52 protein-coding genes and 1 pseudogene (1 of these 53 cut by a window edge) are annotated in these 56674 nt (G+C 66.7%); 23 read left to right on the top strand and 30 right to left on the bottom strand.

Translation table 11 applies throughout. The features are described from left to right. Positions 1–92 precede the first annotated feature (92 nt). The 6 genes from RZN05_RS02070 to nusG all read left to right on the top strand — a co-directional run bounded on the left by RZN05_RS02070 (position 93) and on the right by nusG (position 5118). Positions 93–2828 carry a TonB-dependent receptor gene (locus RZN05_RS02070; protein WP_317224965.1) on the top strand — a complete coding sequence of 912 codons (2736 nt, stop codon included), beginning with the start codon at positions 93–95 and terminating at the stop codon, positions 2826–2828. 124 nt (positions 2829–2952) lie between these two features. Beyond that, positions 2953–3093, top strand: coding sequence for a hypothetical protein (locus tag RZN05_RS02065; RefSeq protein WP_317224964.1), 141 nt, complete (start codon positions 2953–2955; stop codon positions 3091–3093). 105 nt (positions 3094–3198) lie between these two features. Next, positions 3199–3777: a YqaA family protein gene (locus tag RZN05_RS02060; RefSeq protein ID WP_317224963.1), complete on the top strand. Its 579-nt coding sequence runs from the start codon at positions 3199–3201 to the stop codon at positions 3775–3777. A gap of 101 nt (positions 3778–3878) precedes the next feature. Next, complete coding sequence (locus RZN05_RS02055; protein WP_317224962.1) at positions 3879–4136, top strand: hypothetical protein; 258 nt, start codon at positions 3879–3881, stop codon at positions 4134–4136. Between the two features lie 231 nt (positions 4137–4367). Then, entirely contained in the window at positions 4368–4565 is a 198-nt protein-coding gene (gene secE, locus RZN05_RS02050; RefSeq protein WP_317227541.1) for a preprotein translocase subunit SecE, read from the top strand. A 13-nt stretch (positions 4566–4578) separates the two neighbouring features. Next, a complete protein-coding gene (gene nusG / locus RZN05_RS02045; protein WP_317224961.1) occupies positions 4579–5118 on the top strand; it encodes a transcription termination/antitermination protein NusG in 540 nt (179 codons plus the stop codon). A gap of 57 nt (positions 5119–5175) precedes the next feature. Here nusG and RZN05_RS02040 read toward each other — a convergent pair whose 3' ends face one another. Further along, positions 5176–5691, bottom strand: a complete 516-nt coding sequence (locus RZN05_RS02040) for a PilZ domain-containing protein (RefSeq protein ID WP_317224960.1) — start codon at positions 5689–5691, stop codon at positions 5176–5178. A 311-nt stretch (positions 5692–6002) separates the two neighbouring features. Here RZN05_RS02040 and rplK point away from each other — a divergent pair, with 311 nt between their 5' ends. From rplK to RZN05_RS02020, 4 genes are all read left to right on the top strand, one after another. Continuing rightward, positions 6003–6434 carry a 50S ribosomal protein L11 gene (gene rplK / locus RZN05_RS02035; RefSeq protein WP_135987345.1) on the top strand — a complete coding sequence of 144 codons (432 nt, stop codon included), beginning with the start codon at positions 6003–6005 and terminating at the stop codon, positions 6432–6434. 4 nt (positions 6435–6438) lie between these two features. After that, a complete protein-coding gene (gene rplA, locus RZN05_RS02030) occupies positions 6439–7131 on the top strand; it encodes a 50S ribosomal protein L1 (protein WP_317224959.1) in 693 nt (230 codons plus the stop codon). A 120-nt stretch (positions 7132–7251) separates the two neighbouring features. Beyond that, positions 7252–7929 (top strand): PilZ domain-containing protein, encoded by a 678-nt coding sequence (locus tag RZN05_RS02025; RefSeq protein ID WP_317224958.1) that lies wholly within the window; start codon positions 7252–7254, stop codon positions 7927–7929. Positions 7930–8004: 75 nt separating this feature from the next. Then, positions 8005–8835 carry a DUF1206 domain-containing protein gene (locus RZN05_RS02020; RefSeq protein ID WP_317224957.1) on the top strand — a complete coding sequence of 277 codons (831 nt, stop codon included), beginning with the start codon at positions 8005–8007 and terminating at the stop codon, positions 8833–8835. Between the two features lie 4 nt (positions 8836–8839). Here RZN05_RS02020 and RZN05_RS02015 read toward each other — a convergent pair whose 3' ends face one another. Beyond that, on the bottom strand, positions 8840–9388 hold the full coding sequence (locus RZN05_RS02015) for a L,D-transpeptidase family protein (RefSeq protein ID WP_317224956.1): 549 nt from the start codon (positions 9386–9388) through the stop codon (positions 8840–8842). Between the two features lie 111 nt (positions 9389–9499). Here RZN05_RS02015 and RZN05_RS02010 point away from each other — a divergent pair, with 111 nt between their 5' ends. The 4 genes from RZN05_RS02010 to RZN05_RS01995 all read left to right on the top strand — a co-directional run bounded on the left by RZN05_RS02010 (position 9500) and on the right by RZN05_RS01995 (position 13175). Further along, the gene (locus tag RZN05_RS02010) at positions 9500–10711 is read left to right on the top strand and encodes a pectate lyase family protein (RefSeq protein WP_317224955.1); all 1212 of its coding nucleotides are present in this window, start codon (positions 9500–9502) and stop codon (positions 10709–10711) included. A 437-nt stretch (positions 10712–11148) separates the two neighbouring features. Further along, positions 11149–11664: a 50S ribosomal protein L10 gene (gene rplJ / locus RZN05_RS02005; protein WP_317224954.1), complete on the top strand. Its 516-nt coding sequence runs from the start codon at positions 11149–11151 to the stop codon at positions 11662–11664. 56 nt (positions 11665–11720) lie between these two features. After that, positions 11721–12098, top strand: a complete 378-nt coding sequence (gene rplL / locus RZN05_RS02000; protein ID WP_317224953.1) for a 50S ribosomal protein L7/L12 — start codon at positions 11721–11723, stop codon at positions 12096–12098. Positions 12099–12245: 147 nt separating this feature from the next. Beyond that, positions 12246–13175, top strand: a complete 930-nt coding sequence (locus RZN05_RS01995) for a DUF808 domain-containing protein (protein ID WP_317224952.1) — start codon at positions 12246–12248, stop codon at positions 13173–13175. 3 nt (positions 13176–13178) lie between these two features. Here the strand turns inward: RZN05_RS01995 and RZN05_RS01990 are convergent, their stop codons facing one another. The 4 genes from RZN05_RS01990 to RZN05_RS01975 all read right to left on the bottom strand — a co-directional run bounded on the left by RZN05_RS01990 (position 13179) and on the right by RZN05_RS01975 (position 17829). After that, on the bottom strand, positions 13179–14348 hold the full coding sequence (locus RZN05_RS01990) for a hypothetical protein (protein WP_317224951.1): 1170 nt from the start codon (positions 14346–14348) through the stop codon (positions 13179–13181). Between the two features lie 121 nt (positions 14349–14469). Beyond that, a complete protein-coding gene (locus RZN05_RS01985) occupies positions 14470–15879 on the bottom strand; it encodes a M16 family metallopeptidase (RefSeq protein WP_317224950.1) in 1410 nt (469 codons plus the stop codon). Position 15880: 1 nt separating this feature from the next. Then, positions 15881–17290: a M16 family metallopeptidase gene (locus RZN05_RS01980; RefSeq protein ID WP_317224949.1), complete on the bottom strand. Its 1410-nt coding sequence runs from the start codon at positions 17288–17290 to the stop codon at positions 15881–15883. Positions 17291–17355: 65 nt separating this feature from the next. Then, entirely contained in the window at positions 17356–17829 is a 474-nt protein-coding gene (locus tag RZN05_RS01975; protein WP_317224948.1) for a nuclear transport factor 2 family protein, read from the bottom strand. A 120-nt stretch (positions 17830–17949) separates the two neighbouring features. Between RZN05_RS01975 and RZN05_RS01970 the strand changes: the two genes are divergently transcribed. Next, positions 17950–18639 carry a hypothetical protein gene (locus RZN05_RS01970; RefSeq protein ID WP_317224947.1) on the top strand — a complete coding sequence of 230 codons (690 nt, stop codon included), beginning with the start codon at positions 17950–17952 and terminating at the stop codon, positions 18637–18639. Between the two features lie 53 nt (positions 18640–18692). On the opposite strand, the gene RZN05_RS01965 is transcribed toward RZN05_RS01970, so the two are convergent. From RZN05_RS01965 to RZN05_RS01900, 14 genes and pseudogenes are all read right to left on the bottom strand, one after another. Next, positions 18693–20615, bottom strand: a complete 1923-nt coding sequence (locus RZN05_RS01965; protein ID WP_317224946.1) for a CocE/NonD family hydrolase — start codon at positions 20613–20615, stop codon at positions 18693–18695. Positions 20616–20756: 141 nt separating this feature from the next. After that, entirely contained in the window at positions 20757–22073 is a 1317-nt protein-coding gene (locus RZN05_RS01960; RefSeq protein WP_317224945.1) for a hypothetical protein, read from the bottom strand. 138 nt (positions 22074–22211) lie between these two features. Next, positions 22212–23168, bottom strand: a complete 957-nt coding sequence (locus RZN05_RS01955) for an alpha/beta hydrolase (RefSeq protein WP_317224944.1) — start codon at positions 23166–23168, stop codon at positions 22212–22214. Then, positions 23165–24172, bottom strand: coding sequence for a sugar kinase (locus RZN05_RS01950; RefSeq protein ID WP_317224943.1), 1008 nt, complete (start codon positions 24170–24172; stop codon positions 23165–23167). The genes RZN05_RS01955 and RZN05_RS01950 overlap by 4 nt, the downstream gene beginning before the upstream one ends. A gap of 172 nt (positions 24173–24344) precedes the next feature. After that, positions 24345–25100, bottom strand: a complete 756-nt coding sequence (gene kduD, locus RZN05_RS01945) for a 2-dehydro-3-deoxy-D-gluconate 5-dehydrogenase KduD (RefSeq protein ID WP_317224942.1) — start codon at positions 25098–25100, stop codon at positions 24345–24347. Between the two features lie 149 nt (positions 25101–25249). After that, positions 25250–26089, bottom strand: coding sequence for a 5-dehydro-4-deoxy-D-glucuronate isomerase (gene kduI, locus RZN05_RS01940; protein ID WP_317224941.1), 840 nt, complete (start codon positions 26087–26089; stop codon positions 25250–25252). A 20-nt stretch (positions 26090–26109) separates the two neighbouring features. Next, positions 26110–27558, bottom strand: coding sequence for a glucuronate isomerase (gene uxaC / locus RZN05_RS01935; RefSeq protein WP_317224940.1), 1449 nt, complete (start codon positions 27556–27558; stop codon positions 26110–26112). A 250-nt stretch (positions 27559–27808) separates the two neighbouring features. Continuing rightward, a pseudogene (locus RZN05_RS01930) lies at positions 27809–29116 on the bottom strand (MFS transporter); the annotation flags it as partial. Then, positions 29113–30501, bottom strand: coding sequence for a DUF885 family protein (locus RZN05_RS01925; protein ID WP_317224939.1), 1389 nt, complete (start codon positions 30499–30501; stop codon positions 29113–29115). The pseudogene RZN05_RS01930 and the gene RZN05_RS01925, both read right to left, overlap by 4 nt. After that, a complete protein-coding gene (locus tag RZN05_RS01920) occupies positions 30498–30794 on the bottom strand; it encodes a hypothetical protein (RefSeq protein ID WP_317224938.1) in 297 nt (98 codons plus the stop codon). Before RZN05_RS01920 ends, RZN05_RS01925 begins: the two co-directional genes overlap by 4 nt. Positions 30795–30821: 27 nt before the next feature. Continuing rightward, the gene (locus RZN05_RS01915; protein WP_317224937.1) at positions 30822–31613 is read right to left on the bottom strand and encodes a 2-keto-4-pentenoate hydratase; all 792 of its coding nucleotides are present in this window, start codon (positions 31611–31613) and stop codon (positions 30822–30824) included. 333 nt (positions 31614–31946) lie between these two features. Then, complete coding sequence (locus RZN05_RS01910; RefSeq protein ID WP_317227540.1) at positions 31947–32186, bottom strand: DUF3253 domain-containing protein; 240 nt, start codon at positions 32184–32186, stop codon at positions 31947–31949. Between the two features lie 23 nt (positions 32187–32209). Next, positions 32210–32482: a UvrB/UvrC motif-containing protein gene (locus tag RZN05_RS01905; RefSeq protein WP_317224936.1), complete on the bottom strand. Its 273-nt coding sequence runs from the start codon at positions 32480–32482 to the stop codon at positions 32210–32212. Between the two features lie 123 nt (positions 32483–32605). After that, positions 32606–34087 (bottom strand): UxaA family hydrolase, encoded by a 1482-nt coding sequence (locus RZN05_RS01900; protein ID WP_317224935.1) that lies wholly within the window; start codon positions 34085–34087, stop codon positions 32606–32608. A gap of 126 nt (positions 34088–34213) precedes the next feature. Here RZN05_RS01900 and RZN05_RS01895 point away from each other — a divergent pair, with 126 nt between their 5' ends. Next, entirely contained in the window at positions 34214–35755 is a 1542-nt protein-coding gene (locus tag RZN05_RS01895) for a carboxylesterase/lipase family protein (protein WP_317224934.1), read from the top strand. A 23-nt stretch (positions 35756–35778) separates the two neighbouring features. After that, complete coding sequence (locus RZN05_RS01890; protein ID WP_317224933.1) at positions 35779–36768, top strand: alpha/beta hydrolase; 990 nt, start codon at positions 35779–35781, stop codon at positions 36766–36768. A 6-nt stretch (positions 36769–36774) separates the two neighbouring features. Here RZN05_RS01890 and RZN05_RS01885 read toward each other — a convergent pair whose 3' ends face one another. After that, entirely contained in the window at positions 36775–38082 is a 1308-nt protein-coding gene (locus RZN05_RS01885; protein WP_317224932.1) for a pectate lyase family protein, read from the bottom strand. Continuing rightward, positions 38079–39515 (bottom strand): glycoside hydrolase family 28 protein, encoded by a 1437-nt coding sequence (locus RZN05_RS01880; protein WP_317224931.1) that lies wholly within the window; start codon positions 39513–39515, stop codon positions 38079–38081. The genes RZN05_RS01885 and RZN05_RS01880 overlap by 4 nt, the downstream gene beginning before the upstream one ends. Before the next feature lie 235 nt (positions 39516–39750). Between RZN05_RS01880 and RZN05_RS01875 the strand changes: the two genes are divergently transcribed. The 3 genes from RZN05_RS01875 (at position 39751) to chrA (ending at position 43130) form a co-directional block, all read left to right on the top strand. Further along, complete coding sequence (locus tag RZN05_RS01875; protein ID WP_317224930.1) at positions 39751–40779, top strand: LacI family DNA-binding transcriptional regulator; 1029 nt, start codon at positions 39751–39753, stop codon at positions 40777–40779. 132 nt (positions 40780–40911) lie between these two features. Beyond that, positions 40912–41736, top strand: a complete 825-nt coding sequence (locus RZN05_RS01870) for a sulfurtransferase/chromate resistance protein (RefSeq protein ID WP_317224928.1) — start codon at positions 40912–40914, stop codon at positions 41734–41736. Then, positions 41733–43130: a chromate efflux transporter gene (gene chrA, locus RZN05_RS01865; protein ID WP_317227539.1), complete on the top strand. Its 1398-nt coding sequence runs from the start codon at positions 41733–41735 to the stop codon at positions 43128–43130. The genes RZN05_RS01870 and chrA overlap by 4 nt, the downstream gene beginning before the upstream one ends. 147 nt (positions 43131–43277) lie before the next feature. Here chrA and RZN05_RS01860 read toward each other — a convergent pair whose 3' ends face one another. After that, positions 43278–46046, bottom strand: a complete 2769-nt coding sequence (locus RZN05_RS01860) for a TonB-dependent receptor (protein WP_317224927.1) — start codon at positions 46044–46046, stop codon at positions 43278–43280. Between the two features lie 315 nt (positions 46047–46361). Between RZN05_RS01860 and galU the strand changes: the two genes are divergently transcribed. The 3 genes from galU to RZN05_RS01845 all read left to right on the top strand — a co-directional run bounded on the left by galU (position 46362) and on the right by RZN05_RS01845 (position 50134). Further along, positions 46362–47255, top strand: a complete 894-nt coding sequence (galU, locus tag RZN05_RS01855) for a UTP--glucose-1-phosphate uridylyltransferase GalU (protein ID WP_317224926.1) — start codon at positions 46362–46364, stop codon at positions 47253–47255. A 30-nt stretch (positions 47256–47285) separates the two neighbouring features. After that, the gene (locus tag RZN05_RS01850) at positions 47286–48629 is read left to right on the top strand and encodes a UDP-glucose dehydrogenase family protein (protein WP_317224925.1); all 1344 of its coding nucleotides are present in this window, start codon (positions 47286–47288) and stop codon (positions 48627–48629) included. A gap of 137 nt (positions 48630–48766) precedes the next feature. Further along, entirely contained in the window at positions 48767–50134 is a 1368-nt protein-coding gene (locus tag RZN05_RS01845) for a glycoside hydrolase family 16 protein (RefSeq protein ID WP_317224924.1), read from the top strand. On the opposite strand, the gene RZN05_RS01840 is transcribed toward RZN05_RS01845, so the two are convergent. The 7 genes in view from RZN05_RS01840 to RZN05_RS01810 are tightly spaced (each overlapping or abutting the next) and all read right to left on the bottom strand, a layout consistent with a single transcriptional unit that may run on beyond the window. Then, entirely contained in the window at positions 50106–51041 is a 936-nt protein-coding gene (locus RZN05_RS01840; RefSeq protein WP_317224923.1) for a glycosyltransferase family 2 protein, read from the bottom strand. The genes RZN05_RS01845 and RZN05_RS01840 overlap by 29 nt on opposite strands. Continuing rightward, positions 51041–52129, bottom strand: a complete 1089-nt coding sequence (locus tag RZN05_RS01835; protein WP_317224922.1) for an acyltransferase family protein — start codon at positions 52127–52129, stop codon at positions 51041–51043. The genes RZN05_RS01840 and RZN05_RS01835 overlap by 1 nt, the downstream gene beginning before the upstream one ends. After that, positions 52129–53271, bottom strand: a complete 1143-nt coding sequence (locus RZN05_RS01830) for an endo-1,4-beta-xylanase (protein ID WP_317224921.1) — start codon at positions 53269–53271, stop codon at positions 52129–52131. The genes RZN05_RS01835 and RZN05_RS01830 overlap by 1 nt, the downstream gene beginning before the upstream one ends. Further along, positions 53268–54233 (bottom strand): glycosyltransferase family 2 protein, encoded by a 966-nt coding sequence (locus RZN05_RS01825; protein ID WP_317224920.1) that lies wholly within the window; start codon positions 54231–54233, stop codon positions 53268–53270. The genes RZN05_RS01830 and RZN05_RS01825 overlap by 4 nt, the downstream gene beginning before the upstream one ends. Further along, complete coding sequence (locus RZN05_RS01820) at positions 54234–55181, bottom strand: glycosyltransferase family 2 protein (RefSeq protein ID WP_394804770.1); 948 nt, start codon at positions 55179–55181, stop codon at positions 54234–54236. Beyond that, a complete protein-coding gene (locus RZN05_RS01815) occupies positions 55178–56104 on the bottom strand; it encodes a glycosyltransferase family 2 protein (protein WP_317224919.1) in 927 nt (308 codons plus the stop codon). Before RZN05_RS01815 ends, RZN05_RS01820 begins: the two co-directional genes overlap by 4 nt. Continuing rightward, on the bottom strand, positions 56101–56674 hold the end of the coding sequence (locus RZN05_RS01810) for an O-antigen ligase family protein (RefSeq protein ID WP_317224918.1). Its footprint extends 803 nt past the window's final position; 574 of the gene's 1377 nt are visible here — the last part of the coding sequence; its start codon lies off the right edge, out of view; it ends in the stop codon at positions 56101–56103. The genes RZN05_RS01815 and RZN05_RS01810 overlap by 4 nt, the downstream gene beginning before the upstream one ends.

The following is a 56674-nucleotide window of genomic DNA, read 5'->3' as shown; positions in this document are numbered from 1 at the left end:
ACGCTAGCGGCATCCCGCCGCGATCCGCGTAACTGCACATATGCAGGCGCCAGTAGCAGGAGAGGTCGATGCGAAGCCACGGTTCCATGGGTATGATGACGGGTGCAGCCGCGCTCGCCTGGGCACTTGCCTTCTCCACCGGCGCGCACGCACAGACCGAAGCGCCTGCCGACACGGCCGACGCCGCGCCGCAGGAAGAAGCCGAGATCGTCGTTACCGGCATCCGCCAGAGCCTCGCCGACGCGCAGAGCGTCAAGCGCAACTCGGCGCAGGTGGTCGATGCGATCTCCGCCGAGGATATCGGCAAGTTCCCCGACAAGAATATCGGCGAGGCGCTCCAGCGCGTCACCGGCGTGCAGATCACCCGCGCGGCGGGCGAAGGCCAGAGCGTCTCGATCCGCGGCGCCGATCCCTCGCTCAACCGCGTCGAGATCAACGGCCAGACCGCGCTTTCGACCGTGGTCGGCAGCGGCCGCGCCGTCGAGTTCCGCGATCTTCCGGTCGAATTCGTCTCGCGCGTCGAGGTGGTCAAGTCGGCCACGGCGGACATGGTCGAAGGCGGCCTGGGCGGCACCGTCCGCGTGATCACCCGGCGGCCGTTCGACAGCAAGGTGCCCTACATCGCCGGATCGGTGCAGGGCATCTACGGCACCCTCGCCAAGAAATTCGACCCCAAGCTCGCGCTGATCGGCAGCACGCTGTTCAACAACGACACGATGGGCATCCTCGTCTCGGCGACCTACGAGAATCGCAGCCTGTGGTACGATCAGCTGCGCACCACCGGCTGGCGCCAGATCGACCGCGATCCCGCAACCGCGGGCGTGCAAGCGCTCGACCTGAACAATGACGGCATCGGCGATTTCTACCCCGACATCCCGCGCCCGGTTATCAATCGCGAATCGACCAAGCGCGGCGCGGTCAGCGGCGTGTTCGAATGGCGCCCGGACAGCGACTTCCGCGCCTTCCTCGAAGGCACCTACACCAAGTCGCGGATGACGCTGGACAGCCAGTTCCTTCAGCTCAACACCGTCCAGAACGTCGTCGACGGCGGCGTCGATCGCACCCGCACGACGATCGGGCCGGACAACACCGCGACCAGCGTGACCTTCATCGGCTCGCTCGCCGCGCCGGGCGGGCTTGGGGTGAGCTACCGCAACATCCTCGGCACCCAGGACCGCAACACCTTCAACGGCCAGACCGGGTTCGACTGGACGATCGGCCGGCTAACGCTCCAGGCGCGCGGCGGCTATGCCAAGTCGCGCGCGTACAACAACGAGATCAACGCCACCGCCGGCGCGCTCGGCATCTCGTCGCTGACGATCGACTACGACAACGACCAGCAGGCGCCCAACATCACGCTGCCGTTCGACCAGACCACCACTGCCGGGCTCAACCAGCTGATCGTGCTGCGCCGCCCGCGCTACAACGACCAGACCGAATATGACGGCCGGCTCGACGCCGAGTTCAAGCCCGAAGGCGGCTTCTTCACGTCGCTCAAGGCCGGCATCCAGAAGCGCGTCCTGACCGCCGACAGCCGCTTCTACGACAAGTCGATCACCTTGAACGGCTATAACGGCCAGACGATCACCAACAGCTACGCCACCGGCGTCAGCGCGAACCAGACCGTCTCGACGGTGCCCGCGGCGCAGCTCACCCAGCAGATCCGCGATCTGGTCGGCGCCAATGCCGGGCTCGGCGACCACGACTTCTTCGGCAACGGCAATCTCGGTTATGACGGCGGCATCCGGCGCTGGCTCAACCTCGGCATGGACGTCGCCAATGCGGTCGGCATCCCCGATCCGTTCACCAACTCGGTGCCGCTCGACACCTGGGAAGTGAAGGACGACAATCTCGCCGGCTATGGCCAGGCGGCCTTCGCGATCGAGGGCGGCGTGCGGATCACCGGCGTGATCGGCGCGCGTGTCGTCCACACCCGCACCACTTCGGACGGCTTCCAGGTTCGCGCCGGGGTCGTCTCGCCGGTGTCGTTCCAGGGCAAGTACACCGAGTTCCTGCCTTCGCTGAACCTCAAGGCCGAGCTGATCCCGAACAAGCTCCAGCTCCGCGGGACCGCGACCGAAGTGCTCGCGCGCCCCTCCCCCGCGCAGCTGGCGCCGCGCTTCGCGCTCGATGCAGTCGGCCTCACCGGATCGCGCGGCAATCCCGGCCTCGAGCCCTATCGCGCGCGCCAGTACGATCTCGGCCTGGAATTCTATCCGACCCGCACCGGCTATGTCTCGGCGACCTATTTCCGCAAGGAGATCGGATCGTTCATCCAGAATGGCAGCGAGGCCTATGTCGAGCCGACCACCGGCGTGACCTACAATGTCGTCGTGCCGGTCAACGGCAACAGCAAGGTGACGATCAACGGCGCCGAGGTCGGCGGCCAATATGTCCTCGATTTCCTGCCCGGCGCGCTCGGCAATCTCGGCGTGATCGCCAACTACACCTACTCCAAGGACTCCGGCTACGCCGATCGCGACGCCTTCACCGGCGGGGCATTGTCGTTCCCGGGGCTGTCGACGCACAGCTACAATCTGTCGGGCTTCTACGAAGACGACACCTTCAATGCGCGCCTTTCGTACAATTGGCGGTCCAAATACCTGATCACCTCGCGCGGGCGTGGCAACAATCCCGAGTTCGGCGAGGCCTTCGGGCAGCTCGATGCCTCTGCGGGCGTGAACCTCAACAAGAACGTGTCGCTGTTCTTCGAAGGCGTGAACCTGACCAACGCGGTTCGCGCGGAGAATGCCAACAGCATCTATCGCCGCACGATCATCGAGACCTATGGCCGGCGCTTCTACGGCGGCGTGCGCGCGCGGTTCTGATCGCGCCAGCCAGGCGGGTGCGGACGATCGGCTGCACCCGCCGCGGCCCGCACTCCGCATTTATCCCTAAGTGCCCGGAAAGCACTCTTTAGGTAAATGGGATGCGGGTCGAAGGTGAGAGAAGATGAGCGATCGGGACTATTTCCGCATGCGCGCCAGAGCCGAACGCAATGCCGCGATGCGCGCCAAGGGCATGGCGAGCTTCCGCGCCCATATGGATCTGGTTCGCGAGTATGAACATCGCGCCATCGCCCGCGCCGCATAACAACCAGACGCTGCGCACCGTCGGCTGACATCGCCGGATTGGCGCATTCCGCTTTCGCTGCGCGTGCGAATACGGCAGGAGCCGGAAAACCATTCCGGAGTCCGCATGTTTCGAGCGATGTACGATTGGGTGCTGCGCATGGCGCATCATCGCCACGCGCTGCGCAGCCTCGCGCTGGTCTCGTTCGCCGAGAGCAGCTTCTTTCCCGTCCCTCCCGATGTGATGATGGTGCCGATGGTGCTCGCCCGGCGCGAGCAGGCCTATCGCATCGCCGCGGTCTGCACGATCGCATCGGTAGTCGGCGGCGTGTTCGGCTATGCGATCGGCTATTATCTGATGGAGAGCATCGGCCAATGGCTGGTCCAGCTCTACCATATGGAAAGCAAGATCGAGACGCTGCGCCACGGCTATGACCAATATGGCGCCGCGATCATCCTGCTGAAGGGCCTGACCCCGATCCCGTTCAAGCTCGTCACCATCGCGAGCGGCCTGTTCCACTTCAACTTCGCGCTGTTCGTGCTGCTCGCGACGATCACCCGCGCCGCGCGCTTCTTCCTGATCGCCGCGCTGCTCAAGCGGTTCGGCGAGCCGGTGCAGGCGTTCATCGAAAAACGGTTGAACTATTTCGCCTGGGGCTTCCTGATCCTCCTCGTCGGGGGCTTTGCCGCAGTGGCAATGCTTTAGGCGACAACTCGACTATATTGTTGCGCTGCATCGCGACTGGGCTCATGTTTTGCTTCAAGGTCGCTAAAACAACTTCGCAACGCCATATGAAGGGGACGGACATGTTCAAGAAACTGGCGGTCGTCACGGCCGCTTCCGCACTGGTTCTCGCCTCCACTGCGGCCCAGGCAGGCTCGGCGTCAGCGCTCAGCCTGCACAACGCACCCGCCACGCGCGCCAGCACCGGCGCGCAGCAGGAAAGCAAGCTGCTCCCGGGCAGCCCGCTCTTCGCGATCCTGGGCATCATCGGCATCGTCGCGGTGCTCGAAGTGACCGGCGCGATCAACATCTTCGGCGACGACGATCCCGACAGCAACTAAGCTGTCGGCTCGGCAACGAAGCCGTTCAAGGGCGTCGCGGTTTAGGCCGGGGCGCCCTTTTTACGTTCTGGCCATACAGGCGGTGCCGCGCTTGCTTTTGCCCCCTGCCCTCGCTAGATACCCGTCCCAATCCGACAGCGTGATGGGAACACGCCGGTCCTTCCCCCGGAAGGAGCGGCAGCGGACCCATGCCCCGCTGAAGGGCCATTTTTTCTGACGAGGATGCCCGACGTGGCGAAGACCAACCCGCTCGAGTTCATGCGCCAGGTCCAGACCGAGACCAAGAAGGTCGTCTGGCCGTCGCGCAAGGAAACCATCATGACCGGCGTCATGGTGCTGATCATGGCGACCGTGCTTGCGCTGTTCTTCCTCGGCGTCGACACGTTCTTCGACGCGCTGGTCCGCTTCCTCCTCAGCCTCGCCCAATAAGGAACACAAGAGCATGGCGCGCTGGTACATCATCCACGCCTATTCGGGCTTCGAGGGCAAGGTCCGCGACCAGATCCTCGCCGACGCGACTCGCCTCGGGCTCGACCGGCTGGTCGAATCGGTCGAAGTCCCGACCGAGACCGTCACCGAAGTCCGCCGCGGCAAGAAGATCCAGTCCGAGCGGAAGTTCTTCCCGGGCTACGTCCTCGCCAAGCTCGAGATGAACGACGACGTCTATCACCTCGTCAAGAACACGCCCAAGGTCACCGGCTTCCTCGGCAGTTCGGGCAAGCCCCAGCCGATCAGCGAGGCCGAGGCCGCGCGCATCCTCAACACCAAGGAGGAGGCCGCCGCCGCCGCCCCCAAGGCGCGCGTCCATGTCGATTACGACATCGGCGACACGGTCAAGGTCACCAGCGGCAATTTCGCGACCTTCTCCGGGATCGTCGAGGAGCTCGACTTCGACAAGAGCCGGGTCAAGGTGTCGATCTCGATCTTCGGCCGCGCGACCCCGCTGGAACTGGGCTTCGAGGACGTCGAGCGGATCAAGTAAGCCGGCGACGCGGGCACAAGCGCCGCAGTGCCGAAAATTTCGCAGGGCGCCGCGCCCTCAGTCGGGCATCACCGCGGCGATCCTGCTCACCGGCGCGCGTAGCGCCTCGTGGACGGCATGCCCGGCAAACAGCGCCGCACCGACGCACAACAGCGCCAGGGTGACGAACTGGCTCGCCTTGGCGATCGCCCGGCTGCGCTCGAGCGTGCGCGCCCTTCGGGCATCCTCGCCCAGCCTCCGGTCGGCGCGCCGCTCCACGGCCGAGCCGTCGTTGGCAGCGTCCGCGGTGCTCGCGCGGCGCAGCAGGTCGAGGTCGATCCGGTCCTGCGCGCGCAGCCCGAAGAAGCGGTCCCTGCGCCACACCACGCGCCCGACGACGATGTTGGGGCCACGCCGCAATTCGATATAGCTGCCCGGCGCCGGCGCATCGTTCGATGCGACCATCATCCCCCTGGACGAAACATTGTGGATGCACGCATCCGCCCAGCGCGCGCCGCTGCGCATGCGCGCGGGCAGCACCACTCTGGTGCGCGGATCCCGGTTCCTGAACCCCTGTCGAATGGCCTGCAGCATCCGCCTTTCCCCCTGACCGAAACGCGACAACGCCGAGAATCGCAAAACGACACCGATAAAAGGTGGTTATCAGACAGTTACAGCCAATATCTCTAATATTTCCGAACCCTTGCGCAGGGAGCGTCAGGCGATTCAGGGGTCAGGCAGCGCGAACCACCACTCCCCGATTGCACTTGCCCGGCTTTTGCGTTAGGGGCGCCCACTTCCAAAGCACCAGCTACGGAAACCCTGCGGGAGCCGCGGATCGCATCCGGGGCGTCTGAACCGCTAAACTTGATCGGGGCCTTTCAGGCCTCCTGAAAGAGAGTGACATGGCAAAGAAGATTACCGGCTATATCAAGCTGCAGGTGCCCGCGGGCGCCGCAAACCCCTCGCCGCCGATCGGCCCTGCGCTGGGTCAGCGCGGCGTGAACATCATGGAATTCTGCAAGGCGTTCAACGCCCAGACCGGCGACGCGGAAAAGGGCACCCCCCTTCCCACCGTGATCACCGTCTATGCGGACCGTTCGTTCTCGTTCGAGACCAAGACCCCGCCCGCGACCTACCTGATCAAGAAGGCGATCAACCTCAAGTCGGGCTCGAAGGAGCCGGGCAAGTCGGTTGCCGGCAAGATCAAGCGCTCGCAGCTCAGCGAGATCGCCCAGGTCAAGATGAAGGACCTCAACGCCAACGACATCGAGGCAGCGACCAAGATCATCGAAGGCTCCGCCCGCGCGATGGGCCTCGAAGTGGTGGAGGGCTGAGAACATGGCTAAGCTGACCAAGAAGCAGAAGACCTGGACGATCGACGCCGAGAAGCTCCACGGCGTGGACGAGGCGATCGCGCTGGTGAAGGCCAATGCGACTGCGAAGTTCGACGAGTCGGTCGAAGTCGCGCTCAACCTGGGCGTCGATCCGCGCCACGCCGACCAGATGGTCCGCGGCGTCGTCACGCTCCCCAAGGGCACCGGCAAGACCGTGCGCGTCGGCGTGTTCGCCAAGGGCGCCAAGGCTGACGAGGCCCGCGAGGCGGGTGCCGATGTCGTCGGCGCCGAAGACCTGATGGAGACGATCCAGGGCGGCAAGATCGAGTTCGATCGCTGCATCGCCACGCCCGACATGATGGGCCTGGTCGGTCGTCTCGGCAAGGTGCTGGGCCCCAAGGGCCTGATGCCGAACCCGAAGCTCGGCACCGTCACGATGAACGTCGCCGAAGCGGTCAAGGCCGCCAAGGGCGGTCAGGTCGAGTATCGCGTCGAGAAGGCCGGCATCATCCATTCGGGCATCGGCAAGGCGTCGTTCCCGGCGGAAGACCTGCGCGCGAACTTCGACGCGCTGGTCGACGCGGTGGTCAAGGCCAAGCCGACCGGCGCCAAGGGCAAGTACCTGCGGAAAGTGGCGCTGAGCTCGTCGATGGGCCCGGGCGTCAAGGTCGACACGGCGGAAGTCGCCGCGGTCTGATCCGTCATTCAAGACATGCGTGAAGGGGCCGGAAGCAATTCCGGCCCCTTTTGCATTGCGGTCATACCGGATAGCGCCGCGCGGCGAAGCGCTGTATCGCCACGCGCATGAAGGCGCCCAGTGACTCGCACACCCTCTGAAAGCTCGCCCGGGGGCAGTTCGGGCCAGCCGACACCGCGCCCGCAGCGCAAGAACCTGATGCTGTCGGCGTCGATCGGGTGCGGCAGCACACAGGCTGCAGTGCGGATCCGCAACCTCTCCGAAACCGGTGCGATGCTGGATGGCGCAGTACTACCCGACCCCGGCACGCGGATGGTGCTGCGTCGTGCCGAGATCGAAATTGGCGCGACGGTGATCTGGCGTGAGGGCGGGCGCTGCGGGGTGCATTTCGACACCGTCGCCGCATCGGTCGACGAATGGGTCACGGGCAAGCGGCCGGCCACCTTCAACGGCGCGCAGGGCCAGGCGCGGGTCGACGCGATCCAGAGCGCGGTGCGCAGCGGCGCTGCGTTGATCGCCGAGCCGGCGTCGACGACGCCGAAGCCTTCAGACCGCGCGCTCGACCAGCGCCTGTCGGAGGAGATCGTCCACGTCCAGCGGCTGATCGATACGCTCGGCGAGGCGCTGGTCGAGGATCCCGAGATGCTCCAGCGCCATATGCGGGTGCTGCAGAACCTCGATCGCGCGAGCCAGATCCTCGAGCACCTCGGTACGGTGCTGGCTGCGGACGACCGCGCCGCCGCAGCGCAGGGCGTCGCGATGCAGGATCTGCGCGAACGGCTGCTGCGCGACCTGTAACGCCGATCGCGGCAACCGAACCCCTTCTGCTCCGTTAGAACTGCCGGTCATCCGGCCGGGTATGAGGGGAAGACGATGCGCAGTCGCGCCGCGGGAAGCCGCATCACGGACAAGTCGCATCGTGCCGCCACGCTGATCGCGCGGCTGGGCTTCGCCGCGCGCGGGCTCGTCTATCTCCTCGTCGGCTGGTTCGCGCTCGACGCGGCACGGCGCGGCAATGCGCCTGCGGACAACCAGGAAGCGATGGGCTCGCTGCTCCACCAGCCGCTCGGGCAGGTGCTGCTCGGCATCGTCACGCTCGGGTTGCTCGGATACGCGCTGTGGCGGTTCAGCGAGGCGGTGTTCGATCCCGAGCGCCGTGGCACCTCGGCCGGTGCGATCGTCGAGCGTATCGGCTTTGGCTGGAGCGCGTTGGTCCATACGACGCTGGCCGTCTATGCCGGCCGCCTGGCGCTGCGCCTGGCGCGGCCCGAGACCCGTCCGGGCGACGAGCGCGCGCAGGACTGGTCGGGCTGGCTGATGGAGCAGCCCGGCGGGGTCTGGCTGCTCGGCGGGATCGGCCTGCTGCTGATCGGCGGTGCCGGCGCGCAGGCGTGGAAGGCCTGGCGCAACAAGTTCGCGAGCGAACTCAGCGGCGACGTGCCGCTGCCGCGCTATGTCTGCATGGCCGGGCAGATCGGCTATGCTGCCCGCGCGCTGGTATTCGCGCTGGTCGGCTGGGCATTGCTCGCCGCTGCCTGGCACGCGCGTGCGCAGGAAGCAGGCGGCATGAGCCAGGCACTGCGGACGCTGCGCGACGGGCCGTTCGGATCGCTGCTGCTCGCGATCGTGGCGGCGGGGCTGATGTTGTTCGGAGTCTACAGCTTCATCGAGGCGCGATTCCGCCGGGTACGCGTCGGGAAATAGCGCGTCAGGCGCCGTAGAATTGCGGCAGCCAGTTGCGCGTCACGGTGACGCGGTCGCCGAGCTTGGTCGCGCCGAACAGCAAGGCCGCGAACTCGTCGGGCATGCCGATGCAGCCATGGGTGGCGTAGCGATTGTCGACCGTCTCGCCGCTGCCGTGGAGCGCGACGCCGCCCCAGGTCAGCCGCTGCATGTATGGCATCGGGGCGTTGTAGATGTTCGAGATGTGATCCTTCTTCTTCTGGAGGATCGGGAAGGTGCCGATCGGGGTCGGCTTCTCGTCGATGCCGTAGATCAGGATCGTGCGGCCGATCTCGACGCCGCCGCGATAGACGTAGAGCGTGTCGCGCGCGATGTCGGCGACGATCTCGAGCTTGCCGGTCGTCGCGCGCTCGGGCTCCCACAGATACTCGCCTTCCTCGAGCGGCGTATCCGGCGTGAGGATGGCGAGCACGATCGGGCCCTTGGCGGCGGGTGCGGCGAAGGCGGCGGTCGGCAGCGCCAGCAAAGCGATGAGGAGCATGAGCGCGCCGCGGACTACGGTTCGAATCGTCATGCGCGACGATATTGCTGGTGAAACGCCTGCTGGCTAGCATGGTTTTTGGACTGTTCCGCAGGGGCACAACGGGCACGCTCGTTAAGCATGCGGGCCGGCGGGGAGAGCGATATGCTGAATCGGCGGGGATTCCTGGGCGCGGCGTTGGCCACCGGACCCGCCCCGCTGCTCGCCCGCGAGGCGCCGGCGACCGGCTGGACCAGGACGCGCGGCGGCGATGGCGGGCGGGTGCTGCGGGTAACCAGCCTCGCCGCCGAGGGGCCCGGCACGCTGCGCGAAGCACTCATGGCGAGCGGCCCGCGGCGGATCGTGTTCGCGGTCGGCGGCGTGATCGACCTGGCCCGGAATAGCCTGTCGATCCGCGAACCCTTCGTGACGATCGACGGAGCGAGCGCGCCCGCCCCTGGAATCACGCTGATCCGCGGCGGGATCGGCGTCTCGACCCACGACGTGGTGATCCGCCATATCCGGGTGCGCGCCGGCGCGGACGGGGCAGCACAGAAGAGCGGTTGGGAAGTCGACGGCCTCTCGACCAGCGCGGCGCACGACGTGATCGTCGATCATTGCTCGTTCGCCTGGGCAACCGACGAGAACCTCTCCGCCTCGGGCCCGCGCTTCGCCGGCGGCGACCGCGTCGAGGCGTGGCGCCAGCACACGTCGCGGCGGATCAGCTTCACCCAGAACATCGTCGCCGAGGGGTTGTCGCATTCGAGCCACGCAAAGGGCGAGCATTCGAAGGGATCGCTGATCCACGACAATGTCACCCAGGTGCTGATCGCGGGCAATCTCTACGCGCACAATTACGAGCGCAACCAGCTCTTCAAGGGCGGCGCGCACGCGCTCACCGCCAACAATTTGATCTACGACCCCGGCAATCGCTGCATGCACTATGCGCTCAACGAAGAGGAATGGATCGGACACCCCTGGACCGTCGGGCGGCTGGCGGTCGTCGGCAATGTCGTGCGCGGCGGCGCGTCGACCCGCCCCGACCTGCCCTTCCTGATCCTCGAGGGCCAGGGCGACCTGGAATTGTTTGAGCGCGACAATCTTTACACCCTCGCCGACGGCCGCCCGATGGCGCGGCTGGGCGTGATCTCGAACCGCACGCCCAAGGTCACCTCCCTCCCCCGCGCGCCCTTCTGGCCCGAAGGCTTCAAGGGACGGCCGGCGCGCGAGGTCGAGGCCTGGGTGCTCGCCGAAGCCGGTGCCCGCCCCTGGGACCGCGATGCCGTGGACAGGCGCATCGTCGCGCAGGTGCGCAGCGGTACGGGCCGGGTGATCGACGACGAGCGGGAGGTCGGCGGGTATCCGCTTGCAATGTAGGATTTCGCATGATTGCCTGAGCGCGGCCCGGCCCGCTCCTTGAACCGTCAATCACCTCCTCCACGCCGAAGCAACGATCGATCAAGCCCACGCAATTTTCGGAATGAATAAATGCGCAAAGTGCGAAGTTAAGCCGCGCCGGTCCTACGGCGACTCGCGTCGGCGATCCTCCAGGCACCAACCGGTTGACTCCGCCCCGCATTCCGCTATGTGCGCGCCTTCGCAGATGGGGTTCGCCTCGCCTGCGTTCCGTCCGAGACAGCGAGTGACCGGGATTTGCCGGTCTTGATTTCTCGCCAAGACGGGGACAGATTTTTCACCGACGGCCGCCACGCGCGGGCGTTCGGGTCACGCCGGGGATGCCCTGGCGCGATGATCGTGCCCCTCGGACAAGTTGTAACCGGAGCCTCTCGGGGCTCCTTAACGAGGAGACCGGCATGGATCGTTCCCAGAAGGCTGATGCCGTTGCCGAGCTGAATCGCACCTTCAACGAGGTCGGCGTGGTGGTTGTCACCCGCAATCTCGGGATGACCGTCAAGCAATCGACGGACCTCCGCAACAAGATGCGCGCAGCCGGTGCGAGCTATAAGGTCTCGAAGAACAAGCTTGCCAAGATTGCCGCAGAGGGCACCGATTATTCGGTGATCGCGGACCTGCTCACGGGTCCGACGGCGCTCGCCACCTCCACCGATCCCGTGGCTGCGGCCAAGATCGCGGTGGAATTCGCCAAGACGAACGACAAGCTCGAGATCGTCGGCGGAGCCATGGGCGCGCAGCTGCTCGATGCGGAGGGCGTGAAGGCGCTCGCGACGATGCCGTCGCTGGATGAGCTGCGTGCGAAGATCGTGGGGCTCATCGTTGCCCCCGCGACCAAGCTCGCGACCATCACCCAGGCGCCGGCCGCGCAGATCGCGCGCGTCCTTTCGGCACATGCGGAGAAGGAAGCCGCCTAAGCGGCCCCTTTGTTCGAGACCAAATCCTAACCTATCTGATTTGATTGGAGTTTATCATGGCTGACCTTAACGCAATCGTCGACACGCTCTCGGAGCTGACCGTTCTCGAAGCCGCCGAGCTCTCGAAGCTTCTCGAAGAGAAGTGGGGCGTCTCGGCCGCCGCAGCAGTTGCGGCCGCTCCGGCTGCCGGCGGCGGCGCCGCTGCTCCGGCTGCTGAAGAGCAGACCGAGTTCGACGTGATCCTCACCGGCGACGGTGGCAAGAAGATCAACGTCATCAAGGAAGTCCGCGCGATCACCGGCCTGGGCCTGACCGAAGCGAAGACCCTCGTTGAATCGGCTCCCAAGGCCGTCAAGGAAGGCGTCAACAAGGACGAAGCCGAGAAGATCAAGAAGCAGCTCGAAGAAGCCGGCGCGACCGTCGAGGTCAAGTAAGCTTCTTCTGCTTCACGGCAGAGAACGAAAGGGCGGTCCTTCGGGGCCGCCCTTTTTCGTTCAGGCATCGTGGTGCCACTTGCCGGGCGCGGAGCAACCGCAGATGACGCGCGTTCCCGAATCGCTTTCGCCTGAACAGGAAACCGCATGCCTTCCGGACTAGTAGCGCTGCTCGACGACGTCGCCGGGATCACCAAGCTCGCCGCGGCCTCTCTCGACGATATCGGCGCGGCCGCGGGCAAGGCGGGCAGCAAGGCGATGGGCGTGGTGATCGACGATACCGCGGTGACCCCGCGCTACGTCGTCGGGCTCAGCCCCGAGCGCGAATTGCCGATCATCTTCAAGATCGCGATGGGCTCGCTGCGCAACAAGCTGTTCATCCTGCTGCCCGCAGCCCTGCTGCTCAGCGCGTTCGCACCCTGGGCGATCACCCCGCTGCTGATGCTGGGCGGCGCGTTCCTGTGCTTCGAGGGCGCAGAGAAGGTGCTCGAGGCGCTGGGCGTGGGCGGCCACGCCGAAGCCGAGGAAGCGCCGATGGGTGCGGCGCAGCTCGAGCAGTCCAAGGTCAGCGGCGCGATCCGCACCGATCTGATCCTCTCGGCCGAGATCATGGCGATCGCGCTGGCGGATGTCGCGGAGGAATCGATCCTGACCCAGGGCATAATCCTCGCCGTGGTCGGCATCGGAATCACGATCGGCGTCTATGGCGTGGTCGGGCTGATCGTGAAGATGGACGATATCGGGCTGCATCTTGCCCAGCGCAAAGCCGCGGCGACGCGGGCGCTTGGCCGCGGGCTGGTGAAGGGCATGCCGGTGCTGATGAGGTTCCTCTCGATCGTCGGCACCGCGGCGATGATCTGGGTCGGCGGCGGCATCCTGGTCCACGGGCTGAACGTGCTGGGCTGGCACGCACCGGAAGCGATCATCCACCACGCCTCCGAAGCCGTCGCCCATGGCGGCGGCGGGCTCCTTGGCTGGCTGGTCACCGCGACACTGTCGGGCGTGCTGGGACTGATCGTCGGCGGCGTGATCGCCTTTGTGGTTCACCAGATCCACAAGCTGCGGCACCGCCACTAAAGCTCAGGCCGCGGCTGCCTCACGCGGGAGGTAGCGCGTCGCGGCGAGCAGGCGCGCCTGCTGGTTGCGATCGAGCCAAATCGGGCCGAGCTTGGCCCCCTGCCCCGCGACGCCGACCATGAAGTCGGCGCCGAAGCGGCGAATGCTGATCCCTGCGCGCCACTTCACTTCGATCATCACCATCGGCACGAACATCGGCCGGGCATGGACCTGCACGACGTGGACGAGTTCGCGCGGCAAAGCGAGCCGTACCGGCATCCGCCCGCCCGCGCCCGCCGCGAGATCGAAGGCCTGCGCCGCGGGATCGACCATCGGATTGGCGTGATAGCCGGCGATGTTACGGTCCTGATCGGGATTGGCGCTCATCATCGCCATCGCGACCCGTATATTCTCGGCCGCGGAAGGCTGGAGGTTGCCGATCAGCAGTTCGAAATCGAGCAGCACATCGCGCTCGGTGACTTCGATGCCACCGGGACGGAGGATCAGCTCGAACGGCTCGCCCGAAGGCGCTGCGGGGGCTGCCCGCGGCGCGGACGCAGCTGGCGCGATGCCGGGCGGCGGCACGACGGGACGTGGCGGCGGCGGCGCGGCGACGGGCGCTTCCTCGAACACGTCGTCCGCGGACTTGCGGCGGCGCTGCAATGCCCACAAGCCGCCGATCGCCAGCGCCGTCGCGCCGCCGCCGATCAGCGCCCATAGCCAGCCCGGCATGCCCGATGGCGGCGCGCTGGCCTGGGGTAGCGGCTGGGAGGAGGGCGTGGCGATCGGAACGGGCGCGCTTGCGGTGACAGCGGGGCTCGGCGCAGCGAGCGGAGTCGGGGTTGCCGCAGGCGCCGGAGCCGATTGGCGAGTCTGCGCGGGCGTAGCTGCCGGAGTCGGCGTCGTGCGTGCCGGCGCGTTCGCGCGCGGCGTTGCAGTGGCGCTCGGCGTCGCGATCACCGGCGGCGGCGCGACGACCGGCGCGGGCGTCGGGGTCGGCGTTGCCGCGGGAGGCGCCAGCGTGAAACGCTCGGGCGTGACGTTGGGGAGCGTCGTGCTCGGCCGCGCCTGCGAGGGCAGCGGCACTGGGGTCGGTGCATCCTGCTGGGCATGCACGGCAGGCGCAGCGCCGGCCATCCCCGTCGCCGCGGCAAGGCCATAGAGCCCGCCGATCAAATGCCTCCCGCGCTTCACCACAACGTCTCTAGCGCCTCCAACCTGAATTTCATCTGCACGCGGCGTGTTTTAGAGGCGGATTGGCGCAGGTGAACCCATTTCCTGAAAGCCCCTCCCCTGAAGGCGAGGGGTTTGAGGTTTATGGCACGCTCACGCGCTGGAACGGCACCTTGGCCAACTCGGGGAGCGCCTTGAGCTGGGGCTCGACGGTCTTGAGATCCCCCACCGCCACCAGCACCAGCTTGTCGAGCGGGTAGCTCGCCTTGGCCGAAGCCATCATCGCCGCGGGATCGACCGCGAGCACCGCCGGCACATAGCGATCGGTCCAGTCGCCGGGCAGGCCGAGCGTGTCGCGCGTCGCCAGTGTGTTGACCAGCGAAGGCGAGGTCGAGTTCTGGATCGCGAACAGCCCCGCCATATAGGTGCGGATGCCCTTGGACTCCTCCTCCGGAGCCGGCTCGGTCTGCATCCGGCGGATTTCCTTGAACACTTCGGTCAGCGCCGCGCCGGTGACGTTGGTCGTCACGTCGGCATCGAAGGTCCACAGCGCATCGCCGGGGTTGAACGCGACACCCGAGCCTGGGGAATAAGTGTATCCCTTGGTCTCGCGGATATTGGTGGTGATGCGCGAGCTGAACGCGCCGCCGAGCAGCGAATTGGTCACGCGCTGCGGGATGTCGGCATCGGTGCCGGCATTCGCCGCATCGAACGACAGGCGCAACGTGGTCTGCGGCGCATCGGGGCGGTCGATCAGGATCACCCGTGGCCCCGCCTGGTGGGGTGCGTCGAGCTTGAGCGGGTCGGGACCCGAGGCCCAGCCGCCGAATGCCTTGGCGATCGACACCTTGACCGCGGCGGCATCGAACTTGCCGGCGATGTAAAGATGCGCGCGCTTCGCGCCGAACTGGCCGGCATGAAACGCTTTGATCTGGTCGATCGTGTAGCCGGAAAGCTGCGCGGCGCTCGGCACGACGCGGCCATAGGGATGGTTGGGCCCGTAGATCGTCCGGGCGAGCGCGACATCCGCTAGCGTTCCCGGCTGCGACAGCGCTACCGAGAGCTGCCGGCCGAGATTGGCCTTCACGCGGGCGAGCTCGCTCGCCGGCAGATCGGGCCGGATCGCGACATGGCCGATCAGTTGGACCGCGGCGGGCGCGAACTCCGACAGCACGTTCATCGTGATCTGCGTCGCCTGCTGGCCCGCGCCGACATTGAGGTCGCCGCCCATGCTCGCCGCGGTGGTGGCGAGCTCGCCGGCGCTGCGGCCCGCGGCGCCTTCCTTCATCATCGCCGCGGTCAGGTCCGCGAGCCAGGTCGCGTCGCCTTCGGTGACGTTGCCCGCGCGGACGCGCAGCGACACCACCACCTTGGGCGCGATGCCATAGGGTACGAGCGTGACCTGCATGCCGTTGGGCAGGCTGAAGGTCTCGGTCGCCGGCAGCTTGAACGGCTTGGGTTCGCCCACCGGCGGCGGCGGCGGGAAATCCTGCGCGAGTGCAGGCGTGGCGGCGGCGATGGCGAGCAGGCTCGCGAGCAGGACGCGCTTCATCTCACTTGCCTCCCTGTGCGGCGCCCTTCGCACCGGGCTCGACGACATAGACCGAGCGATTGGTCTTCCGGAGATATTCCTGCGCGGTCTTCTGGATCAGCGCGGGGGTGACCTTGGCGAACCCCTCCTCGATGCGGTTGATCGCCTGGGGATCGTTGTCGAACAGCGCATGGACCGCGAGCAGGTCGACCAGCCCGACCCGCCCGCCGCCGTCGATCTCGCCATAAAGGTCCGATCGCATCTTGGTCTTCGCGCGCGCGAGTTCGACTGCGGTCACCGGCTTGGCGCGAATGCCCTCGATCACCTCGTCCACCGCCTTGGTGATCTGCGCGGGCGTGTGCGTCGGGTCATGCGTGAAGCTGAAGCTCCACAGCATTGGCCCGCGATAGTTGAACATGTTGCCGAGGTCGCCGTTGATCCCGCCCCCAATCTCGCCGGCGATGCCGGTCTGCTGGACGAGCTTGGTGTAGAGCCGGCTGTCGTCGCCCTGGACCAGGATCTGGTCGATCAGCCCCATCGCATACCATTCGGGGGTGAGGCGCTCGGGCACGTGATAGCCCGCGGCGTAGCCCGGCTTGGGTGCGAGCGCATCGACGCGGCTCTTATACTTCTCTGCGGTCTGGCGCGGCTCGGAGATGTCGGGCTGGACCACCGCGGGCTTCTTGCTGATCGGCGCGAAATACTTCTCGATCGCCGCGCGAGTGGCGGCATAATCGAGATCGCCGGCGACGACGAGGACGGCGTTGCTCGGGCGATAGAATGCCTCGAAAAAGGACTTGGCGTCGGGCACTGTCGCCGCCTCGATCTCCTTCAAGTCGCCGTAGAAATTGTGGCTATTGTACCAATTGGTGTTGGCGAGCATCGGCAAGTCGATCCACGGCCAGGTGCTGTAGGGCTGGTTGAGGACGTTGACCTTGACCTCGTTGCCGACGACGCCCTGCTGGTTCTCGAGCACCGCCTGGTCGATCACCGGGTTCGCCATGCGATCGGCCTCGAGCCACAGCATGCGGTCCAGCGCGCTCGACGGCAGCACTTCATAGTAATTGGTGAAATCGAAGCGGGTCGAGCCGTTGTTGATCCCGCCGGCGTTGGTGACGGTCTTGTCGAAAACGCCCTTCGGCGCGTGCTTCGATCCCTGGAACATCAGATGCTCGAACAGATGCGCGAAGCCGGTGCGCTCACGCGGTTCGACGCGAAAGCCGATGCCGTAATAGACCGCGATCGTCACCGTCGGCGCGATCGTATCCTTGGCGAGCACCACCTTCAGGCCGTTGGGCAGCGTGAAATACTGCATGTCGACATGCAGCTTCTGCGTCGCCGCGGGGGCCGGCTGGGCGATTGCCGGGGCCGACAGGCTGGTAGCGGCCAGCGCGAGCGCGAGGCTCCATTTCTGCATGCGAAGGAACTCCATCAGGAGAATCGGGATGTGTGTTGGCGTAGCATCACGCCGATAGGCGGGGAAGTACTCCGCGGAGCTCACCGCGCCGGGCCGTGCGCATAGCTGAGCACGCGGCGCATTTTCCACGCATCGCCTTGGCGCACCCAGACGTTTGCAAAGCTGGCCTGTCCATCGAGTTCTTCGGGAGCAGCGCCCTGTTTCGCGTAGAAACGGTGCTCGCCGGTGAGGATTGCGCCGGTACGCGGCACCGGATCGTAGCGCAGCGTGCCGGCGACGCCTTCGCGGCGTAGATGGAGGCCCGGCGTGCCGCAGGGGCCGCTGACCAGCGAGGCGACCACCGCCGTGCGACCGGCGGTGAGACCCGTGCGGTCATGGTAGAACTCGATATCGTCAGTGAAGAGCCGATCCATCGCCTTGGCGTCGCAGGCATTGAAAGCGGACCAGAATCTGGCGTCGGCGGCGCGGACGGCAGCTTCGTCGGCAGAGACCGACTGCGCGGCGGCAGCGGCGGGCAGGCCCAACAAGGCAAATGCCGAAATCCAGTACTTCATCGCCGACTCCCGTTGTGTATTATTTGCGTAGCACACTCCTGGTCGGAAAAGCCAATGTCCGGATCCGGAAAGCGCATCCGTCTGGCTTTCGGCAGGCACGTCGCCTGGAGGGAGGAATAGATGCGTATCGATTATCCGCTGGCTGGACTGGCCATCGTCGCGGCGATGCTCGCAACCACAGGGCCAGCGGCGGCACAGCGTGGTGCCGTACGCGGCACGATCAAGGCGATGCCGCTACGCGCCGCAGCGGCGTCCGAAGTCGCGCGAGGTCAGGCGGTGCGCCCAGGGGTGCCCCTGCGAATCACCAAGGCGCTGCCCGACGGACGGCCGGTGAACCTCTCAATATCGATCAACGCCCTGCCCTCGCCCAATCTACGGATCGTCGGGGCATCCTATCTTTCCGGCGAGCGGATGCTGATCGTCAACATCGAGAACAAGGGTACCGTCACATCCGAGGAAGCAACGTTGCTGGGCAAGGTGCTGTGGGGCGCCGATGTCGACAAGGACAAGCTTCTCAACAATGCAGTCGGCGGCAAGACGCAGGACGAGATCCTCAAAAGCGTGATCGACGACGCTTTCGAGAAGATGGCGCTGGCGATCAATGTGTATACCGCGGCGGTGAAGCCGCTGGCACCGGGCAGCAATGCGATCGTTTCGATCGAACTCCCCGACGTGACCGAGGAGGTCGCGTTCTGCGGCTTCAAGGGAAAGAAAGCCGCGACCGACTGCGTCGATCCGGCGACTCAGAGCGTGTTCTGCGTGACGCTGGTGCCGGGCAAGGCTTCGATGTTTTCGGGATTGGGGAAGTAGCGCGCCTGCTCGCAGGCCCTCACCCCCGCGCACGCAGGGGTGAGGGTTCAGGACTATTTCGCCATCGCCGCGCTTTGATCGAGCGGCACCACCGGCAGCAGCACGCTGCTCGATTGCGCCCCGCCATACATCAGCGTGATCGTCGCCTTCTGATAGTCGGACGGCTTGGCGAAGAAGATGTTGTCGACATATTTCTGCGGGTTGCGATCATAGACCGGGAACTGGCTCGACTGGACCTGGACCATGATCCGATGCCCCGGCTGGAAGACGTGGTTCACGCTCGGCAGGCGGAACTTGTATTGCTGGACCTTGTTCGCCGGGATCGGCTCGGGCTTGGAGAAGCTGTTGCGATAGCGGCCGCGGAAGATGTCCATGCTGATCGGAAGCTGGAACCCGCCCATCTCCTTCTTGCTCGCGACCTCGTCGGGATAGACGTCGATCACCTTGACGACGAAGTCGCCGTCGGTGCCCGTGGTCTTGGCGAACAGGTTGGCGAGCGGTGCGCCCGAGACGCGGACCGGGGCGGTCAGCGGCGCGGTCATGTAGGTCATCACGTCGGTGCGGCCGTCGACGAAGCGCTGGTCGGTGACGAGGTAGGTTGACCAGCGGCCGTCCTGGAAATTGACCGGGCGCGGCAGATGCGGGACCGGCTTGGCGGGATCCGAGACATAGGAGTCCGAACCCGCACCGGGCTTGTCGAAGCCGAGCCCCTCGCCGGCCTTGAAGTAGATCGGCGTCAGCTTCTCGCCGCAGCCGCTCTCGCAGGCGAGCGGCCATTTGTTGAGATATTCCCAGCGATTGTCACCGGTATTGTAGAAGCTCGCCTTGGCCGGCGTGAAGGCCGGCGCGCCGTCCTTGAGATAGGCGTTGAAGAACGGCAGCAGGATGTCGCGGCGCGCCTGGAGCGCCGTATCGCCCTCGAACTCGAGCACGCCGAGCTTCGAGCCGTTATAGTTGAACCCCGAATGGCGCCACGGCCCCATCAGCAGGAAGTTCTTGTCGGCCTGGTTGGTCTTCTGGAGTTCCTCGAAGGCGTGGATCGCGCCGTACATGTCCTCGTGATCCCAGATGCCCTGCTCCCACAACGTGGGGACGTTCGAGGGGTTGGCGGCAAGCAGCTTGTCTAGCGCCTGGCCCTGCCAGAACGCGTCATAGGCGACATGGGTCGACATCTTGTTCCACGCCGGCAACTGGTCGTAGCCGAACTTCTTCGCCCAGTCGCCCGCGGAGCCGACCCGGCGGAAGGTTTCGTAATCGTCCCAATCGGGGCGGTTGGGCGCCTTGCCCTCCCCCTTGTAGCCGGTCTGGCTGCCGATCCAGCCGATATTTGCGAGGCGGAACGCACCGTGATGGAACCAGTCGTCGCCCATCCAGCCATCGATCATCGGGCTTTCGGGCGCGGTCACCTTGAGCGCGGGATGCGGGTTGAGCAGTGCCATGACGACCGTGAAGCCCTCATAGGACGAGCCGAGCATGCCGACCTTGCCGTTGCTCTCGGGGGTGTTCTTGACCAGCCAGTCGATCGAATCCCAGGCGTCGGTGGTGTGATCGACCTTGGTGGGGTTGAGCGGGCCGACCGGCGGGCGGGTGATGACGTAATCGCCCTCGGACTTGTACTTGCCGCGAATGTCCTGGAACACGCGGATATAGCCATCCTTGACGAATACCTCGTCGCCCTCGGGAAGCGCGCTTAGCATCGTCGTGCTCTCGGTGCGCTTGACGCGGCCGGCGGCGTTGTAGGGGGTGCGGGTGAACAGGATCGGCGCGTTCTTCGCGCCCTTTGGGATGACGAGGACGGTGTAGAGCTTCACGCCGTCCCGCATCGGGATCATCACTTCGCGCTTGATGAAGTCGCCGGGCTGCTCGGGCGGGGTGAACTTGGCCGGGATGTCGTTGAACGGCTGCGCCTGCTGGGCAGTGGCGGCGCTGGCGGTGACGAGGGCGGTTCCGGCGAGCAGTACGAGCAGCGTCTTCATGGCGATCCCCTGTTTGGATCGCATGTCGATAGACCCGAGATCGTATCAAGTGAAAGCACAAAGAAAACGGCGGGCGAGGTTGCCCTCGCCCGCCGTGCCCAGCCCCTTCCCCCCGAGAGGGGCGGGTCTGGACCGTCTCGGTTATGCGTGCTCGGGGGCGCCGAGCAATTCGGCCTCGACATTGTCGACCATGTGCGGGCGAGTCGCACCGATCGGACCGACTCCGGGCTCGATCGCACTCGGGCGGCCGATCTTGAACGCCGCCGACGTGCGGCCCTCGCTACCGTCCGGGAGCGTATAGCGCGCCTCGGCAACGACGACTGGGTTGAACACGCGGCCCATCTCGCCCTTGGGCACCGCGAGGTGCGCATCGACGCGGGTGCCGTCGCCCGGCGCGATCGTCACCGGCGGCACCGCGGCATCGGGACCGCGACCGGTGAGCAGGCTTTCCATCTCCGAACCATCGGCATCGGCGAGCATGAAGGTCGAGATACGGACATCGCGGGCCGGCACGTCACCGGCATTGCCCACGGTCAGTTCGACATCGACCAGCGCCTCTTCCTCGCTGGTGCCGGCACGGACCGGGCGGAGACCGAATTCGAGCCACGGACGATTGCTGACCGGTGCCGGCGCATCGGTAACGCCGGCAAGGTCGCCGCTCTCGGGCTCGGCAAGCTCGGCCTCGACATGCGCGTCGCCAGTCTCGGAGGCGATCGCGGCCGGGGCGGCAGCAGCGGTGGCCGCCATGAACGGGCTGACCTCAGGCTCGTGGCGCGGCTCGATCACGGGCGCAGCAGCGACCGGCGCAGCAGCAACGGGCGCCTCGTAGGCGCGCGGCGCGACCACCGGCTCCTCGTAGACCGTCTCCTCGACGACATCCTCGTCGCGGCGGCGACGCATCAGCAGCATCGCGGCAATGCCTGCGATAACGAGCAGGACGCCGCCGAGCAGCCACGGCCAGGCGAAGCCGGTGCCGTTGCTCGTTTCGGTCTGGGTGACCGTGGTTTCCTGGGCCGGCGCGGGTGCGGCAGCCTCAGGTGCGGCAGCGACCGGCGCAGCGAGTTCGGCGACCGGAGCCGGTGTCTGGGCCACGGGCGTCTGGGCCGCGGGCGCGGCAGCCGGCGCCGCGGCGGCGGGCGCAGGCGCGGCCTGGCGGGCCGGCGCGCTGCGGGCCTCACGAGCGGGTGCGGCGCGTGACGCCTGGCGCTCGGCGCGCGGCATCACCTCGGTGCCAGGCACCGGGCCCGGTGGCGGTGCGGGCTGGACCACCGGCGAGGCGGGCGCCATTTCGATCACGCGCTGCGGCTGCGCAGCCGGCGCAGCCGCCGGTGCCGGGTTCGCCATGATCGGCGGCGGCGTGACGGTCTGCGTCGGCGCGTCCTGCGCGACGGCGGGGGTGGTAAGGAGCGCGGCACCGATCAACAGCGCGGCGCGGGGGCGAAGGGGGGCTGGCTTCATCATATCGCAGGCTAAATGAGTGGAACCCGCTCACGGCCCCGGCACGTGCGCCCAAGCGTTTAGAATGCACGCCGAACTACAGGGTTCACGCACCGTTCATCGCAAAATGACCTTGCACTTTAATAAAGTTGCGCGCGATCAGCCCGCAGGCAGCCACCCATGCCGCCCGGCAAGCGCCGTGAACACGTCGAACCACACATGCGGCTTACCGCCCGGCTCGATCAGCCGGATACCGTGTCCGCCCTTCTCCGCGATCATCAGCTCGGACGGCACCCCGGCCGCCTGGAGCCCCGCGAACATCGCCAGGCTGTTGGCGACCGGCACGGTCTTGTCGTCGGCGGCATGGCAGACGAAGGTCGGCGGCGTCGCCCTGGGCACGTTGCGTTCGAGCGAATAGGCCCGCGCCAGTTCGTCAGAGGGGCTTGCCCCGAGCAGTTCACGGCGCGACTGCGCGTGCGCGTGCGGCGGCAGCATCGACACCACCGGGAAGAACATGCCGACCGCGATCGGCCGGGCCGACTGGCTGTCGACGGCATCGACCGGCTTGTACACCGCGCGGTCGAAGCGCTGGCCGAGTTGGCCGACCAGATGCCCGCCCGCTGAGAAGCCGATCGCGGCGACGCGCGCCTGATCGATTCCCCACTTCGCCGCGCCCGCGCGGATCAGCCGCATCGCACGCTGCGCGTCCTGGAGCGGCGTGTCCGGTCCGCCATGCCAACCGTCGTGCGGCAGCCGATAGAGCAGCTCGAACGCCGTGATCCCCTGCGCGGCGAACATCTGTGCGATGTTCGATGGTCGGCGCGGGACCGCAATCCGCGTATAGCCGCCACCCGGAAGGATCAGAATCGCCGCACCGTTGGGCCGCGCGGGCCGCGCCACGGTCATCGCCGGGGTGGCGATGTGCGGCCAGGCGATGTCCTCGGGATCGCCGCCCTTGGGATTGCGCAGGACGACCTCGTCGCGCACCGCCAGCCCCTCCCCCCCCGGCGGGATACCAGGCCAGAGGTTGACGCGCTCGGGCACTTGGCCGGCATGCGCGGTGCCCGCGATGCCGATCGCCAGGCTCGAAGCCAGCAGCGTCCGGCGATCGATCATCGCCGGACGTCCAGCCCGCCGCCTTCGAACGCCGCGAGATCGGCGCGGGTGAACAGGCTGGCGTCGCCGGGCAGCGAGTGCTTGAGCGCGGTCAGCGCGAGGCCGGACTTGGCAGCGGCTCGGGGATCGCCGCCGCTTTCGACCAAGCCGTGGAGCACGCCCGCCGCAAAGGCATCGCCCGCACCGATCCGGTCGACGATCCCGGCGATCAGAATCTCGTCGGTCTGGTGCGCGCCCCCGCGCGTGTCGACCCGCGCCGAGACGCGGTGGCTGTCGGCATCGTCAACATGCCGCGCAGTCGAGGCGATGATCTGGAGCTTGGGGAAGGCCACGAACGCCGCCTCGGCCGCCTCGCGCCGCCGGTCCGAGCCTTCGCCCGAGAACGGCTTGCCGAGCAGCAGCGAGACGTCGCGATGGTTGCCGAACAGGATGTCGGCATGGCCGATCAACTGGGTGAGCACGCCGCGCGGATCGCTGTCCCAGGCTTCCCACAGCTTGGCGCGGTAATTGCCGTCGAACGAGACCGGGATACCCTTCGTCGACGCGGCCTCGGCCGCAGCGATCGCGGCGGCGGCGGTGTTGGGGCCGAGCGCCGGGGTGATCCCCGACAAGTGCAGCCGCGTTGCGCCGTCGAGCAGCCGGTCCCAGTCCCAGCTGTCGGCCGGGCGCGTGGCAAACACCGAATGCGCGCGGTCATAGACGACTTCGGAGGCACGCAGCCCGGCGCCGGGGGTGAGGAAATACAGGCCGAGCCGCCCCTCCTCGCGCGCCACGCTCGACGTATCAACGCCGCGCCGGCGCAACTCGCCAATCACGGCACCGCCGAGCGGATTGTCGGCAACTGCGCTGATCAACCGGGTGGCGTGGCCAAGGCAAGCGAGACCGGTGGCGACATTGGCCTCGGCCCCGCCGACATTGACTTCCAGCTTGGGCGTCTGGAGCAGCAACTCGCGCCCCGGGGGCGAGAGGCGAAGCATGACTTCGCCGAAGAATGCGATGGTCATGCGCAGGCTCCGAGAGCGAGACCTTCGATCCTCCCCCGGAGGGGGAGGGGGACTAGCGAAGCTGGTGGAGGGGTAGTCTCCACGAGCGAGAAGGCATCCTTTGGCGCGACTACCCCTCCGTCAGCTTCGCTGCCACCTCCCCCTCCGGGGGAGGATTGGTGTAGGATGTCGTTCATCGCGCCAGCCAGCCGCCGTCGACCGCGAGGATGTGGCCCTGGACATAGTCCGACGCCGACGAGGCGAGGAACACCGCCGCCCCGCCCAGGTCGGCGGGATCGCCCCAGCGGCCGGCCGGGATGCGCTCGACGATCTGGCGATTCCGCGTTTCGTCGGCCTGAAGCTGCGCGGTGTTGTTGGTGGCGATATAGCCCGGGGCGATCGCGTTGACGTTGATCCCCTTGGCCGCCCACTCGCAGGCGAGCAGCTTGGTCAGCCCGGCGACGCCCGACTTGCTCGCGGTGTAGCTCGGCACGCGGATGCCGCCCTGGAAGCTCAGCATCGAGGCGATGTTGATGATCTTGCCGCGGCCCTGCGCGGCCATGTGGCGGCCCGCGGCCTGGCACAGGAAGAAGGTGGACTTCAGGTTGGTGTCGATCACCGCATCCCAATCCTCCTCGGTGAAGTCGAGGCTGTCGTTGCGGCGAATGATCCCGGCATTGTTGACGAGGATGTCCAGCCCGCCGAGCTTTTCCACAGTCTCATCCACAATCCTGCCCACGGGCTCGATACTGGAGAGATCGGCGGAGATGATCTCGGCCTTCACGCCGAGCGCGCGCGCCTTTTCAACGGTCTCGGTCGCAGCCGAGCGGCCGACCGCAGCGATGTTGGCACCGGCCTCCGCAAGCGCGAGCGCGATGCCCTGGCCGATACCGGTATTCGCACCGGTTACGATGGCGGTCCTGCCGGTCAGGTCGAAGATCTTGGTCATTCACTCTCTCACTCCCCTCCCTGCAAGGGAGGGGTCGGGGGTGGGTGCGCGGCGCGCAGCGTCGCGCTTGTCGCTATCGGAGGGGTGCCGAGCCTTGCGGCTCGGCACCCACCCCCAGCCCCTCCCTTGCACGGAGGGGAGAATGCAGATTACGCCAGCTGGCAGATGTCCAGCACGTTCATGTCGGTATAGTCCTGGTTCTCGCCGGCCATCGCCCAGATGAAGGCATAGGCCTTGGTGCCCGAGCCCATATGGACCGACCAGGGCGGCGAGATCACCGCTTCCTCGTTCGCCATCACGATGTGCCGCATCGCCTCGCCTTCGCCCATGTAGTGGAAGACGCGGTCGTTGGGGCCGTCGAGCTCGAAGTAGAAATAGATCTCGCTGCGGCGCTCGTGGATGTGCGGCGGCATCGTGTTCCACACCGAGCCGGGCTTGAGCACGGTGAGGCCCATGACGAGCTGCGCTGAGTCGCACACGCCCGGGATGACGAGCTGGAAGATCGTGCGCTCGTTCGATTCCTCGAGGCTGCCGCGCTCGAGCGCATTGGCGTCGGCAATCGACAGCTTCCGGGTCTGGAAGCCCTTATGCGCGGGGCACGAGGCGAGGTAGAAACGCGAGCCGTCGCCCGAGAACTGGACATCCTTGGCGCCCATCGTAACGTATAGGCAGTCCTTGTTGCCGAGCGTGAAGGTCTCGCTGTCGACGACGACGGTGCCCTCGACCGGCGAAACGTTGACGATCGCGAGTTCGCGGCGCTCGAGGAAGGGATGGCCCGCTGCCGATGCCGGCTCGGTCTGATCCGGGAGCTTGACGCTGCCCGAAGCAACCGCAACGCCACCGATCACGAAGCGGTCGGCATGGGTGTAGTTGAGGACGCATTCGCCTTCGCGGAACAGCCCGTCGATCAGATAGCGGTCGCGCAGTTCCTCGTTCGAGACGCACTCCATCATGTCGGGGTGCGTGGCGTAATAGGTGCGGTCGAACATGGGATACTCCGTTGGGTTGGTCAGGCTGCGGCGGCCACCGGGGCCGGCGCTTGTTGGTCAATCTTATAGGCTTTGCGGACGAGCCCGTTGGTCAGCTCGTGCGCGAGTTCGTGCGCTTCCCAGTCGAGCAGCCGCCCCTCGGCGACGAGCTGGGCGAGGAAGCCGCAGTCGATCCGGCGTGCAACGTCATGGCGCGCGGGGATCGACAGGAAAGCGCGGGTGTCGTCGTTGAAGCCGACGGTGTTGTAGAAGCCCGCGGTCTCGGTGACCTGCTCGCGGAAGCGGCGCATCCCCTCTGGGCTGTCGTGGAACCACCAGGAGGGGCCGAGCTTGAGGCACGGATAATGCCCCGCCAGCGGCGCCAGCTCGCGCGCGTACACCGTCTCGTCGAGCGTAAACAGGATGATCGAGAGTTCGGTCGACGTGCCGAAGCGATCGAGCAGCGGCTTCAATGCGCGGACATAATCGGTCCGCATCGGGATATCGGCCCCCTTGTCGCGGCCGTGGCTCGCGAACAGCCCGCCATTATGGTTGCGGAAGCTGCCAGGATGGATCTGCATGACCATCCCGTCCTCGACCGACATCGCCGCCATTTCGGTGAGCATCTGCGCGCGGAACAGCTCGGCATCGGCCGGGGTCCAGTTGTCCGACAGGATCGTGCGGAACAGCGCCTCGGCATCGGCCTTCGAAAGGTTGCCGGTCTGCGCCGTCGGGTGGCCGTGGTCGGTCGCGGTGGCGCCCGCCGCACGGAAGTCGGCGCGACGCTTGCGGTGCGCGGCGAGATAGCCGTCCCACGACCAGACGTCCTCGCCGGTCTTCTCCGCAAACACCTGCATCGCTCCGGCGAACTGCTCGTGCTCGACGTCGATCACCGCGTCGGGGCGATAGGTAGTGACCACCCTGCCCGGCCAGCCGCTCTTCTGGATCGCATGGTGCGGCGACAGGTCATCCTGCGGCCCCTCGGTCGTCGCGAGAAACTCGATGCCGAAGCGGTCGAACAACGCGCGCGGCTTGAACGCGTCGCTCGCGAGCTTCTCGTTGATCCGGTCGTAATAAAGATCGGCGGTCGAGGCATCGAGCGCCACCTCGAACCCGAACACCTCGGCAAACACGTGACCCAGCCACACGGAGGACGGCGTCCCGCGGAACAGGTGGAAATTCTCGGCAAAGGTCCGCCACGCCTGCCGCGGATCGGTCCCCGGCATCCCGGCCTTGCTCGGCACGCACAGATCGTCGAGCGCGACGCCCTGCGAATAGAGCATCCGATAGAGGTAATGATCGGGTGAGAGCAGCAGTTCGGTCGCGTTCGACCAGTTGGCGTTGGTCGAGAACCAGGTCGGATCGGTGTGGCCGTGCGGGCTGATGATCGGCAGCCCGGCGACCTCCCGATAGAGCGCGCGCGCGATGCTCCGCGTGCGGTCGTCCGCCGGGAACAGCCGGTCCGAGTCGAGCTTGAGGGGCTTGGTCATCGTGTCTCTCTTACGCCTCCAGCGCCTTTTCGCGGGTGAGCGTGTTGGCGATGATCGCCAGGATCGCAATCGCCGCGAACACGCCCAGGATCGCCCAATAGCTGCTCGGCGCGAAGCACGGCGACACCGGCCCCATCCATACCGGCACGCAGCCGTCGACATTCTTGCCCGAAGCGAGGAATATTACCACGCCAACCAGCCCCGACACCACTGCGACGATCACCGCCCAGGGCGTCGCGGCGCTGAAGCGCTCGACCCGTGCCAGCCGCGGCGTCAGCAGATGCACCGAGAGCACGGCCAGGAAATAGGCCGCGCCCGCCACCACGAACAGCGGCGTATAGGTGCCGAGCCGGTCGAGCACGTCGCCGGCATATTTCGACATCAGCGCCCCGCCGATCGCGCCGACAGTGCCGCCGATGCCGATCACCGCGCCCACTGCGAAGCGCGGGAAGGTGTCCGAGGGGATCGTATAGAGATTGGCCGAGAAACCCTGGTGCGCCGCGGCGGCAATCCCGATGATCAGCACGCTCGCCCACAGGTTCGGCACCGAGGTGGCGAACACCACCGGCAGCACGCAGAACGCGCAGATCAGCATCGTGATTTTCCGGGCCGCATTGACGCTCATCCCGCCCTTCATCAGCCGGCCCGACAGCCAGCCGCCGGCGACACTGCCGATGTCCGAGATCAGATAGATGCCGCCCAGCGCCAGCGCCGCGGTCGGCGTCGACCAGGTCTTGAGGTCGAGCCCATATTGCGTGCCGAGATAGCCCGGCAGCCAGAACAGATAGAACCACCAGATCGGATCGATGAAGAACTTGCCGAGCGCGAACGCCCAGGTTTCGCGCTGGGCGAGCAGGCGCAGCCACAGGCCCGGAGTCTTGACGTCGGGATCGGCCGGATCCTGGGTGATGTGCGCGAGTTCGCCGGCGCCGACGCGCGGATGCTTGGCGGGATCGTCGCGGTACATCGCCAGCCACGCGACCAGCCAGATCAGCCCGAACACGCCGGTGAGGATGAAGGTCATCCGCCAGCCGACTACCGGCACCAGCGCGAAGCACAGCAACGGCGCGGCGATCGCGCCGACATTGGCGCCGGCATTGAACACGCCGACGGCAAAGGCGCGCTCCTTTTGCGGGAACCACGTCGTCACCGACTTCACGCCGGCCGGGAAGTTGCCCGATTCGCCGATGCCCAGGCCGAAGCGGGCAAGCGCGAACTGGGTGACGCTGTATGCGCCGCCATGCGCGACGTGCGCGATCGTCCAGACCACGACCGCGACCGAATAGCCCAGCCGCGCGCCGATCGCGTCGACGACCTTGCCGAAGCCGAGATAGCCGATCGCATAGGCGATCTGGAACCATACCACGATGTCGGCATAGGTGCGCTCGTCCATGTGGAGCGCGGGATCTTCCATCATGATCGGCTTCAACAGCCCGATCATCTGGCGGTCGATATAATTGATTGCCGTAGCAGCGAAGAGCAGGCCGACAATGACCCAACGATAGCGCCCCACTCGCTCGGCGGCGCCCGCTATGGTCGCCTCACGCGTATCGCTCATTCGCCTCTCCCATTATCTTTATGCCGTCCAAGACCCGCTCGCGGCTTGGACGGCTGGTTAGCGTCAAGCCGGGCTGGAGGGAAGCATGGGGTGCAGCGTTTCGCATACCACACCCTACTCCCACCATTCGGGATAAATCGCAACGGTTTCCGGCCATGCGCCAGGATCGCCTGGTTGGCGCGGCCCAGCGCGGGGCCGGTCAGCCCGCGTGTCCGCTCGGCGAGGCCCAGCCAGACCAGCGCTTCGGCGGCGCGTATCGCAGGCTCGGCGACGATGCGCTCGAGATCGCGCTCGAACGGCGCGAAATAGGCCGACACGCCTTGGCGCCGGTCGAATTCCGCGCGCGCCTGATCGAGGCTCCAGCGGCGATGGTGGATGCCGGTATCGATCAGCCCGCGCACCGCGCGGAACAGCAGCCAATGGACATGGCCGAGCTCGTCGAGCGACAGGTCGCGATACGCGCCGCGGCGCGCCATCAATTGCTCGGCATGGATCGCCCAGCCTTCGGAAAAGGCAGGCAGATAGGCGATGCGCAGCGGGTGCGCATCGGCTCCAGCCTCGATCGGCAGCTGGACCATGTGGCCGGGCAGAAGCTCGTGATGGACGACGCTGCCCAGCGTCCACGTCGGACGGCGGCGAATATCCTTGAGGTCGACGAAATACCCGCCCGGCTGCCCCGGCGCGGGGATCTCGCGATATCCCCCCTTGCCCGCCGCTTCGTCGGCGCGGCTTATCCGGCGCACGCGGACGTCGAGGCTGGCGGGCGGCACCGGGCCGATCAGCTCGGGCAGCCCTTTACGCGCGGGATCGAGCCAGCCGTTCATGTCGGTCACGGCGCGGTCGCGCCCGGCATCGTCGTCCGCATAGAGCCACGCCGGCTCTGCGAACATCGCCTTGAAGCCCGCGCCAATGCTTCTGCCGGTATCGGTGTACCCCGCCATCAGCCGAAGCGCGCGCCGGCCGAGCACGTCGGCCGCACGCTCGAACCGGCGATGCGCGGCCTCCGGACCGACGCCCGCGCCGACATGACGTTCCAGGAGCAGGCTATACACCGCGGTGCCGTTGGGGTGGCGCCAGAGTCCGATACTGGCGAAGGGAGGAAGACGATACGGCCCCTCGGACCTTCCACCGGGCATAAGGCGGGCAAGTTGCGAATCTATCGCAATATTATTGCGGAGCGTTCGCAAATCGAGGCTCGCCGAAGGCGACAGCTGTGACGGGTCGAAGCCCGCGAGCCGCGCCAGCCTGGCACTATAGTCCGGCAGTTGGCCGAGCCCATCGAGCGCCTCGCGCAGCTTCGCGTCGTTCGCTTGGGCATGTGCGGAAAACGGCAGTACCGATGCCGACAGCCCGGCCAGTATCGAGCGGCGGGAAAGTCCGGTCACCGGCATGGAGACGGCATTTGGACCGCGGCGCCCGTCGCCACCGTCTGACGGACCTTCGCCATCTTGGACGTAAGATCCGCCGGTGCGGCGGGCGCCGCGATCCTCGTGGAGGCCACGATTCGACCCGAAAGGCCCTCCAGGAAAACCGCCCGGCCCAGTCGATCGACCTGGCCGATGCGCGGCACGATTACAGTTAACGCGCCGCGCGGCAAGGCTTCATCGTCGGCGCGACTGTCCAGAACGGGACGCGGCGCCGGATTCGCGCCGGGCTCGGCTGCGGCCATCGCGTCCATGCCCACTCCTTTCGCGCTGCCGCCTTGCTATGCCGCGGTGATCCCACAGCTCACTTCGAACCCTTCGCCGAACCGGCACACCACCTCGTCGCCCGGCTCGACCGGATGCACCCCGGTCACCGCCCCGCTGGACACCCATTGCCCGGCCTCCAGCGCGATGCCCCGCGCCGCCATCAACTCGAGCAGGAAGCGCACCGCGCCCACGGGTCCGTCGAGCATCGTCTCGGCCGTCGCCGCGCCGATCCGCTCGCCATTGATGTCGAGCGTCACCGGCCATGCCTTGATGTCCGCGCTGCGCCAGTCGGGGATCGCCGCGCCGATGACGAGACCGTTATTGTTGCCATAGTCGGAGATCGTCACGGTCGGGCCGTGCTGGTTGATCCCGGGAAAGGGCGAGCTGGCGATCTCGATCCCGACATGCACCACGTCGATCAGGTCGGCGGCCTCCTCCTCGGTGAAGCGCGTCTTGCCCGCAGGCGGCGCAGCGCGCAGGCGAAGCAGGAATTCGGCCTCGGCGGCGCCGAACCCCTCGCCGAAGATCGGCATTTCCAGGCCCTCGCGCGCATCGACGATAGTATCAGTGAAGATCGGCCCCGCGAGCCGGTCGACGCCGTCGCGCGGCGGATTGATCCGCCCGACCTTCCACCCACCAATTTTCCGGCCATCGAAAGCGATCGCATGGTCCTGCACGGCATAAGCGTCGTCCAGCGCTTCAGGAATGTCGCCAGGGAAGTCGGGAAGCGCGCGGCTTTCGCGCCGCGCCTCGACGAACGCCTCGGCAATGCGACGCGCGTCATCGGCAATTTCTACGGATCCCACCAGGCGCCTTCCTCTCACACACTCTAGTTTGGCGACGGCGTAAAGGAAACCGGTGTCAGTGGCAACGGGGGTGTGGAGATTGCTCGCCTCCCATCGTCATCCTGCCCGAGATGACGAGGTTCACCCAGCCGCAATTCAGGTAGCGAGACAAGCCTTCTGAAGCGTGGATCCATAAACCACCACAAACGCGACGACTTAACGCCTGAGATTGGTGGTTTCCTGCCTAGCCGCTGCTGGGGCCGGCGAAAGCGATAGCCGTCGCTCATCTCAGCCGACCCATGTGGCAGCTAGCGCCCTAATTGCCCCGGTTCGAGTTCGCTTCCGGCTGCCCCCTTAGCTCCCGTTCGCGCAGGCGATCCGATATGGTCCGGACCGCGCCGATAGTGCCCTGCCTTTCCAACTCAGTCTGATACGCCCCTGAGCCACCAAATGATCGACCGCAGCGTGGACGATCGGCATCCCGGTACGCCAATCAGCCCCATCACTTGCAGACATTTCTGCGGCAACCATTCGTGCGACCTCGCTTGGGCATATCGTTGCTCCCGGTTCACGTTGGCCAAGCAGGGTCAGCATGGCGGCACTTGCGATATCCATCCTCACTTTCGTTTCCGGCCCGACGTCATTGGATCGGGCTTCGGTGGCGGCTTCCACCCTGGCAGAGGAGACGGCCGCTGGCGGCTCGTGCCAAGACCCATGGCACCCGGCTGTTGGCGAACCAAATCCGATGTGTCGGACTGTGCGGCCTCTGCAGCACTCGCTCCACCTCGCATCAAATTGATGCGGTCACGAATGCGCCGCGCCTCCTCGAAATCGAGCGCGCTAGCCGCAGCGTCCATCTTGCGTTGGAGGTTCTCGATTGTGTCGGTCATCACCGCTCAACGCGCGACTGCGATTTAGGGCAGCATCGCGCCCTAACATCGGTTCTTCAAGCGATCGAACGGTCGGGCATCAGGAATGGCCGAGAATGGGTTACGGCTACCGCTTGACTTAGGCTAAAGCGTAACGCCTCGCTTCCAGAAAGCGATCTCGCGCTCTCCATTACGCTCGGCACAAGTTTCCGCGCCCGAGGCGATCGCTACGATCCGATCGATCAGCGCTTCCTCTGCAACCTCGAACCCGTCGGTCAGCACCTGCCCCGCATCGAAATCGATCCAGTTGGGCTTGCGCGCGGCAAGCTCGCTGTTCGACGCGATCTTGACCGTCGGCACCGGGAAGCCGAGCGGCGTGCCGCGGCCGGTGGTGAACAGGATGACCGTCGCCCCCGCCGCGGCAAGCGCAGTCGAAGACACCGCATCGTTGCCCGGCGCTTCGAGCAGGGTCAGCCCGGTCCGCTCGATGCGTTCCCCGTACCGCTTGACGTCGGTCAGCACCGCGTGCCCGGCCTTCTGCACCGCGCCGAGCGACTTCTCCTCGAGCGTGGTGATCCCGCCGGCGACATTGCCGGGCGACGGATTCTCCGAGACCGGCTCGCCATGGCTGAGGAAGTAGGTCTTGAAGTCGTTGACCACGCCGACGACGCCATCGAACACATCGCGGCTCTCGGCGCGGTCCATCAGCATCTGCTCGGCCCCGAAGATCTCGGGGATTTCGGTGACGATCGCGCTGCCGCCCGCGGCGGTGATCGCGTCGCTCATCCGCCCAACCAGCGGGTTGGCGGTCAGGCCTGAGAATCCGTCCGAGCCGCCGCACTTTACGCCGAGGACGAGCTTGTCGAGGCCGACCGGCTGGCGCCGGGTCTTCGCGGCCTCGGCGGCGAGATCGGCAACCGCGGCGAGCCCCTCCTCGAACTCGTCGGCCGAAGTCTGCGCGACGATCGTGCGGATGCGCGGGCGATGGCTTTCGGGCACGTCTTCGAGCAGCCGGGCGATCTGGTTCGATTCGCAGCCCAGACCGATCAGCAGCACGCCGCCGGCATTGGGATGCGCCGCGAGCGCGGCGAGCATCCGCCGCGTCGCGCCGAGATCGTCGCCGAGCTGCGAGCAGCCATAAGGATGCGCGAAGGCGTGGACGCCATCGACCTGCCCTGCATGGCGGCGCCCGGCCTCGGCGGCGATCCGCTCGGCGGTGCGCCCGACGCAGCCGACGCTGGGAAGGATCCAAATCTCGTTGCGCGTCCCCACGCGCCCATCCTCGCGGACATAGCCCAGGAAAGTCCGCATGTCGGAAGCCGGCGCACGCGGCGCGGCATGCGGATCGTAGCGATAGTCGAGCGTGCCCGACAGGCCGGTGGCAAGGTTATGGCTGTGGACATGGTCGCCCGCCCGGATCGCCGCCGTGGCGCGGCCGATCGAGAAACCGAACTTCACGATCTCCTCGCCCGCAGCAATATCGCGCAGCGCAACCTTATGCCCCTTGGGGATGTCGGCATGGGCAACGATCGCGGTGCCGCCGACATCGACCGCTCCGCCAGCCGACACCGCTTCGAGCAAGGTCGCGACGTGGTCGCTGGAATGGATTCTAAGGGCTTTGGTCATGCGCGTTCCGGGGCGCCCATGCGCCAGCGGCTATTTGGGTCGAAACGACCGGCGGCGCAACCGTCGTTGCCAATACAACTGACACCGGTTACCCGGTTCAGAAAGAGAAAAAGGAGGGGACGCGCGATGATCGACCGCCGCACGCTGATCGCCGGAGCCTCGGCAACGCTGCTCCCGGCGCACGCTTGGGCCCGGTCCATCGCCCCCGTGCGCACCGCCGCCGGATTGTTCCAGGGAACCTTGGAGGGCGGCGTCCGCGTGTTCCGCGGCATCCGCTACGGCCGCGCCGATCGCTTCCGCGCGCCGGTCGCCGTCTCGCCCCCCGGCGAAGTGCAGGCGGCAGCAACCTTCGGCCCGGTCGCGCCGCAATCGGGCAGCCGCTATGGCGCGCAGTCCGAAGACTGCCTGTTCCTCAACATCTGGACCTCCGACGCCCGTCCCGCGGCCCGGAAACCGGTGATGCTGTACATTCATGGCGGCGCTTATTCGGGCGGCAGCGTCACCGATCCGCTCAACGACGGGCACGTCCTCGCGGCACGCGGCGACGTGGTCGTGGTGAGCGTCAACCACCGCCTCAATGCGCTCGGCTATCTCTACCTCGCCCGCCTCGACTCGCGCTTCCCCGACAGCGGCAATCTGGGCCAGCTCGACCTGATCCTCGCGCTGCGCTGGGTGCGCGACAACATCGCCAGTTTCGGCGGCGATCCGAACCGGGTACTCGTCTTCGGCCAGTCGGGTGGCGGCGCCAAGATCGCGACGATGATGGGCATGCCGGCAGCGCGCGGCCTGTTCCACCGCGCCGCGACGATGAGCGGCCAGCAAGTCACTGCCTCGGGCCCGCTCAACGCCACCGCACGCACCCGCGCCTATCTCGCCAGGCTCGGCGTCAACGATCTCGATGCCTTGCTGACGATGCCGCACGAGAAGCTGATCGAAGGCTTGTCCGCGACCGATCCCATCCTCGGCGGGAGCGTCTATTTCGGCCCGGTGCTCGACATGAAATGGCTCACCCGCCACCCCTTCTGGCCCGACGCCAATCCGCAATCGAATGCTATCCCGATGCTGCTCGGCAACACGCACGACGAGACCCGCGCCTTCGTCGCACCCGATTCCCCCAAGATGCGCGATCTCACTTGGGACAATATCGCCGAGCGGATCGCTCCCGAACTGCGCATCGACATCCTCCCCGAATGGGTCGTCGCACAGTATCGCGCGCGCTTCCCGGACTGGACGCCGGAGCGCGTCTTCTACGACGCGACGACCTGCGGACGCAGCTGGCGCGGCCAGGTGATCGAGGCCGAGGAACGCGCCAAGGCCGGCGCCCCGGCCTGGGTCTATCAGCTGGACTTCACCTCGCGCACCGATCCGCGCTGCGGCGCCTTCCACACGCTCGACATCCCGCTCGTCTTTGGCACGCTCGGCGCCGAGGGTTCGCATACCGGCACAGGCGCCGACGCCCGCGCCATGTCCCAGGCGATGCAGGACTGCTTCGTTGCCTTCGCCACGACGGGCGACCCCAATCATCCCGGCCTGCCGCGCTGGCCGCGCTATGCCCTCGACAAGCGCGCGACGATGGTCTTCGATATGCCGAATCGTATCGCGAACGACCCGCGCCAATGGCAGCGCGAGCTGTTCGCGCGCGTGCCCTATATCCAGCCCGGCACCTGAACCGGGCGCCCAGGAGGTTGCCCATGAAGCTTGACCGTCGTTCCGCGCTGCTCGCAGCGCTTGCCACCCCGTTCGCGGCGCACGCCCAGTCCGCGCCGCCCAGGGGTGACAAACCGCTGCCCGCGGGGCTGGCAGACCCCACCGAGACGATCGACCTTTGGCCAAAGGGCGTCCCCGGCAAGCCGGCCAGGCTGCCAGTCGAGAAGGTCGAGGAACGCAGCACCAACGCGATGCTCGCCGACCGCTCGGTGAGCGGCGTCGCCAACCCCCGGCTGGCGGTGTTCCGCCCGCGCGTCGCCAACGGCGCCTCGGTGCTGATCATGCCGGGCGGCGGCTATGTCCGGATCGTGCTCGACCACGAGGGGTATGGGCTGGCGCGCTGGCTCGCTGCGCAGGGCTTCACTGCCTATGTGCTCTTCTATCGCCTGCCCGGCGACGGCTGGAAAGCCGGCCCCGATGTCGCGCTGTCGGACGCGCAGCGGGCGATGCGGCTGATCCGCGCGCGCGCGATCCGCGATGCGCTCGATCCCGAGCGCGTGGCAGCGATCGGCTTTTCGGCGGGCGGGCACCTTTGCGCCGACCTGGCGACACGGCACGCCACCAAGACCTATGATCCGGTCGACGCCGCCGACAGGCTCGGCGCGCGGCCGATGCTCGCCGCGCCGATCTACCCGGTGATCTCGATGTCCGCGCCCGACGCGCATATGGGCTCGCGAAAACAGCTGATCGGCGAGAATGCGAGCGCCGCGCTCGAGGCAGCGCACGCCCCCCACCGCAATGTCGACAAGTCCACGCCCCCCTGCTTCCTGCTCCACGCCGAGGACGACGATGTCGTGCCGGTCGAGAACAGCCTGCTGCTGCGCGCCGCACTCAAGGCGGCGGGCGTGCCGGTCGAGACACACCTGTTCCCCTATGGCAGTCACGGCTTCGGAATGACCCGCGCGATGGGCAAGCCGATCGGCGCCTGGCCCGAACTGTTCCTGAGCTGGACGCGGAGCCAGGGGCTGGCCTGATCGGGTTCAGCCGCGTCCGGCCGCTGCGTCGGCGAGCCACTCCTCGATATTGGTGAAGCCATCACCGTTGCGATCAGCGTTGCCGTCCGGCTTGCGCGGATCGAGCCCGTGCCGGCGCTCCCATGCGTCGGGCATGCCGTCCTCGTCGCGGTCCGCAGGCGCGGGCAGGCTCTTCAGTTCGGGCCAGCCGCCGACATCGCGCTGGCTGTCGATCTGGCGGCCCGTGCGATCGCGGACGCCGGCGACGATGCGTGCATCGACGGCGTCGCGCACCTTCGAGGCGCCGGCGCCGTTAAGCACGCGACGATACGCCGAAGCAGCGGTATCAGGGTCTACCGGCGCAACGTCCACAGGCCCGGCCAGGCGATACCCTTCGGGCTGGACGCCGGTGACCAGGCTCCACGGGTCGGCGGGGATCGTGCCGTTCATGCTGTTGCCGGTGAACCACGCCTTGGCCAGCGTATCCGACTCGTCGAATGCGATCGGCTTCTGCGATTGCGGGCCGGCGACATAGGCATTGTCGACGAAATTGTAGCGTACCAGCGCCGCCTTGTCGGCATTGTAGCCGGCGTGGCCGCGGCCCCAATTGTAGAAGACGTTCGATCGGAAATCGAAGAACGCGCCGACCGGATCGACTTCCGGGCCGCTGTAATTGCCCGGCCGCGGCATCCGCGCCGAGTGGCTGGCCCAGAGATTGTGGTGGAAGCTCGCCTTCGATCCGCGGCCGCCGCGGATCAGACTTCCATAGCCGTGCTCGCCCTTGGCGTGGAGCGATCGGGTGAGCGATTCCGCAATGATCGACCATTGGACGGTGACGTCGTAAAACCCTTGCTCGGGCGAGGCATAGTTGGCCGAAACCGACAGGGTTTCGTCGACCGACCAGCTGGCCGAGACGTGATCGAGGATGATGCGTCGGCCCCTGGTGATCGTGATCGCGTCGGATTCGGTCCTGGATTCGTCGCCGAGCCGCGAGCGGATGTAGCGCACTACGACATCGTCGGCCGAAATCTGCAGCATATGATCGCGCAGGGTGATGCCGTGGCCCGGTGCCGACTGACCGGCGATCGTCACCCTGCCCTCACGGATCACCAGCGGCTTGGTCAGCTTGATGGTGCCCGATACGCGAAACAGGATCGTGCGCGGTCCCTTGGTCTCGACCGCGGCGCGGAGACTGCCGGGGCCTGAATCGGCGAGGTTGGTGACGAACAGCACCTGCCCGCCACGGCCTCCCTGCGCAAAGCGGCCTGCGCCCTCGGCGCCGGGGAAAGCGAGCTGCTGCGCGGCAAGCGCGAGGACCGCAAACCAGGGCATCATGCGGGCACGCTTCGGTCGAGTTTCTGCACGGTCTTGCCATTCACGCGCACATTTCGGAGCGAAAGCCGCTCGGTATGGCGGACAATGCTCGGCGCGGTGACCCCGTCGAAGCTGCAATCGTTCAGCGCGATGTCGGTCACCGGCGCGCCGGGGAGCCCCTGGCTGTCGAGCACCCGCGTCGCCTGGCGCGCGCGAAGCCGGGTGATGTTCACATGCCGCAGGACGGGCGTGAAGCGGCCCTTCGCCCCCTCCTCATAATTGAAGTCGCAGGCGATCGCGGCGCGGCCGACCTGGCCCACGTCAATGTCGCGATAGTGGAAGTTCTCGAGAAGCCCGCCGCGCAAGGCGTTGTTCTTGAAACGGATCGCATACCAGAGATCGGGGCTGTCGAGCCGGCACTTCTCGGCGAACACCCAGCGCGCCCCGCCCGAGATCTGCGAGCCGACGGTGATCCCGCCATGCCCTTCCTTCATCCGGCAGTTGCGGATCAGGATGTTCTGCGACGGCACGTTGAGCCGCCGCCCGTCCTCGTTGCGCCCCGAATTGACGGCGATGCAATCGTCGCCGGTGTCGAAGCTGCAATCCTCGATCAGCATCCCATCGACCGACTCGGGATCGGTGCCGTCGTTGTTGGGGCCGTGACCATAAATGTCGAGCCCGCGCAGGATGACATTCCGGCAGAGCACCGGATGGACGTTCCAGAAGGGCGAATTGCGGATTCGGACGCCCTCGATCAGCACATTCTCGCAGAGGTACGGCTGGATGAAGGGCGGGCGGAGGAAATGGCCATCGCCGAACACGCGTTTCTCTACCGGCACGCGGTCTTCGGCCATCTGGAACAGGACGGCCCGGCTCTTGCGCTGATCGGGCATTCCCTCGCGCCAGCCATAGGAGACGGTACCGCCCCAGGGGCCCTTCCACGCCCACCAATGCTGCGCGCTGCCCTGGCCATCGAGCGTGCCAGCACCGGTGATCGCGATGTTTCTAGCCTTATAGGCATAGATCAACGGCGAATAGTTGATCAGCTCGATCCCCTCCCAACGCGTGAAGACCATCGGATACTGCGCCGGATCGGTGCTGAAGCGCAGCGTTGCCCCCTTGGCGACATGCAGCTCTACATTGGACTTCAGATGGACCGCACCGGTGAGGAAGTCGCCCGCCGGTACGAGCACCCTGCCCCCGCCCGCCGCGGCGCAGGCCGCGATGGCGCCGGCGATCGCCGCGGTGTTGAGCGTGGTGCCGTCGCCCCTGGCGCCGTGCGCGGTGATGTCGAAAGTCCGCGGTGGAAAGACCGGGGCGCGGGCTTTCCGGGCGATCTCGGCGGCGCGCTGCCACGGATCGGCGGCGGCGAATGCCTGGGCAGGCAGCAGCGTTGCCGCGCCGGCAGCGGTGCCATAGCGAAGCAGGTCGCGACGGGATTGTTGGAGCAGCATCGTATCTCCTATGCGCGCGGCTCTGCGGCCAAGTCATGACACCGGTATCAGGGAGTTGCGTGCGATGGCAAGACTCCCCCTCCCCGTTAGCGCCCAGCGCGTCTGAGCGCCGCCCTCGATTGATCGGGAGGGCAATGAAGGAAAAACGGCCCTTCGACGCGCCTAGGGCGAGGCGCGCACGGCGCCACCGGATGCGTTTGGTGCAATCGCCCGACCGCGCTATGTCCTGAGGACAATGAAGCGCACCAACCAGCCCACGATCAACGACGTCGCCCGCATCGCCGGCGTCTCGAAGAAAACCGTCAGCCGGGTGATCAACCAGTCGCCGCTGCTCAACGCCGACACCCGCAAGCGCGTCGAGGATGTGATCGCCGAACTCGGCTATGTCCCCAATCCGCAGGCGCGCGCGCTGGCGTTGCGGCGCAACTTCCTGATCGGGCTGATTCACGACAATCCCAACGCGCAGATGGTCCTGAACGTCCAGCAGGGCATGCTCGAAGTGCTGCGCGACACCGAGTTCGAGCTGATCGTCCACCCGGTCAATCGCGGCTCGCCGACGATGCTCGCCGACATCGGCCAGTTCCTCGAGCGGCAGCGGCCCTTCGGCGTGATGATCCTGCCGCCGATCTCCGAGAACGACCAGATGGCGGCGCTCTGTGGCGAGCTGGGCGTGCGCTATGTGCGGATGGGATCGGCGCCGCTCGACGAGGCGCCGCACATGGTCGCTTCGAACGATCGCGAAGCCGTGCGCGGCGCGGTCGAGCATCTGATCGAATCGGGGCACAAGCGGATCGGTCTGGTGCAGGGGCCGCATGGCTTCCGCTCGGCGTTCGAGCGGCAGAAAGGCTATGAGGAGGCGATCGAGGCGGCCGGGCTGCCGCTCCAGCGCACCCTGATCGTCCAGGGCGACTACAAGTTCGAATCCGGCATGCGCGCGGCCGAGCAACTGCTCGACCTGGCGCCGCGCCCGACCGCGGTGTTCGCGTCGAACGACGAAATGGCGGCGGGCGTGCTCCACGTCGCGCGCCAGCGCGGGCTCAACGTGCCGCAGGACCTGTCGATCATCGGCTTCGACGACACCCCGATCGCGTCGCACCTGTGGCCGCCGCTGACCACGGTGCGCTGGCCGATCGCGACGATGGCGCGCGCGGCGGCGCTCAAGCTGGTGAGCGGCGAAGGCGGCACGGCGGAGGAAGACGGCGAGGCGTCGCTGTTCGTGTCGACGCTGATCCGCAGGGCTTCGGTGGCACCGGCAGCGGGGTGAGCGGGCAAAACGCTCCGCGCGGCGATTGACAAGCACGCCTCGGCGTGGCTGATTACAGCCATGGGGATTGCGATCTCCCCACGAGGCGTCAGCTGAAGAATCGCGTCCAGCTCACCATGCCGAGGACGCGCCATGCCCGCTCACAATACCATCACACCCGAAAAGCTTGCGCGCCTGATCGCGCTGCCCGGATCGCCACGCATCGTCGACCTGCGAGACTCGCCGACGGAGGCGATACCGGGATCGCAGAGTTTTGCCAGCAAAGACCCGATCGATTGGGATCTACCCAGGGGCGCCTCCGTCGTCGCCGTCGATTTGGATGGGCAAGGCAGGGCAGCGTCAGCAGCCGCGATCCTGCGCAGCGAGGGTATCCCGGCCGAGGTGCTTGAGGGCGGGTTCGCTGCCTGGACCGCCGCCGGGCTCCCGACCGTCTCCTTCGCGCATCTGCCGAAGCGGCATAAAGATGGGCGGACCTGGTGGGTTACCCGATCGCGGCCCAAGGTCGATCGAATCGCCTGCCCTTGGCTTATCCGCCGCTTTGTCGATCGCGACGCCCGCTTCCTGTTCGTAGCACCGGCCGAAGTGCTGACGGTGGCAGTGCAGCAGCAGGCAGAGCCGTTCGACCTGGACGATGAGCGCGTGTTTTGGAGCCACCACGCCGAGCTCTGCACCTTCGACGTGATGGTCGGGGCGTTCGGGCTCGGCGCGCATGTGCCGCTAGTGCGGCTCGCCGCGATCGTTCGCGGCGCGGACACGGACCGGCTCGACGTGGCGCCGGAGGCAGCCGGACTTCTTGCAATTTCGCTGGGTCTTTCCCGCATTCATAGCGACGATCATGCGCAGCTCGAAGCCGGTATGGCCGTGTACGACGCGCTGTACCGCTGGTGTCGCGACGCGCAAGGCGAGAAGCATGATTGGACCTCGCACCGGCCCGCGCGCGGCAATATGCCGGCATGACCGCGGCGACGATCGGCGTCGTGCCGTCTGCACGACCGCAGCCGGTGACCCTACGCCAGGCATTCTGGGTATGGCTGCGCATTGCGCTGCTGTCGTTTGGCGGGCCCGCCGGGCAGATCGCAGTGATGCATCGCATCCTGGTCGATGAAAAACGGTGGATCGGCGAGCAGCGTTTCCTCCACGCGCTAAACTATTGCATGCTGCTGCCGGGGCCCGAGGCGCAACAGCTTGCGACCTATATCGGCTGGCTGATGCATCGGACGAGGGGCGGCATCCTCGCCGGCGCGCTGTTCATCCTGCCGGGCGCCGCGGCGATCATGGCGCTGAGCTGGATCTACGTGCTTTATGGGCGCATCGGCATCGTCTCGGCGTTGTTCTTTGGGCTCAAGGCCGCCGTATTGGCAGTGGTGCTGCAAGCGGTGGTGCGGATCGGTGGGCGCGCGCTGACGACGGCGCCGGCGCGGCTGCTCGCGGTTGCGGCCTTCGTGCTGATCTTCTTTTTCGCCGCGCCGTTCCCGCTGATCGTGCTCGGCGCCGGCGTGATCGGCTGGTGGTCGGGCAAGCAGGGCAATACGGCCTTCCGCAGCGGCGGTCATGGCGGTTCAAAGGGCACGACCGTTGCCGATGCCGATACGCTGCTGGGCGAGGATCTGCCCGCGCACGCGCGGCCGACGTGGCGCGAAACCGCGCGCACCGCGCTGATTTGGCTGGCCTTGTGGCTGAGCCCCGTCGCCGCGCTGCTGATCGCGCTGGGTCCGGACAACGTGTTCAGCCGGATCGCCACGTTCTTTTCGACGATGGCGACGGTGACCTTCGGGGGCGCCTATGCCGTTCTCGCTTATGTCGCGCAGCAGGCGGTCGAAAATCATGCCTGGCTGAGCCCCGCCGAAATGCTCGACGGGCTTGGCATGGCGGAGACGACACCGGGGCCGCTTATCATGGTGCTCCAGTTCGTCGGGTTTCTAGGCGCTTATCGCGATTCCGGCGCGCTTTCGCCGCTGGTGGCGGGAACGCTGGGCGGGCTGCTCGCCACTTGGGTGACGTTCACGCCCTGCTTCCTGTGGATCTTTCTAGGCGCCCCCTTCATCGAGCGCTTGCGGGGGAATGCCGCGGTGGCAGGCGCGCTTTCGGCGATCACCGCTGCAGTCGTCGGGGTGGTGCTCAACCTGGCCGTGTGGTTTGCGCTGCACACCCTGTTCCGACAAACGGTGATGCTCGCAATAGGGCCGGTTAGGTTCGACACGCCCGTGCTCGACAGCGTCGATCCGTGGGCGATGCTGCTGGCTTCGGCGGCGGTCTTTGCGGTGTTCGTCCTGCGCGCCAATATCTTCGTCACACTCGCCGGAGCCTCGGCGGCTGGTATCGGGCTGCACTTCCTCGGCGTGCTGGCCTGAGCCGTTCGCCAGAGCAGCGCGCAAGCTACGGGATTATGGGGATAAGCGGCATAACAGCCGGAGTTCAGGCGGAGCTTACGTCCCCCGATGGCACGAGGAGGTAGGTTCGGTGCCTGGCAGGTAATTCCCAGGCACCGAGCGTACCGATCAGAAGCGGGCGCGGAAGCCGACGGCGTAGACGCTGTCGTCGGTGCGCGTGTCGCGGATGAAGTAGCTGTCGTTGATGTAGCTGCGATAGCGCGAGCGCAGCACGTTCGTACCCTCGGCAGTAAGGGTGAACTGCGGCGTCACGTCATAGGCGAGGCTGAAATCGAGGCGGCCGTTGGGACGCACATAGTTCAGCCAGTTCGCCTGATCGACCGGACGGACGTCGCCCGAGCCCGTGCGGTTCTCGTCGAAATATTCCGAGCGATAGGTGTAGACGACGCGCGCCGAGACGCCCTTGCGATCATAGAGCAGACCGGCGTTGAAGTTGTACTTCGACACGCCCTGGAGCGAATAGCCCGCCATCGGATCGCCGCCGCCGACTTCGCTGTCGGCATAGGTGAAGTTGCCGAACACGCCGAACCCGGCCAGGTCGCCCGGCAGGAAGTCGAAGAAGGTCTGGCCGCTGACCTCGATGCCCTTCAACGTAGCTTCGCCGACGTTGCGCGGACGCGAGATGTTATAGACTACGCCGTTGATCGTCTCGGCGGTCACATCGTTGAAGACGCGGTTCTTGATGTCGCGATAATAGCCGCCGATCGCGAGATAGCCCGACTTGAAGTAATATTCGAGCGTTGCGTCGAAGCTGTCCGACATCTGCGGCTTGAGGTCGGGGTTGCCGCCTGAGCCGCCGTTGCGGATGTTGGGGTTGGTCGAGACGATGTAGTTGAGACCCGGATTGAGCGAACCGAACGACGGACGCGCGATCGTCTTCGAATAGGTCGCACGCGCCTGGAGCCCGCCTCCGAACTGGATGCGCGCGCTGGCATTGGGCAGCCAATCGTCGTCGCTGGTGCTGGCCGCATAGGGCGTCAGCACGCGGGCGGGGTTGGGATCCGCAGGCGTGGGCGCCGGGGTGACGAAGGCGGCACCGGCGATGTCGCGATCGGTGCGGGTGTAGCGTACGCCGACCTTACCATCGATGGTGATGCCACCGAGCGGGATCTCATAGCCTGCCTGCAGATAGCCGGCATAGGTCTTCTCCGCGGCTTCGAAGCGGCGCGAAGGATCGAACGCCGGACGGCCCGCAGGCGCGCCGAAGAACGAACGCAGCGTCGACTGACCCTCGTCCGAGAGCAGATATTCGCGGTTGGGGATCAGGAAGGGGGCGCCCAGGTTGATCTGCGCAATGCCCGGTGCGCGGACGAGGAAATCACTGGGAAGGTTGGCCGAGCTCACCAGATTGGCGCCCGAGCCGCCCGGAGGCGTGACGCCCAGTTGGACCTGCTCGAACAGCGCGCCGCGATCAGCGAAGCGGCCGCCGAACTCGATCGTCTTGAGAATCGACCCGACTTCATAGGCGCCGTCGGCCTTGACCGCGAACAGGTCGCCCTCGCTGCGGACATAGTCCTGGAACAGCGAATTGATGAAGGCGAAGCCGGTGGCCGAGGCCATCGGGTTGCCCGGCGCGGTGATCGTCGCGGTGTGATCGGGATTGTCGAAATCGACGGTGACCGAGCCGACCTTCTTGCCGATGTCGATGATGAAATTCTCGTTGTTCGCGATCGACTTCTGGTACGAAGCATCAAGCGCAAGCGTGAGCGGGCCGTTGTCATACTTCAGGCCGAACGCGCCGAGATAGCTGTCGGTCTTGTTGTTCTTCGCCTGGCTCGAGGTGAAGGCGCTGGTGTTGTTGAAGGTGCCGCCCGTCATGTTGCAGAGGTTGCGGGTGGTGAAGTTGCCCGCCGCCAGCTCGATCGAATTGGGATTGAATCCCGCACTGTTTACGCGCGCGTCGAAGCAGTTGGTGTCGACGGTGACGCTGGTCAGGCTGTCCGAATTGAACAGCTGATATTCGTAGAACGCCGTGGTGAACTTGCCGCGATACGCCGTGTACATGCCATCGGCATAGACCTGTAGCTCGGGCGAGGCCTGCCACTGGAGCGAGCCGTTGACCTGCGGGCGCGAATAGCTGCCATATTCGTTGAGGCCGCCGGTCGAGATCGGCACGGCGACACCTGGCTGGCCCAGCGCGCTGCCGGCGCGGCGCTCGGCGACATAGTTGGTCGGGCGATTGAACTTGATGTCGTACCATGAGACGTTGATCAGCGCGCCGATCTCGCCGATGCCGGTGTCCCAGCGATCGGTGGCGAGGAAGCCGAGCTGCGGCCCGAGCTTCTCGGCGTTAGAGGCGTAGTTGAGTTTGCCGCTGATCGCGATCGTCGGGTCGCGATAATCGAACGGCTTGTTAAGGCGCAGGTCGATCGCGCCGGCGACGCCGCCTTCGATCAGGTTGGCGGTGTTCGACTTGAACACATCGACGCGGGCAAGCGCCTCGGCGGGGAGGTCCTGGAACGCGAAGCCGCGACCTTCGGTGGTGAAGATCTCGCGACCGTCCAGCGTGGTGAGGATGTCGCCCAGGCCGCGGATCGTCGGGTTGACGATCTCGTTGTTGCCGCCGACGGTGACCTGGACGCCCGGCACGCGCTGGAGCGCGGCGGCGGTGGTGGCATCGGGGAACTTTCCGATGTCCTGCGCCACGATCGAATCGACCACCAGCGGGGAATCGCGCTTGATTTCGGCAGCGCGCGCGAGGCTGGCGCGGATGCCGGTGACGACGATCTCGTTCTCGGCACCGGATTCGTCTACCTGATCGGCGGTGGCTTCGGCCGACTGGCCGGTGGCGGGCGTGGCGCCCTCGAGCGCTTGCTGGGCGAAGGCGGGGGCAGGAATCGCCAGGACCGCGGCCGAAAGCAGAAGCGAACTACGCATTACAAACATCTCCCATACCGGCAGTCTGGGCGCGAAACGCGTCGCCCGACCGCTGAGGGGGGCGCTGGTACGCCCTCGATATGGTGGGATCAAGTGTCATATAAATAAGCTCTTTGGGCATGTTGCACTTAGGTGACAGTGCACCCCTTCCCTGCGTGAAAGTGAAGATTTCGGAACCGCAGCTGTATCCTGACCCGCCCGTGGGGGTCGGAACCGGCCAAAACCCGGCTCACCGGTGCCCTCGGAACGGCCAGCCGAAATTGCCTCGTTACGCGCCGTTAACTATGCTGCATCGCAGCGAAGGAGGTGCGTATCATGGCTCCACAGCGAGTGCGTAAGGCTGTTTTCCCCGTTGGCGGACTAGGGACCCGCTTTCTCCCGGCAACCAAGGCCATCCCCAAGGAGATGCTGCCGATCGTCGATCGGCCATTGATCCAATATGCGGTCGAGGAAGCGATCGAGGCCGGGATCGAACAACTCATTTTCGTCACCGGCCGCGGCAAGGCGGCGATCGAGGACCATTTCGACATCGCGTTCGAGCTCGAGACGACGATGTCCGGGCGCGGCAAGTCGCTCGAGATCCTCGACCGGACCCGGCTCAAGCCCGGTGCGGTGACCTATGTGCGGCAGCAGGAGCCGATGGGGCTCGGCCATGCCGTGTGGTGCGCGCGCGACGTGGTCGGCAACGAGCCGTTCGCGGTGCTGCTCGCCGATGATTTCATGGTTGGGCGGCCGGGCTGCCTCAGGCAGATGATCGACGCCTATGACCAGGTCGGCGGCAACGTGATCTGCGCCGAGACGGTGCCCGACGAGCAGACGCATCGTTATGGCATCATCACGCCCGGCACGCGCGACGGCGCGCTGACCGAGGTCAAGGGCCTGGTCGAAAAGCCTGCGCCGGGGACCGCACCGTCGAACCTGTCGGTGATCGGCCGCTATATCCTCCAGCCCGATGTGATGGGCGTGCTGGCAAGTCAGGAAAAGGGCGCCGGCGGCGAAATCCAACTCACCGACGCAATGTCGCGGATGATCGGCGATCAGCCCTTCCACGGGCTGACCTTCGCGGGCACGCGCTACGATTGCGGCGACAAGGCCGGGTTCCTTCATGCCAATCTGGCGATGGCACTTGAGCGTGAGGATCTGGGCGACGAAGTCGAGCATTTCGCGCGCGAGCTGCTCGCCGCCCGCCAGCCGCGCCGTGCGGCTTGAGCCCGCCAGCCAGTATCTAGGAGTTAGACTATGCGTATCGTGATGATCGGGTCGGGCTATGTCGGTCTCGTCTCGGGGGCGTGCTTCGCCGATTTCGGCCACCAGGTGACCTGCATCGACAAGGACGAAGGCAAGATCGCGCGGCTCAAAGGCGGGCAGATCCCAATTTACGAGCCGGGCCTCGACGAACTCGTCGCGCGCAACGTCGATGCGGGGCGGCTCGCCTTCTCGACCGAGTTGAACGGCGCGGTCGAGGCGGCGGACGTGGTGTTCATCGCGGTCGGCACGCCGAGCCGGCGCGGCGACGGACATGCCGACCTTTCCTATGTCCATGCCGCCGCGGCGGAGATGGCGCCGTGCCTCAAGGGCTTCACCGTGGTGGTAACCAAATCGACCGTGCCCGTGGGCACCGGCGACGAAGTCGAGCGGATCATCGCCGAGACCAATCCGGATGCGCAGTTCGCAGTCGCGTCGAACCCCGAATTCCTGCGCGAAGGCGCGGCGATCGAGGACTTCAAGCGCCCCGACCGCATCGTCATCGGCATCGAGGACGAGCGCGCGCGGCCGGTGATGGAGGAAGTGTATCGCCCGCTCTATCTCAACCAGGCGCCGATCCTGTTCACCGGGCGGCGGACGAGCGAGCTGATCAAATACGCCGCGAACGCATTCCTCGCGGTCAAGATCACATTTATCAACGAGATGGCCGATCTGTGCGAGGCAGTGGGCGGCGACGTCCAGCAGGTCGCGCGCGGGATCGGGCTCGACAACCGCATCGGCAGCAAGTTCCTCCATGCCGGGCCCGGCTATGGCGGATCGTGCTTCCCCAAGGACACGCTGGCTCTCGTCAAGACCGCCGAGGATGCGGGCACCCCGGTGCGGATCGTCGAGGCGACGGTGGCCGTAAATGACAGCCGCAAGCGCGCGATGGGCCGGAAGATCATCGCGGCGTGCGGGGGGTCAGTACGCGGCAAGAAGATCGCGGTGCTCGGCCTGACCTTCAAGCCCAACACCGATGATATGCGCGACGCACCGAGCCTCGCGATCATCCAGGCGCTGGAGGACAATGGCGCGCAGGTCGCAGCGTTCGATCCCGAGGGCATGGGCGCGGCACGCCCGCTGCTGCCGAGCGTCGAATTCGCCACCTCGCCTTATGCGGCGGCCGACGGCGCCGCGGCGCTGGTGATCGTGACCGAGTGGAACGCGTTCCGCGCGCTCGACCTGGCCGAGCTTCGCCGGCGGATGGACGGCGACGTACTGGTCGACCTGCGCAACATATACCGCCCCGACACGGTGGAGGCCGCAGGCTTCACCTATACCGGCGTCGGACGCGGGCTACCAGTTGCGTCAGAAGCACTGGCGATTGCAGCCGAGTAAATCACCTTCACGCTTCGGCAGATATCGACATCAACTCAACGCAAACAGGGCGCCCGGCACAGTCCGGGCGCCCTTTTTAGTCTAAATACTCCTCAGGCGGCACAGTTGTTGGTCGCCGACACCGGGGGGTGTTTATCATGCGTATCACCGTTCTGCGTCCGCTTGCGGGCGCTTTCTCTCTGTGCGCGCTCGCGGGATGCGGGGGTGAGGATACCAGTTCTTCCAAACAACAGACCGGCACGGTCGTCATCGCCGAGGCCGCATCCGCGACTACAGCGGTAGCGGCGCCGGCACAGACCGCGGCGGTCACCGCGGTCACGACCAATCCTTTCGCCAGCTTCAACTATGCCGGCGGCACCACGATGCCCGCAAAGGCGACGCTATCGATCGGTGCCGCGATGTTCCAGCCAGGCGCATCGGTCGCCTATGTGCCGGTGACGCTCGACCGCGCGACGCCCAATACGGTGATCGCGCGGGTGATCACGGTCAACGGATCGGGCACGACCAAGGCACTATCGGGATATCAGTACAAGGCGACCGACACGGTCGTCATCTTCCGGCCCGGCGATCCGCTGCGCAAGACCGTGTCGGTGCCGCTTCTCTCCACCACCAACGGGCAGCAATTCTCGCTCAAGCTGCGCGAGGCGCCGTGGGGCGCCAACCAGGGCACCGCGAGCAACACGGTGACGGCGAATGCCGGCGCAACGCCCACTGCAGCGGCCACCAGCGGCTTCCGGAACGCGCGGACCTTCCGCACCTATGGCGCGCTTCAATATGAGATGACCAAGGAGAATATGCGCTGGTCCGACGGCGGCTGGTCGGGTGCGTGGTCGACCGCGCTCTCGCACGGCCGGGCCCAGGTCGCCAATGGCGAGACGGGCGTCTATCTCGACGAGGCGCTCTATCCAGGTGTCGAGGCGCCGCTGCGCTATACCGACGACGGCCTCGTGTTCCACACCCAGAGGCTCAAGTCGCCGATTGGCTATGGCGGCGTCGGCTATAACTACGGCGCGGTGGTGCTTAGCGGGCACAATACGCCCGATACCCAGATCGGCTATGGCCAATATGAGTGGGTCGCCAAGATGCCGACGCGGCGCGGGTCGTGGCCGGCCTTCTGGCTGATCTCGACCTCGGGCTGGCCGCCGGAGATCGATGTGTACGAAGGCTTCGGCTATCAGAGCTATTGGGACTTCGACCGGCACATCTCGTCGACGATCCACGGCGGCAGCTGGGGCACCCGCGCGTTCCAGCGCGGGACCAACATCCAGGCCGAGCAGGCGTACGGCCTGTCGGGCTTCTCGCAAGGCTATCACCGCTTCGCCGTCGATATCGGGCCGGAGTACATCACCTGGTTCGTCGACGGGCTCGAGACCTATCAGAGCGTCAACCCGTTCAAGGGGCACCGCTGGTATCCGATCATGAACGTCGCGGTGAAGACCACCAGCGCCTATGATGACGGCACTGGCGACATGGTGGTCAAGAGCTTCCGCGCCTGGAAGAACTGAGCACGGCGGGAGCGGCGTAGAGCGCGTCGCTTCCGCCCGCCAGGGCATAAAGCCGGGCGACAGACTTGATCCATTGCCCGGCGATGTCGAGCCGGCGATCGCGCTGCCAGGCAAGTGCCGGCAGCGCGATCGTCCGCAATCCGAGTAGCGTCAGCGAGCGTAGGGCCAGCGCGGGCCGGCTGGCGGACTTGCGCGCGACCATCGTGTCGGTGATGCCGATCCGCCACATCCGGCGCAGCACCCATGCCTTGCGTGCCCGTTCGGGACCGACATGCTCGCGGACGCGCGCCGCGGGCGCCCAGGCGAGGCCGACGCCGCGCCCCTTCAGGCGCGTCAGGAAATCGAGATCCTCGCCGCCGCTGCGGTTGAAGGCGGGATCGAACCAAGGTGACTCCAGCGCCTCCAGTGCGGCGCGGGTCACCAGCAAATTGTTGCTGGCGTAGAGCATGTCGACGTCGCCCTCGGGGCGCTGCTCGGGACGAAAGACCAAGGTCTGATCGGCCCAGCGCGGCGTCTCCCCCGCGAAAACGGGGACGACCGGGCCGCCGACCACGCCGGCGCCAGTGCGCTGCTGCATGTGGATCAGCGCGGCGAGCCATTGCGGCTCGGGCCATTCGTCGTCGTCGAGCATCGCGAGCTGATGCATATCCGGGGATGCCAGCGCATGGCCGACGATCGCGTTGCGGACGTGGCAGAGGCCGGGCTCGGGCACGCGGATCACTTCGATCGGCACGGGCAACCAGGCACGCGCGGCCTCGGCGACCGCGGCCCCCGCCCCCTCGCCGTCATTGTCGGCAACCAGCAGCGAGACGCCATCGAGGCCATCCAGTGCGGCGAGCGCCTTGAGCAGGTATCGCAATTGCTCGGGGCGGCGGAAGGTGGGGATGGCGACGATCGTCGCAGCCATCACTCGGCCGCCTGGTGGAAGGGCAGAGGCGGGCGCGGGACGAAGCGGCGTTCGAGCTTCTTGAGCGCGCGGTGGCCGGGGACTTCGACCAGAAGATAGCTCGCCCAGCAGACCAGCCACGTCGCGACCAACGTCCCCGCGACGAACACCCAGTCGAACCCGACAAAACCGTGGCGGTGCGCGATCCCCATGACGCGCGCGAACACGTCGCGGACCAGCGGATGCCAGAGATAGATCGAATAGCTGATGAGGCCGAGATGAAACGCCACCGGATTGGCGAGCAGCGCGCGCGCGGTGCGGCCATTATAGTAGCACGCGATCACCAGGGGCACGAAGGCGAGCGCGACGACCACGTCGCCCTGCGGGATCAGCAGCGTGGCCGCGATCAGCGCACAGCTACCGATGAAGCCATGCTCGCCGCCGAGCACTCGCTCGACCTGCGGGTGGCTAACCAGGCGATAGGCGATGACGCCGAGCGAGAAGCCGGCAAGGCAGCGCAGCACCGGCAGGATCGTATCGCCGTCATTGACGTCGAGCGGGCCCTGCGCGCCGTTGCCGAGCCAGGCGACCAATGCGAGCAGTGCCACCGACCCTGCCGCTTGCACCCAGGCGAGCCGCGAGAAGGCGACCAGCGCGACCAAGGGATAGGCGAGATAGGCGACGAGCTCGGTACTGACCGACCAGCTGTTGCCGGCGAACGCCTGTGTCCCCCAGCCCCAGCTCTGGATCATTAGCAAGTTGGTGACGATGTTCGCCGGAGTCAGCGCAACGGGCTGCTCGCCCGACACATTGACCAGGATACGCGCGAGGAAGACGAGCGCGACGACGAAGTGGAGCGGCCAGACGCGCGCCATGCGATTGAGCAGGAAATCGCCATAGCTCGCCCAGCTCGGGCGCTTCACGACGCGCTCATAATAGCCGATCGAGATGACAAAGCCTGAGAGGACGAAGAACAAGTCGACGGCGAGATAGGCACGCGAGAACAGCGAAAGTCCGAACGCAGCGAACGCCGGCGAATGCGGGATGTGATAGAGCAGCACCGCGATCGCGGCGATGCCACGCAGCCCGGTTAAGGGGGCGATCCTCATCAACGTGCTCCTTTGCGCGCGGGCGGCGCCGCATCGAACGCCGCGGCCATCGATGCCCAGAGGCGCTTGCGGCGGAGATCGGAATCGAGCGGCAGCCCGCGCGAGGGCTTGCCGTCGGGCCAGCGATATTCGGGATAGGTCGACAGCCACGAATAGCGGTCGGACAGCCCCCAGGTCAGCACCGATGAGGTCGCCGGATTGGCGAGCGCGACGTCGAGAAAGGCCTTGCCCACCGCGGCGACCTGCGCGTCGCGGGGTTCGAGCGCTTGCGGGCCGCCGCGATCGGCGATGTCCATCTCAGTGATCGCGATGCCCAGCCCCATGCCGCGAACCTCGTCGAGGAAACGCGCGAAGGTGCGTTCGTCGAAGGGCTCGCGGAACGGCTTGAGATGCCCCTGGATGCCGAGCGCGTCGATCGGCACGCGCCGCGACAGCGCACGCTCGAGCAGCTTGAGGATCGCGGTGCGCCGTGCCTCGCAGCGGCGCGAGGCGTGCTCGAGCCCGAAATCGGTAAGGAACAGCCGCGCGCGCGGATCGGCGGCGCGGGCACTGTGGAACGCCAGGTCGATATAATTCTCGCCGAATGCCTGGCCCCAGATGTTCTGGGCACGCATACCGTCGGCGCGGCCCTGGTTGGGCTCGACCGGCTCGTTGACTACATCCCACTCGCCGATCCGCCCGGCATAGCGGCGCATCGCGGTCTCGATATAGCCGGTCAGCAGGGTATCGCGCGCGCGCCCGCGAGCGCCGGGCAGCGCGGCCGCGAGCCAGGGCGGATTGTTCGAATACCAAACGAGGGTGTGGCCGCGCGCGGCGAGGCCGTGCTTCTGGGCGAAGTCGACGAGCTTGTCGTTGCCGCTGAAATCGTATCTGCCTGGGCGTGGCTGGGTGACGTGGCGCTTGAGTTCGTATTCCTGCACGATCGTCCCCGCCTCGCGCAGCACCGCCGCAGTGAAGGCCGGATCCTTGGCGAGCTGGCCCGACTTGATCGCGCAGCCGAAGCGCCGGCCGCTGCGCCGCGCGCGGGCATCGAGACCGGGCCCGCCGGTGTCGGGCTGGGGCGGGATATAGGGCACCGCGCTGGTGGCGAGCGGCACGCTGCATGCCGCCGCCGCACCCGCGATGAAGGCGCGGCGCTTCATATCCGTGCGCCCCGCACCCGGCTGGTCAGCGCGATCCATCGATCGGCAGCCTTTCGATACGTGCTGTCGGGGATGACGATCTGCAGCAGCACGACCGTCGCGAGACCGGGCCGGAACGCACCGTGGCGCAGTGCGTCGAAATAATAGCGCAGCGCGGTGCGCCGGCTGGTCGGCCAGACGCTCTTGGCGGCGTGCCAGCCCATATAGGCCGAATAGGCTCGCGCCGAGATGTGCGGGCGCAGGTCCTTGAGCCAAGCGAGGTTGCCGATATTGGCACGGACCTGCGACAGCCGGTTCTCGGTCTTGCGATCGGCCCAGAGCACGCTGGCCCGCTCGGCCATGCGGAAGGTTGCGCCGGCGAGCGACAGGCGGACGGCGAAATCGGTATCGTCGCCGAAGCCAACATCCTCGCGATAGCGCACCGTATTGGCGAGGCTGCGGCGCAGCGCGATGCTGCTCGTCTGGATGAAGCCGCGCTCGCACATCAGATACCGGTCGACGGTCTCGCCAGTGGCGATCTCGCGATAGGGCTTGAGGAAGAGCCGCCCCGCACCGCGATCGACCACGACGCGGCAATAGGCGACGATGTCGTCGCCCTGCGCGAGCAAGGGCAGTAGATCGGCGAGATGATCGGCGAGGAAGCGATCGTCGGAATCCAGGAAGGCGACATACCGCCCTCGCGCGTAATCGATCCCGCGGTTGCGCGCCGCCGAGGCCCCCGCATTGGGCTGGACGATGACGTGGAGCCGCTCGTCGCCGATCGCGGCAATCGCGCTGGCAGTGCCGTCGGTCGAACCGTCATCGACGACGATGACCTCGAGGTCGCGGACGCTCTGGTCGAGCGCCGAGCGCACCGCCTCGACCACCGCATCGCGCCGATTGAAGGTCGGGATGACGACAGTGAACAGCGGCGCTTCGACCGGCTGTGCTTCAGCCGGCGCTGGCTGGGTGACGGCGTCCATTCACTTGCCCGCCTTGCCGGCGAGCGCTTCGGGCTTGCCGAAGCGATGGACGAACTGGTTGACCAGCGAGCGGTAGAAAGATTTGGGCAGATACGAGCGAAGCAGCTGCCGCGCCAGGATCCGCGCGGGCACCTTGCCGTAGAACAGGCCGCGGAAGAGCTCCGGAATCGCGGCGACTGGGCGCACCGGCGCCATGTGATAGGCGAGCACGGTGGCGCGATAGCCGTGGCGAGCGCGATTTGTGAGAAGATGGCCGCAGCGATCGAGCCAATCGAGCGACGTCTCGTAGCCGCGGACATAGGAGGTTCGGCCGACTTCGCTGGCATCGAGCCAGATCGTCAGCGGCTGCTCGATCATCTTGAAGCGCGCACCGGCGACCTGGAGCCGGACGGCGAAGTCGAGGTCCTGGCCCTTCTTGAGCGCCGGATCGAAGCGCACCGCCTTGGCGATCCGGGTCGGGACGACCAGCGTCGAAGTCTGCATGAACTGGTTGGCGCAGAACAGATATTCGCCGACATCCTCGTCCTCGCGGATGCCGCGATCGGGGCGCACCCAATAGCGGTCGACCCCGCGATCGACGTTCATCTGCGAATAGAGCACGACATCGTCGGTATCAGGCAGCGCCGCCGCCATGATCGAAAGCTTGCCGGGCAGGAACTGATCGTCGGAATCGAGGAACGCGATGTAGCGGCCTTTCGCCTCCTCGATGCCCCGGTTGCGCGCCGCGCCGCCGCCGCCATTTTCCGTGCGGACATAGCGGATGCGCGGATCGCCGATCGCGGTGACCACGGGCTCGGGGTTATCCTTCGATCCGTCGTCGACGACGATTATCTCGAAGTCGCCGAAATCCTGGGCGAGCACCGAGCGGATCGTCGTGGTGACGATCTCCGCGCGGTTATAGAGCGGGATCACCACCGAGAAGGTGGGCTGGCCGGTGTCGTTCATCATGCGCCGTGCACCTTGCGATATTCCTCATAACGATGGCCGGCGAGCGCGGCGATCTTGCCCGCCGCGCGATAGAGCTTGCCCAACCGGATGATGCGTTTGCCGCGATCGAGCGTGAGCGCGCCGAGCGACCCGATGACGAAGCCGCCGGCGATGCGCGCGGCTTCGCTGGTCGCGACCTTCAAGGGTGTGCTGTGCGACAATGCGGTGATCGTGTCGGTCATGCCGATGCGGTAGCCGCGCATCAGCAGCCATTTGGAGGTGACGCGGCTTGCCGGGATCAGCTCGGTCACCCGCGCATCCTCGGCCCAGGCAAAACGGCGCCCGGCGCGGGCCATGCGCGTGAACAGCTGCTTATCCGAGCCGCCGGTGAGCGCCATCGCCTCGTCGAACGGCTTGTCGCCCAGAGCGCGCAGTGCCTCGGCATCGATCAATACGTTGGCAGTGCTGTCGATCAGCCCGACCGAGCCCGATGCGCCGCGCGACTTGGGCTGGAGCAGCGGGTGCCGCGCCGCCCAGGGCGCGATCTCGCCTTCCATCTCGCGCAGCACCGCGCCGCCGACGACATCCGCGCGCGTCGCCGCCTGGCATGCCAGCATCGCATGGAGCCAGTGCGGATCGGCGGCCTCGTCGTCATCGAGCATCGCGACGTAGCGGATTTCAGGCAGCCGCAGCGCCGCTTCGACGAGCGCGTTGCGGACCTGGGGGATGCCAGGGGTGGCGACGGTGAGCAATTCGAGCGGCCAGCGATAGCCCTCGGCGCGCAACGCTTCGCACGCGACCACGCCTTCCTGCTTCACCGCGTCGTTGTCGGCGACGATCACGGTCACTGCGCGCTCGGTGACAAGTTCGGCGAGCGAGCGCAGCGTGCGCGTGATCCCCTGCGGCCGCTGGCGCGTGGCGATGCAGATGGCGATTTCGGTCAAGCGGTGCCTCCGGAAGGTTGGCGATGCCAGCGCGGGCGATCGACGGCCTTGAACGAGGCATGCGCGATCGCGAGCGAGGACAGGAAGATCACCCAGACCTGGCGGTCCTTGTCGAAGAACGAAGTCTCGAGCAGGTTCTGGTAGAGAACGAAGCTCCAGATCGCGAAGGCCGACGCCATCAGCGTGGCGTTGGCCTTGGTGGTGCCGGTGAGGAACCACCACGCCGGCAGCACGACGAACGAGAGCAACAGCAGCATCAGGCCCACCGGCCCGGTGGTCACGAGGATCTCGAGATAGCCGTTGTGCGAATGCGCGGTGAGCAGCTGGAATTGCTGGTTGAGATAGTCGTGCGCGGGCGAGAGCGCGCCAACTTGCCAGAAGCCGCCGAACCCCGAGCCGAGCCAGGGGTGATCGGCGAGATAGTCGATCGCGACACGCCAGATCGATACGCGACCGGTGAACGCGGTCGGATCGGCGAGCCAGCGCTCGACCGTAGTCTCGAACGCGATGTAGAGCCCGAGAAACGCCAGCATGCCCGCACCGACGAGGAGCAGCAGCACCGCACGCTTG

It is taken from the genome of Sphingomonas sp. HF-S4 (genome assembly GCF_032911445.1).
GTDB lineage: Bacteria > Pseudomonadota > Alphaproteobacteria > Sphingomonadales > Sphingomonadaceae > Sphingomonas > Sphingomonas agrestis.
The sequence above is the reverse complement of the archived record's forward strand: the minus strand, read 5'-3'. Positions and strand labels throughout refer to the sequence as shown.

Bases quoted from the DNA above. Each gene is read 5' to 3' on its own strand.
- RZN05_RS02070 (WP_317224965.1), top strand. From the start codon at position 93: ATGATGACGGGTGCAGCCGCGCTCGCCTGGGCACTTGCCTTCTCCACC.
- RZN05_RS02065 (WP_317224964.1), top strand. From the start codon at position 2,953: ATGAGCGATCGGGACTATTTCCGCATGCGCGCCAGAGCCGAACGCAAT.
- RZN05_RS02060 (WP_317224963.1), top strand. From the start codon at position 3,199: ATGTTTCGAGCGATGTACGATTGGGTGCTGCGCATGGCGCATCATCGC.
- RZN05_RS02055 (WP_317224962.1), top strand. From the start codon at position 3,879: ATGTTCAAGAAACTGGCGGTCGTCACGGCCGCTTCCGCACTGGTTCTC.
- nusG (WP_317224961.1), top strand. From the start codon at position 4,579: ATGGCGCGCTGGTACATCATCCACGCCTATTCGGGCTTCGAGGGCAAG.
- RZN05_RS02040 (WP_317224960.1), bottom strand. From the start codon at position 5,691: ATGCTGCAGGCCATTCGACAGGGGTTCAGGAACCGGGATCCGCGCACC.
- rplK (WP_135987345.1), top strand. From the start codon at position 6,003: ATGGCAAAGAAGATTACCGGCTATATCAAGCTGCAGGTGCCCGCGGGC.
- rplA (WP_317224959.1), top strand. From the start codon at position 6,439: ATGGCTAAGCTGACCAAGAAGCAGAAGACCTGGACGATCGACGCCGAG.
- RZN05_RS02020 (WP_317224957.1), top strand. From the start codon at position 8,005: ATGCGCAGTCGCGCCGCGGGAAGCCGCATCACGGACAAGTCGCATCGT.
- RZN05_RS02015 (WP_317224956.1), bottom strand. From the start codon at position 9,388: ATGACGATTCGAACCGTAGTCCGCGGCGCGCTCATGCTCCTCATCGCT.
- RZN05_RS02010 (WP_317224955.1), top strand. From the start codon at position 9,500: ATGCTGAATCGGCGGGGATTCCTGGGCGCGGCGTTGGCCACCGGACCC.
- rplJ (WP_317224954.1), top strand. From the start codon at position 11,149: ATGGATCGTTCCCAGAAGGCTGATGCCGTTGCCGAGCTGAATCGCACC.
- rplL (WP_317224953.1), top strand. From the start codon at position 11,721: ATGGCTGACCTTAACGCAATCGTCGACACGCTCTCGGAGCTGACCGTT.
- RZN05_RS01995 (WP_317224952.1), top strand. From the start codon at position 12,246: ATGCCTTCCGGACTAGTAGCGCTGCTCGACGACGTCGCCGGGATCACC.
- RZN05_RS01985 (WP_317224950.1), bottom strand. From the start codon at position 15,879: ATGAAGCGCGTCCTGCTCGCGAGCCTGCTCGCCATCGCCGCCGCCACG.
- RZN05_RS01980 (WP_317224949.1), bottom strand. From the start codon at position 17,290: ATGGAGTTCCTTCGCATGCAGAAATGGAGCCTCGCGCTCGCGCTGGCC.
- RZN05_RS01975 (WP_317224948.1), bottom strand. From the start codon at position 17,829: ATGAAGTACTGGATTTCGGCATTTGCCTTGTTGGGCCTGCCCGCCGCT.
- RZN05_RS01970 (WP_317224947.1), top strand. From the start codon at position 17,950: ATGCGTATCGATTATCCGCTGGCTGGACTGGCCATCGTCGCGGCGATG.
- RZN05_RS01965 (WP_317224946.1), bottom strand. From the start codon at position 20,615: ATGAAGACGCTGCTCGTACTGCTCGCCGGAACCGCCCTCGTCACCGCC.
- RZN05_RS01960 (WP_317224945.1), bottom strand. From the start codon at position 22,073: ATGAAGCCAGCCCCCCTTCGCCCCCGCGCCGCGCTGTTGATCGGTGCC.
- RZN05_RS01955 (WP_317224944.1), bottom strand. From the start codon at position 23,168: ATGATCGATCGCCGGACGCTGCTGGCTTCGAGCCTGGCGATCGGCATC.
- RZN05_RS01950 (WP_317224943.1), bottom strand. From the start codon at position 24,172: ATGACCATCGCATTCTTCGGCGAAGTCATGCTTCGCCTCTCGCCCCCG.
- kduD (WP_317224942.1), bottom strand. From the start codon at position 25,100: ATGACCAAGATCTTCGACCTGACCGGCAGGACCGCCATCGTAACCGGT.
- kduI (WP_317224941.1), bottom strand. From the start codon at position 26,089: ATGTTCGACCGCACCTATTACGCCACGCACCCCGACATGATGGAGTGC.
- uxaC (WP_317224940.1), bottom strand. From the start codon at position 27,558: ATGACCAAGCCCCTCAAGCTCGACTCGGACCGGCTGTTCCCGGCGGAC.
- RZN05_RS01920 (WP_317224938.1), bottom strand. From the start codon at position 30,794: ATGGACGCGATGGCCGCAGCCGAGCCCGGCGCGAATCCGGCGCCGCGT.
- RZN05_RS01910 (WP_317227540.1), bottom strand. From the start codon at position 32,186: ATGCTGACCCTGCTTGGCCAACGTGAACCGGGAGCAACGATATGCCCA.
- RZN05_RS01905 (WP_317224936.1), bottom strand. From the start codon at position 32,482: ATGACCGACACAATCGAGAACCTCCAACGCAAGATGGACGCTGCGGCT.
- RZN05_RS01900 (WP_317224935.1), bottom strand. From the start codon at position 34,087: ATGACCAAAGCCCTTAGAATCCATTCCAGCGACCACGTCGCGACCTTG.
- RZN05_RS01895 (WP_317224934.1), top strand. From the start codon at position 34,214: ATGATCGACCGCCGCACGCTGATCGCCGGAGCCTCGGCAACGCTGCTC.
- RZN05_RS01890 (WP_317224933.1), top strand. From the start codon at position 35,779: ATGAAGCTTGACCGTCGTTCCGCGCTGCTCGCAGCGCTTGCCACCCCG.
- RZN05_RS01885 (WP_317224932.1), bottom strand. From the start codon at position 38,082: ATGATGCCCTGGTTTGCGGTCCTCGCGCTTGCCGCGCAGCAGCTCGCT.
- RZN05_RS01880 (WP_317224931.1), bottom strand. From the start codon at position 39,515: ATGCTGCTCCAACAATCCCGTCGCGACCTGCTTCGCTATGGCACCGCT.
- RZN05_RS01875 (WP_317224930.1), top strand. From the start codon at position 39,751: ATGAAGCGCACCAACCAGCCCACGATCAACGACGTCGCCCGCATCGCC.
- RZN05_RS01870 (WP_317224928.1), top strand. From the start codon at position 40,912: ATGCCCGCTCACAATACCATCACACCCGAAAAGCTTGCGCGCCTGATC.
- chrA (WP_317227539.1), top strand. From the start codon at position 41,733: ATGACCGCGGCGACGATCGGCGTCGTGCCGTCTGCACGACCGCAGCCG.
- RZN05_RS01860 (WP_317224927.1), bottom strand. From the start codon at position 46,046: ATGCGTAGTTCGCTTCTGCTTTCGGCCGCGGTCCTGGCGATTCCTGCC.
- galU (WP_317224926.1), top strand. From the start codon at position 46,362: ATGGCTCCACAGCGAGTGCGTAAGGCTGTTTTCCCCGTTGGCGGACTA.
- RZN05_RS01850 (WP_317224925.1), top strand. From the start codon at position 47,286: ATGCGTATCGTGATGATCGGGTCGGGCTATGTCGGTCTCGTCTCGGGG.
- RZN05_RS01845 (WP_317224924.1), top strand. From the start codon at position 48,767: ATGCGTATCACCGTTCTGCGTCCGCTTGCGGGCGCTTTCTCTCTGTGC.
- RZN05_RS01840 (WP_317224923.1), bottom strand. From the start codon at position 51,041: ATGGCTGCGACGATCGTCGCCATCCCCACCTTCCGCCGCCCCGAGCAA.
- RZN05_RS01835 (WP_317224922.1), bottom strand. From the start codon at position 52,129: ATGAGGATCGCCCCCTTAACCGGGCTGCGTGGCATCGCCGCGATCGCG.
- RZN05_RS01830 (WP_317224921.1), bottom strand. From the start codon at position 53,271: ATGAAGCGCCGCGCCTTCATCGCGGGTGCGGCGGCGGCATGCAGCGTG.
- RZN05_RS01825 (WP_317224920.1), bottom strand. From the start codon at position 54,233: ATGGACGCCGTCACCCAGCCAGCGCCGGCTGAAGCACAGCCGGTCGAA.
- RZN05_RS01820 (WP_394804770.1), bottom strand. From the start codon at position 55,181: ATGATGAACGACACCGGCCAGCCCACCTTCTCGGTGGTGATCCCGCTC.